Genomic DNA, 57671 nt, shown 5'->3' with positions numbered 1-57671 from the left:
GGCCGACAGCGTGATGGTGATGAGGAAGTCGGTGGCCGCGAAGCCCAGCAGGGTGAGCACGAACAGCTTGCCCTGCCAGAACGACAGCAGCCGCTCCAGCATCGCGATCGAGCCCTCGCCGTGCGGGCTCTCCTCGGCCACCCGGCGGTAGACCGGCAGGGCACCTGCCAGCGTGACGATGACCAGCACGATGGTCGCGATCGGTGACAGCAGACCGGCCGCCAGGGCCGCGATGCCCGGCTGATAGCCGAGGGTCGAGAAGTAGTCGACACCCGTCAGGCACATGACGCGCCACCAGCGCTGGCCCTTGTGCGGGGGCTCCGGCGCGGCATGCGGTCCGGTGTGGCCGCCGTGCTTGCCCATGTCGGACAGCCCCTCCAGCATCCACGTTCGCAGGCGGCTCGGCGGTGGGTGTTCGGTGGTGGCCATCGACGTGCACTCCTGATGTACGGCTCAGTGCGGGGGTTCCGGCCATCACACGGACGGAGGCACCAGCGTAAGCAGGGAGTGACGCTCAGGCCCGTGAGCGATTTCACCGAGCGCGTCAAGCTTCCGTTAAGACTGGTCGTGTGCATGCCGGCAGCACCTTGGGCGCCGCCACGGTCGTCGCACTCCTTGCCGAGGTGTTCCAGCCGGGCCGGCGCGAGATCGGCCATGACCTGCGTTCACTCGCTGTCGCCGCGCAGGGCAGCCGGAGCGACGAGAAGACCGTGGAATCGCTGACCGACGACTTCGCCGAGTACCAGGAGCTGATCGGCCTGGCCCTGGAGAACGACGGCCACCGCGGTGGCAAACCGGACGCCCTCGCCGACTACCGCCGCTCCACGGACCTGCTGCGCTCTCAGCTCCTCCCCGCGGCAGACACCTTGGTGTCCTCGAACAACTCGGCCTTCGACGCCGAGTACTCCTCGGCCGGCTCCACCCTCTCCACCCAACTCGCCACCGTTCTCGCCCTCAGTGTGCTGTCGCTGGCCGTGCTGGGTGTCCTGCAGTGGTACCTGGCCCTTACCTTCCGACGTATTCTCAGCCCGGTCCTGCCGGCCGCCACCGTCTGCACGCTGCTCGCGGCGATCCTCGGAACACAGCTGCTGTCCGCCTCCGCCGACCGCCTGCGCGTGGCCCGGCACGACGCCTTCGACTCCGTCGTCGCCCTCTCCCGCGCCCGCGCCATCGCCCACGACGCCAACGCCGACGAGGGCCGCCACCTGCTCGACCCGCTGCGCCGCGACCGGTACGCGAGCTCCTTTCTCGCCAAGTCCCAGCAGCTGTACGGCCTGAACGGAGCCGCGCTGCCGACGTACGACGCGGAACTGTCGACCACCTGGCAGGCGTACCAGACCGATCACCACGATCTGCGCTTCACCGGCGAGTTCCGCCGCGAGCTGGACACCTCACCTTTCCCGGCGAACGCGCCGCGGCGGAGAAGACAGTGGAGTCGCACGCCGTCCACGAGCGCGACGACCGGAAGATCCACGCATTGTTCGCGGCAGGCAAGGAGCGCGAGGCGGCCGAGTTCTGCATGGGCCGGGAGCCGGGCACGTCCAACGCCCACTTCGAGACGTGGATGGCAGCCCTGGACCAGGTGGAGGGCATCAACCGTGCCCACTTCACGTCCTCCGTCGCCGAGGGCCGCTCGGCGGTGAGCGGTCTGCTCCCCTGGGTCTGGTGACGGCGGGCAGCGATAGCCGCCGCGGTCTGACCGGGGCCGGAGGTCACGGCGTCTCCTCGCCCTCGTCGGCGGACTGGGCCGTGTCGACCGACTGTGATCGCGCCGCTGGCGGCGTACTTGATCGCCGCGGTGGTGTCCGCGCCGATGTAGAGCTCGCTCGACGACTCGGCGCGGAGGTGTCCCAGCTGACGGGCCGCCACGAGCTCGGCGCTTTCGGTGTACTTGGTCAGCGCGGTGGTGTCCGTGCGGATGTAAGCCTTGCTCGACGCGGTGCAGCTGTATCCCAGCTGCTGACTGGCGAGGGTCCGCAGGTGGCGGTCGGCAGCGGTCATGACAGGTCCTCGCTGTTGTCGTCGGTGTCGTACTCGTCGTCGAAGTCGGCGTCGCCGTGGTCCTCGAGCTGGGCGAGTTAGTTGGCGCGGAACGCGGTGGCCCAGACCCGGCCGAAGTAGTCCTGGGGGCGTCGCAGGTCCAGGGCGAGGGCTTCATCAAGGAGACCGACGCCGGCCAGGGCCTTCTCCAGGCCGTCGATCGCGCGGGCGGTCGGCTCGAAGAGCTGGTGAAGGTAGTCGGCGACATTGGGGTCGGATGCGCCTTCGGCGACCGCGCGCCACTGCTCGCGCTTCCGGTGCCAGTAGACGAGGTCGGCGCCGGACATCACAAACTTCTCGCAGTTGTGGCAGTCCAGCTTCCAGGGGCATGCGCCGCCGTCGACCACGGCCTGGAAGGTGCAGAAGCCGCCCTCGGCCGGGGTGGACTTGCGGGTGAGGTCGATCATCATGGCCTCGGCCTGCTCGCGGCTCATCGGTTCGCCGCCGGACAGCACCACACCCGGTTCAGGGGCGCCGGGGCCGGTGACCCAGTCGCCTGGAGGGCGTCCTCGAGCTGCTGGTCGGTGCTGCGACGAGATCCGTGCGGTGACCGTGTGCCACCCGGACCCCGAGGACAGGGCCCAGATGCATGCCTTCGAGCGGTCCTGGGCGCAGTGGGACCCGGGTGTGGAACTGGTGCGGCTGTCCTGCGAGCGGCGCAGCCTGGGCCGCCCCATCGCCGCGTACGTCCGTGAGGTGGCCGCCGTCGAGCCCGGCACGCGGGTGACGGTGTTGATCCCTGAGGCTGCGCCGGAGCGGCTGTGGCAGCGGCTGCTGCAGAACCAGCGGGGCGCCGTCGTCGCGCACGCCGTGCGCCGGGAGACGGACGCAGTGATCTGTCGGCTCCGCTTCCGACTGCTCTGAGCCGGGTCACCGCCGGTCAGTGCGGCCTACTGGCCGGTACGGGTCCGGGGTCGTAAGGGGCCCGTCAAAGGTGTCGGGGCGGCCGTAAGAGGGCCGTCAACGGGCGACCGGAACCGGCCAGAGAGGGGCTTTCCTCTTACACGTCCGATTCAACCGAACCTCACTCCAGGAGTTCGCGATGGCCGATCTGGCCTTCGTCGTCACCGTGCTCGCGGCTTTCGCGCTGGTGGCTCTAGTCGCCAAGGGGGTGACGAAGCTGTGACCGTCGAGAACATTGTCGGTCTGGTCGTGGCCGTCGCCCTGCTGGGCTATCTCGTCCTCGCCCTGATCCACCCGGAGAGGTTCTGAGACACGACATGGGTCCCGTACTCGCAGGCTTCCTCCAGTTGCTCGCCCTCATAGGCGCACTGGCGTTCGTCTACATCCCCGTCGGCAACTACATGGCCGGGGTCTACTCCTCCAAGAAGCACCTGCGGGTGGAGAAGTGGATCTACAAGGCCATCGGTGCCGACCCCGACGCCGAGATGACCTGGTCCGCGTATCTGCGCGGTGTGCTGGCCTTCTCCGCCGTCGGCGTCCTGTTCCTCTACCTGCTGCAGCGGCTGCAGGGGGTGCTGCCGGGTTCGCTGCACTTCTCGTCGGTGAATCCGGCGCAGTCGTTCAACACGGCCGTGTCCTTCGTGACGAACACGAACTGGCAGTCGTACTACGGCGAGCAGACCATGGGGCACGTCGTGCAGACCGCCGGTCTGGCCGTGCAGAACTTCGTCTCCGCCGCGGTGGGCATCGCCGTGGCGATCGCCCTGGTGCGCGGCTTCGCGCGTTCGCGCACGGGTGAGCTGGGCAACTTCTGGTGCGACCTGGTGCGCGGCACGCTGCGGATCCTGGTGCCTGGTGCCGCGATCGCCGCCGTCGTGCTCGTGGCCTGCGGCGCGATCCAGAACTTCTCCGGCATCCACGAGGTCGGTCAGTTCATGGGCGGCTCGCAGCAGTGGAACGGCGGTGCGGTCGCCTCGCAGGAGGCCATCAAGGAGCTGGGCACCAACGGCGGCGGATACTTCAACGCCAACAGCGCCCATCCCTTCGAGAACCCCACCCCGTTCACGAACCTGTTCGAGATCTTCCTGATCCTGGTGATCCCGTTCTCGCTGACCCGCACCTTCGGTGTGATGGTCGGCTCGGTGAAGCAGGGCTACGCGATCCTCGCCACGATGTTCACGATCTGGCTGGGCTTCACCGTCCTGATGATGTGGACCGAGTTCGCCCACCACGGCCCGGCCCTGCAGGCGGCCGGCGGTGCGATGGAGGGCAAGGAGGTCCGCTTCGGCGTCGGCGGGTCCTCGATCTTCGCGGTGGCGACCACGCTCACCTCGACCGGTGCGGTGAACTCCTTCCACTCCTCCTTCACCGGCCTGGGCGGCGGGATCACGATGCTGAGCATGATGCTGGGCGAGATCACGCCCGGCGGTACCGGCTCGGGCCTGTACGGCATCCTGATCATGGCGGTCATCGCGGTGTTCATCGCCGGTCTGATGGTCGGCCGTACCCCCGAGTACCTGGGCAAGAAGATCGGTGGGCGGGAGATGAAGCTGGCCGCCTGCTACATCCTGATCACCCCCGCCCTGGTCCTCGTGTTCACGGCGGCCTCGATGGCCCTGCCGACCCCGCCGCACTCGATGCTCAACTCCGGCGCGCACGGCTTCTCCGAGATCCTTTACGCCTTCACCTCGGCGGCCAACAACAACGGCTCGGCCTTCGCCGGCCTGAACGCGAACACCGACTGGTTCAACACCATGACCGGGCTCGCGATGCTGCTGGGCCGCTTCCTGCCGATGGTGTTCGTGCTGGCGCTGGCCGGCTCGCTGGCCGAGCAGAAGCCGGTCCCGGTCACGGCGGGCACCCTGCGCACCGAGAAGCCGCTGTTCACCGGCCTGCTGGTGGGCGCAATCCTGATCATCACCGGTCTCACGTACTTCCCGGCCCTGGCGCTGGGCCCGCTCGCCGAGGGGCTGGCGTGATGACCACCCGCACAGAGAACTCAGAGGACTCCATGTCCACAGCCACACCCACCCGGGCGCCGCACCGCGACGCACCGACCGGGCACAAGCCCGCCGAGGGCCGTGTCGGAGCGGGCCTCTTCGACCCCCAGCAGCTGATCAAGTCCCTGCCCGAAGCCTTCCGCAAGCTCGACCCGCGGGTGATGGTCAAGTCGCCCGTGATGTTCGTGGTGTGGATCGGCTCGGTGCTCACCACGGGGTTCTCCTTCCAGCACCCGGGCGACTGGTTCGGCTGGACGATCAGCGCCTGGCTGTGGCTGACCGTCATCTTCGCCAACCTGGCCGAAGCGGTCGCCGAGGGCCGTGGCAAGGCCCAGGCCGACACCCTGCGCAAGGCCAAGACCGACACCGTCGCCCGCCGGCTCCTGGGGGACGGCTCCGAGGAACGGGTTCCCGGCACCGCGCTGACCATCGGCGACCTGGTGGTCTGCGAGGCCGGTGACGTCATCCCCGGCGACGGCGACGTCATCGAGGGCGTCGCCTCGGTGGACGAGTCGGCGATCACCGGCGAGTCGGCGCCCGTCATCCGTGAGTCCGGCGGCGACCGCAGCGCGGTCACCGGCGGTACGAAGGTGCTGTCCGACCGGATCGTCATCAAGATCACGACGAGGCCGGGTGAGACCTTCATCGACCGGATGATCAACCTGGTCGAGGGCGCCGCCCGGCAGAAGACGCCCAACGAGATCGCGCTGAACATCCTGCTCGCCTCGCTGACCATCGTCTTCCTGCTGGCCTGCGCCACGCTGCCGCCGCTCGCGAACTACGCGGGCACGCACCTGACCATGGTCGTGCTGGTGGCCCTGCTGGTCTGCCTCATCCCGACCACCATTGGCGCGCTGCTCTCCGCGATCGGCATCGCGGGCATGGACCGGCTGGTGCAGCGCAATGTGCTGGCCATGTCCGGACGTGCCGTCGAAGCTGCGGGCGACGTGTCGACCCTGCTGCTGGACAAGACCGGCACGATCACCCTCGGCAACCGTCAGGCCGCCGAGTTCATCCCGGTGCGCGGGACGACGGAGGCGGAGGTCGCCGACGCGGCCCAGCTGTCGTCCCTCGCGGACGAGACCCCGGAGGGCCGCTCCATCGTCGTCCTGGCGAAGGAGAGGTACGGGCTGCGCGAGCGTCACCAGGGCGAACTGGCCGCCGCCGAGTGGATCGCCTTCACCGCCCAGACCCGCATGTCGGGCGTCGACGTCGACGGCCGCAGGATCCGCAAGGGCGCCGCGGCCTCGGTCATCGCCTGGGTCGAGGCGCAGGGCGGCGAAGTCGCCGCGGACGCCCCGGCGTTGACCGACACGATCTCCGAGGCGGGTGGCACCCCGCTGCTGGTCGCCGTCCAGGACGACCGGGGCGCCCGGGTGCTGGGTGTCATCCACCTCAAGGACGTCGTCAAGGACGGCATGCGGGAGCGGTTCGACGAACTGCGCCGGATGGGCATCAAGACCGTCATGATCACGGGTGACAACCCGCTGACCGCGAAGGCGATCGCCGAGGAGGCGGGCGTCGACGACTTCCTCGCCGAGGCCACCCCCGAGGACAAGATGGCCCTCATCAAGCGGGAGCAGGCCGGCGGCAAACTGGTCGCGATGACCGGTGACGGCACCAACGACGCCCCGGCGCTCGCGCAGGCGGACGTCGGCGTGGCGATGAACACGGGGACGTCGGCCGCCAAGGAGGCCGGCAACATGGTCGACCTCGACTCCAACCCGACCAAGCTCATCGAGATCGTCGAGATCGGCAAGCAGCTCCTCATCACCCGGGGCGCGTTGACCACGTTCTCCATCGCCAACGACGTCGCGAAGTACTTCGCGATCATCCCGGCGCTGTTCGCGGCGGTCTACCCGGGCCTGGACAAGCTGAACATCATGCACCTGTCCTCGCCCGACTCGGCGATCCTGTCGGCGGTCGTCTTCAACGCGCTGATCATCGTCGCGCTGGTGCCGCTGTCCCTGAAGGGCGTGCGCTACCGGCCGATGAGCGCCGACAAGATGCTGCGCCGCAACCTCGGGATCTACGGCATCGGCGGCCTGATCGCCCCCTTCATCGGCATCAAGATCATCGACCTGCTCATCTCCCTCATCCCCGGAATCGGCTGATCGCCATGAACAACTCCTTTGTGAACACGGCCCGGCTGCTCGGGGCGGGCCTGCGCGCCCTGCTCGTGCTGACCCTGGTGACCGGCGTCATCTACCCGCTGGTCGTCACCGGCATCGCCCAAGGGCTGTTCAGCAACAAGGCGAACGGCTCCGAGACCAAGGCGGACGGCAAGGTCGTCGGCTCCTCCCTGATCGGGCAGTCGTACACCCTGCCGCTGAAGAAGGGCCAGGACGCCCCGGACCCGGACCTGACATGGTTCCAGGGCCGCCCGGCCAACGGCCTCGGCAGCAACAGCGTCAACACCCGGTACAAGCTGATCCTGTCCGGCGCCACCAACCTCGCCGCCGACAACAAGGTGCTGGTCAAGCAGGTCGAGGACGCCAAGGCCGCGGTCATCAAGGACAACTCCGTCCCCGGCTACACCGTGAAGCCGTCGGACGTCCCCGCGGACGCGGTGACCTCCTCCGGCTCCGGCCTGGACCCGGCCATCTCCCCGGCCTACGCCGAACTCCAGGCACACCGGGTCGCCGTGAAGAACCACCTGCCGCTCGCGCAGGTCGAGAAGCTGGTCAAGGACCACACCCAGGGCCGCACCCTCGGCTTCATCGGCGAGCCGCAGGTCAACGTCCTGGAACTCAACATCGCGCTCAAGGACCTCACAGCGAAGCCGTGATGGCCTTGAGCGACCCACACGGGAGTCGGCGGGCCGGTGGCATGCCGGTTCCGCCGGCTCCCGCCGCCATGACGCCGGCCGCCCCGCTTCCGGCGCCCACGTTCCGGCGTCCACGGCCCGAAGTCCGACAGGAGAGGCACACCCCATGACCCGGGTGCTCGTGGTGGAGGACGACCCGCAACTCGTACGGGCCCTCGTCATCAACCTGCAGGCACGTCACTACGGCGTGGACGCCGCCCCCGACGGGGCCACCGCGCTGCGCCTGGCGGCCGCGCGCCGGCCCGACGTGGTCCTGCTCGACCTCGGCCTGCCCGACATGGACGGCGCCGATGTCATCAAGGCGCTGCGTGGCTGGACCCGCGTGCCGATCATGGTGCTGTCGGCCCGCCAGGCGTCCGACGAGAAGGTGGCGGCCCTCGACGCGGGCGCCGACGACTATGTCACCAAGCCGTTCAGTATGGACGAGCTGCTGGCCCGGCTGCGGGCCGCCGTCCGCCGTACCGAGGACACCCCGCTCGTCCCGGAACTGACCCTGGTTGAAACGGAGAACTTCAGCATCGACCTGCTCGCCAAGAAGGTCCTGCGGGACGGCAAGGACGTCCGGCTGACGCCGACCGAGTGGCAACTGCTGGAGATCCTGGTGACGAACCCGGGACGGCTGATCACACAGCGGCAACTGCTCCGGGAGGTGTGGGGGGTCTCCCAGAGCAACAAGACCAACTACCTGCGCGTCTACATGGCCCAACTCCGCCGCAAACTCGAAACCGACCCCTCCCACCCCCGCTATCTGATCACCGAGCCCGGCATGGGCTACCGCTTCGAGGGATGACATGGCACGCGGCAAGCTCCGGATCTACCTCGGCGCGGCACCGGGCGTCGGCAAGACGTACGCGATGCTCTCGGAGGCGCACCGCCGTATCGAGCGCGGCACCGACTGCGTCGTCGCCTTCGTGGAACACCACCACCGGCCGCGTACCGAGGTGATGCTGCACGGCCTGGAACAGATCCCCCGCAAAGAACTCGAGTACCGGAGAAGTGTCTTCTCCGAGATGGACGTGGACGCCGTACTGCGCCGGGCGCCCGCCGTCGCCCTGGTGGACGAACTCGCCCACACGAACGTCCCCGGCTCACGCAACGCCAAGCGCTGGCAGGACGTCGAGGAACTGCTCGCTGCGGGGATCGATGTGATCTCCACGGTCAACATCCAGCACCTGGAGTCCCTGGGGGACGTGGTCGAGTCGATCACCGGGGTGCGGCAGCGCGAGACCGTGCCGGACGAGGTCGCACGGCGGGCCGACCAGATCGAGCTGGTCGACATGTCCCCGCAGGCGCTGCGCCGGCGCATGGCCCACGGCAACATCTACAAGCCGGACAAGGTCGACGCGGCGCTGTCCAACTACTTCCGGCCCGGAAACCTCACCGCCTTGCGGGAGTTGGCGCTGCTGTGGGTGGCCGACCGGGTCGACGAGTGGCTGCCGTCGTCCTGGACCGCCAGCGGCTGCAACGCGAGGCCGACCGGGCCAAGGAACTGGCCGAGGGCAATCGCATACGGACCGCGCTGCTCGCCGCCGTCAGCCACGACCTGCGCACCCCGCTCGCCGGCATCAAGGCCGCGGTCACCTCGCTGCGCTCCGACGACGTCGAATGGTCCGAACAGGACCGGGCGGACCTGCTGCAGGCCATCGAGGAGGGCGCCGACCGCCTCGACCACCTCGTCGGCAACCTGCTCGACATGTCCCGCCTGCAGACCGGCACCGTCACGCCCGTCATCCGCGAGACCGACCTGGACGAGGTCGTGCCCATGGCACTCGGCGGTGTCCCCGAGGACAGCGTGGAACTCGACATCCCCGAGACCCTGCCGATGGTCCACATCGACCGGGGACTGCTGGAGCGGGCCGTCGCGAACGTCGTGGAGAACGCGGTCAAGTACAGCCCGCCGGGGGAGCGGGTGCTGGTGTCCGCGAGTGCCCTTGCCGACCGGGTCGAGCTGCGGGTCGTGGACCGCGGACCCGGGGTCCCGGACGAGGCCAAGGACCGCATCTTCGAACCGTTCCAGCGGTACGGCGACTCGCCCCGTGGCGTCGGCGTCGGCCTCGGCCTCGCGGTATCCCGCGGCTTCGCCGAGGCCCTCGGCGGCACGCTGCACGCCGAGGACACACCGGGCGGCGGCCTCACCATGGTGCTCGCGATGCCGACGGCACCGGAGCGTGGGCGGCCGGAACAGCCGGACCTGCCGGCGGCCGGGACTTCCTACTCCACGCCCTCGGCCTGCAGACAGCGCACCAGCAGGTGCGCGACGTCCTCGACTGCTGCCGTGTTCCGCGACTCGGCCGCGCCTTCGGTGCCCATGAGAGGAACGTAGGCACGCCTGCCTGTCCCGGCCACTCATCCGCCGCCGGCCGGGGGCGCGGACGGTCAGGGCCATTCGGAGGCGTTGCGGTGGCGGCTGCCGCGGTCGGCCCGCACGCTGGGCGAAGTGGACGAGTCGCCGTGCACTGGTGGTCGGCGGCAAAGCTCTGGGAGGACCGTGTGACCGCTTCGTCGCCCGCCACCGACGCACCGCCGGCCCGGTACGACGACCTGCGGGCCCTGGTGATCAACTGCACCCTGAAGCGCTCACCGCAGACGAGCAACACCCGGGGGCTGATCGACCGGAGCACCGCCATCATGGAGGCGCAGGGCGTGCACGTCGACGTCCTGCGGGCGGTGGACCACGACATCGCCACCGGTGTGTGGCCCGACATGCGGGAGCACGGCTGGGAGACGGACGCCTGGCCGGACCTCCACCAGCAGGTCCTGGCAGCCGACATCCTCGTGCTGGCCGGCCCGATCTGGCTGGGTGACAACAGCTCCGTGATGAAGCAGGTGACCGAGCGTTTGTACGCCTGCTCGAGCCTGCTCAACGAGGACGGCCAGTACGCCTATTACGGCCGAGTCGGCGGCTGCCTCATCACCGGCAACGAGGACGGCGTCAAGCACTGCGCCATGAACGTCCTCTACAGCCTCCGGCACCTGGGGTACACCATCCCTCCCCAGGCGGACGCCGGCTGGATCGGTGAGGCCGGCCCCGGCCCCTCCTGCCTGGATCCCGGTTCGGGCGGTCCGGAGAACGACTTCACCCACCGCAACACCGCCTTCATGACCTGGAACCTGCTGCACCTGGCCCGGGCCCTGAAGGACCTCGGCGGTATCCCTGCCTACGGCAACCAGCGCACCGCCCGGGACGCCGGGTGCCGCCGCGACTACGAGAACCCCGAGCACCGGTAGCGAGATGCCGGAGGCAAGTCGCGGACGGCCGTCGGGTTCGGAGCCACCCAGTGGATCGCGGCGCCGAAGACCGGCCGAGAAGTATGTGCGGGAACGGCTGAAGCGTGTACGGGCAGGTGGGGCGGCCGCGGTGTCGAAAGCCGCCGCTCTTACACGTACGTCGGCGCTGCGCATCGGCCGGCTGCCCCCGCCCCCGGGGCCGTTCCGCCCCGGCTTCTGGCGCAGTCCGATCCGCGGGCCTTGGCTCACCTCGGTGTTCGGCTTGGTACTGCTGGTCGGCATCCCGTTGTTGTTCGTCACAGGACTGCTGTCCTATGCCTCCTACAACCCCGGTCTGAGCGCTCTCAACGACGAGACCCCCGACAAGGGTGTGCTGGGCTTCTACCTCTTCAGCTGGCCCACGCATCCGTACTGGCTCTACCGGCTGCTCCAGGGAGTGCACGTGACGCTGGGCGTGGTGCTGGTGCCGGTGCTGCTGGCCAAGTTGTGGTCGGTGATCCCGAAACTGTTCGAATGGCTACCGGTGCGCTCCATCGCTCACGGACTCGAGCGGCTCTCCCTCCTCATGCTCGTCGGCGGCGTCATCTTCGAATTCGTCACCGGCATCCTCAACATCCAGCTCTACTACGTCTTCCCGGGCTCCTTCTACCGCCTGCACTTCTACGGCGCGTGGGTGTTCATCGCCGCCTTCGTGGTCCACGTGTGCCTCAGACTCGGCCGGATGACCCGGGCCCTGCGTTCCCGCAGTCTGCGCGCGGAACTGCACACCGACCTCGCCCACACCGTGCCCGAACCCCCCGACCCGGACGGCCTGGTGGCGGCGGTGCCCGCCCCACCGACCATGACCCGCCGCGGCGCGGTGGGCATGGTGGGAGCGGGATCGCTGCTCCTCCTCGTCGTGACCGCCGGGCAGAGCATCGGCCGGCTTCGTGCCACCGCGCTGCTCGCACCACACAACCGGGATCCGGGCGTCGGCCCCAACGGCTTCCAGATCAACAAGACGGCGGCGGCCGTCGGCGTCACGCCCGCGCTCGTCGGCCCCGACTGGCGACTGGAGGTCCACGGACGCGGAGCGCCACAGATCTTCACCCGCGAGCAGCTCCTGGCGCTGCCCCAGCACGCCGCCGCGCTGCCGATCGCCTGCGTGGAGGGATGGTCCACCGAAGACCAGCACTGGAGCGGCCTACGGTTGGCCGACCTCGCCGCCCTGGCCGGACTGCCCGACGCCGGAAGCGTCCTGGTCCAGTCGATCCAACCACCCGGCCCCTTCACCAAGGTGGTGCTGCGAGGCAACCAGATCCGCGATCCGCAGTCCCTGCTCGCCTTCCGCGTCAACGGCCAGGACCTCTCCCTCGACCACGGCTACCCGGCCCGCGTCATCGTCCCGGCCAACCCCGGCGTGAACAACACCAAGTGGGTCCACCGGCTCACCTTCAGGGCGTGACCATGGCACGACTCGCCCGCTGGTACGGCTCCGGCCCCCTGCATCTCCTGGTCCTGATCGCCTCGTTCGCCCTCACCGGCTATGCCATGGTGCGCCTGTTCGCCGTCCAGCCCTGGGAGGTGGCGATCTGGTTCGTCGGTGCGGCGGTCCTTCACGACCTCATCCTGCTGCCCCTGTACTCGCTCGCCGACCTGTCGGCCCTCTCCGTACTGCGGCACCGGACCCCCGACGGACCGACGGTGCAGTGGATCAACTACCTGCGCGTCCCCGCCCTCCTGTCAGGTCTCCTCCTGCTGGTCTGGTTCCCCCTCGTCTTCCGCCTGGCGGTCCCCTACCCGGGCGACACCGGGTTGTCCGACAGCGTCTACCTCGGCCGGTGGCTGGCGATCACCGGCGTACTCTTCGCTGCGTCCGCAGTGGCCTTCGCGCTCAGGCTTCGCCGCTTCCGGCGGGACCGCCGCACCGACGAGAGCCGGTCCGACCCAGGGCGTAGTGGCACACGGTGACGACCGACGAGGACGAGCCGTACGGCGCCGACGAGGATGTGCGGTGGCGTCTGATCCGGACTGCAGGAGGTGCGGTGGCACCGCCCGCCGTGGCCCCGGCCCCGTACCGCGAACGCCTCGCCGGCCAGCGGCTGTGCCGGGCGCTCGGGGTGTGTGGCGTGGCTGATGCGCGTGAATCACATCGGCGGCCTGCAGCCGGCCGTACAGCACCACGGTCATGAGCCGGGGCAGTGGCGGAGTCACCGCGATGCCGATGCCGATGCCGCTGTGAGCCCGTCCACGGCCGCCGCGACCGCCTCGGGACTGGAGATCATCGTCAGGTGCCGGGCGCCAGGGACGAGCGTCGCGGGCGGTGCGCCGATGCGCCGGGCGGTCTCCTGCGGGGTCTGCCGGGTGAACACGTCGTCCTGGGCACCGAACACCACCGACTTGGGCAGGCGCACGCCGGCGAGCCGAGCCACCCGGTCCGCCGGCAGCCCCGGCACTCCGGCGGCCAGCATGCCCCAGAGCGCGCTCTCCGCGCCCGGCACCCGGAGTGGGCGTCGCCACTGATCCAGACCGGCGGCGTCCAGGCGCGGACAGGCCGGCCCGCACTGTGCGTCGTACACGCTGCGGATCACCGCGTCGATGCCGAGCCCGATCCGCAGCAGGCTGGTGCGGTACGGGTCGATCAGCACGTACTTGAAGGCCGACGGCGGTCCGGCACCCGTGTCGAGGGCGTCGCCGTCGAGGAGCATCACACCCCCCAGCCGGCCAGGGGCCCGCAACGCCGCCTCGGTGACCACGGCGGCTCCGCTGGAGTGCCCCACCAGCAGCGGGCGCTCGCCCGGACCGCCGAGGTGCACGGCGTCCAGGAAGCCCAGGAGCTGCCGGGTGAAATGGTCGACGGTGTACGGGCCGTGGCGCTCGCTGTATCCGTCGCCCGTCAGGTCGAGCGCGTACACCCGGTGGTCGCGGGCGAGCAGCGGGGCAAGGCGCGACCAGGTGTCCACGGATTCGAAGGCACCGTGCACCAGAACGACCGGTGGGCCCGCCGTGCCCCAGCTCTGGTAGCGCGTGCGGATGTCGGCGGCCTGTACGTACCTGAGCCCCCGCGGCGGCGCGGCGCGCCCGGCCGTGACGCCGTTGTAGACGAACGAGGCCGCCGTGACGACCACCAGCACGAGCGCACAGCCCAGCGCGCCGCGCCGCAGCCACCGCCGCAGCCGGGGGCGGCTTGGCCGGTGCGCGTCCTCGGCAGGGAGCGACGGCGGAGCGGATGCCCGATGGGCGCCCCCGTCTCCGTCGCCATCCTCGGATTCGGATCCAGCTCGGCGAAGATCAGCTCTCACAGCCCACAGCATCGCCCACGGCATACCCGCGGTCATCCTGCGGGGGGAGCCGTCGTGACTACTCCGCCGGGTGCAGCGGAGCGCCGGTCATGAGCCGTGCGGCAGGGCGACGCGAGGGCGGGCGCGTCAGCATCAGTCCGCAGGGGAGCGGTCGGGCATGTCCACGGCCGGCCGGCCATTTCGCGCACGCGGTCCGGAGAGGCACGTGCGCAGGCCGACAACGGTACCTAGGGTGGGGAATGCAGGTCGGTGACACGGCCTGGAACGAGTGACGAAGCAGGAAGACGCGCGACGCAGGGCCCGGTCCGCTGCAGGCCCGGCCGCGACCAGCGGCGACAGGCGCGGACGGCGCGCACGCCGTCGGGCGTTGGGGATGGACCAAGGGTGGTTCTGAACCATGAGGGATGTACATCGGCTTGAGCCCGGCTCGGCGAACCTGGACGGCGGCACCGTGCTTGCGGCGTGGGAACGGTTCGTGCAGGGCGAGGACCAGGTCCCGGATGTCCGGCCCCTGGTGGCGATCTCCTGGCATCGCTGCCGAGAGCAATACCGGGTCGATCCTCACCTCACCCAGGCTCCGGTGGCTGTCGCCGAGCTCGACCATACGCCCGAGCATGATGTCGTCTTCGCCGAGCTGGGTTTTCGTGCTGCCTCCGTGGCACATGAAGTGGGCAACCTCGGTGGCGTCGTCACTGTCACCGATGCCACGGGCCGGATCCTGGCCGAGTGGGGTGACCAAGCCACGCTCGCCAGAGCCGGCGACCCCAATCTGGCGCCCTGGTTCTGCTGGTCCGAGTGCGCGGTCGGCACGAACGGCATGGGCACGGCGCTCGAGGCGCACGGACCGGTACCGATCAGGGGTGCGGAGCACTGGTGCCAGGCGCTCCACAACTGGGTCTGCGCGGGCATCGCGGTGCGCGACGTGGTGACCAGAGAACCGATCGCGGTCCTGAGTATCTGCCGCTGGCGCAGCCAGCTCCCCGCGTCCACGGAAAGCTGGCTGGCGAACGCGGCCGCCATGACCCAGTGCCCCCTGAAGCGACGTGCCCGGGACAGCGGTGCCGAGTTGGTCGCGGCCTACACCCAGGCCAGGGCACACTCCAGTGCGGCGCTCGCCGCGGTGGACGCCGCGGGCAAGGTGGTGATCGCCGACGACATGGCCAGCGTGCTCCTGGGCGTCCCGGCATGCACACCGGCGGTCGACCCGACGCTGCGATGGAACCCCGGGCTGCCCGAATTGATCACAGTCGCCCGGTATGCCACCAGGCGGGCAGCCCACAATCCTGACTGGGTCGGCTCGACGCAGATCTTCGCCCACCTCGCCGACGAGCCAACATCGATCAGCATCCGGCCCGTCTTCTCATCCGGACACCTGATCGGGAACTTGGTCTCTTTCGGTGCCTCCGGCGGGGCGCAGTTGCCCCAGGTGGAGGGGGCCACGCACCCTCGGGCGCAGCCGCGCCGACTGGTCGCGATGCGCGACAACCGGATGGTGCTGCTGCGGCTGCCGGAAGTCTCCTTCGCCGAATCGCAGGGAAACGACGTGTGGCTCTCCACCGATCAGGGGCGATTGCGAGCCGCCTCTCTGAGTCTGGACAAGCTCGAGGGTGAGCTGGCGGATGTCGGCTTCCTGCGGGTGCACCGCCGGTACGTGGTCAACCTCAGCCGCATTCGGGAGATAGAGCGCGGGCTCAAGGGCGAGCTGTCTTTGGTCATGGACGACCGGGTGACCGAGATGGTGCCGGTCTCCCGGCGGCACGCGCCGGCCGTGCGTCGCGCGCTGGACATCTGAGTACCCCGGCGCGACCTCTGCTCCCGGAAGGAGGAGTCCCGTGTCTGACAGTACGGACGCCGTTGTCGGCGAGACGAACGCCGGGAGCGCGGGCGGCCTCGGCCTCTCCGCCTCGGCCGGGCACCGAAGTCACCCGATCGGGGGCGCGAGCAACCGCGACTGGTGGCCGAACCAGCTGAACCTGGCGATTCTCCGGAAACACCCCGCCGTGACCGACCCCATGGGCGAGGACTTCGACTACGCCGCGGAGTTCCGGAGGCTCGACCTCGACGCCCTGGCGCGGGACGTCGACGAGGTGCTCACGACGTCGCAGGAGTGGTGGCCGGCCGACTTCGGCCACTACGGGCCGCTCGTGATCCGGATGGTGTGGCACAGCGCGGGTACGTACCGCATCGACGACGGCCGCGGTGGTGCGGGCGCCGGCATGCAGCGTTTCGCGCCGCTGAACAGCTGGCCGGACAATCGCAACCTCGACAAGGCGCGCCGGCTGCTCTGGCCGGTGAAGAAGAAATACGGCCGCAAGATTTCCTGGGCCGACCTGATGATCTTCGCGGGCAACCGCGCCCTGGAGACGATGGGCTTCAAGACCTTCGGTTTCGCCGGCGGCCGGGCGGACGTCTGGGAGTCCGACGAGGACGTCTACTGGGGTCCCGAGCGTGCCTGGCTCGGCGACGAACGCCACGGCCGCGTCCGGGAGCTGGAGAGCCCTCTGGCCGCGGTCCAGATGGGCCTCATCTACGTCAACCCGGAGGGGCCGAACACCGTCCCGGACCCGCTCACCGCGGCCCGGGACATTCGCGAGACGTTCCGGCGCATGGGGATGAACGACGAGGAGACCGTCGCGCTGATCGCGGGCGGCCACACGTTCGGCAAGACCCATGGCGCGGCCGACCCGGACGCCCACCTCGGCCCCGAACCCGAGGGTGCCCCCCTCGAGGAGCAGGGCTTGGGCTGGAAGAGCAGCTACGGCACCGGAAAGGGCACGGACGCCATCTCCAGCGGGCTCGAGGGTACGTGGACACCCACCCCGACGAGATGGGACAACAGCTACTTCGAGACCCTGTTCGGCTACGAGTGGGACCTGGAGCTGAGCCCCGCCGGTCTGTGGCAGTGGATCCCGAGAGACGGCGGCGGGGCCGGCACCGTGCCGGACGCCCACGACCCGTCGACGACACACGCCCCGACGATTCTGACGACGGACCTCGCGCTGCGGTCGGACCCCGCCTACGAGTCGATCTCGCGACGCTACCTGGAGAACCCGGACCAGCTCGCGGATGCGTTCGCCCGGGTCTGGTTCAAGCTGACGCACCTCGACATGGGCCCGATCCAGCGCTACCTCGGACCGCTGGTTCCACGGGAGACGCTGCTGTGGCAGGACCCTGTCCCTGCCGTGGACCACGTGCTCGTCGGGGCGGCGGACGTCGCCGCGCTCAAGAGGCAGGTCCTAGCCTCCGGGCTGTCCGTCTCCCAGCTCGTCTCGACCGCGTGGGCGTCGGCCTCGACGTTCCGCGTCGGCGACAAGCGTGGCGGGGCGAACGGCGCGCGCATCCGCCTCGAGCCGCAGCGGAGCTGGGAGGTCAATGACCCCGACACGCTGGCACAGGTGCTGCGCACCCTGGAGGGGATCCGGGAGTCCTTCAACAGCTCCGAGACCGGGGACAAGGAGATCTCGCTGGCCGACCTCATCGTGCTCGGCGGAGCCGCCGCCGTCGAGCAGGCCGCGAGGACCGCCGGTCACGACGTCCAGGTGCCCTTCAGTCCGGGACGCACGGACGCCACGCAGGAGTGGACCGATGTGGAGTCCTTCGCCCCGCTCGAGCCGACCGCGGACGGGTTCCGCAACTACCGCGGCAAGGGCAGCCGGCTGCCGTCGGAGCACCTGCTGGTCGACCGCGCGAACCTGCTGAACCTGACCGTGCCCGAGATGACCGTCCTCGTGGGTGGCCTGCGGGTGCTGGGCGCCAACTACCAGCAGTCGCCGCTGGGCGTCTTCACCTCGGCGCCCGGGTCGCTGACCAACGAGTTCTTCGTAAATCTGCTCGACACGGGCACGGAATGGAAGCCGACATCCGCGTCCGCGGAAATCTTCGAGGGACGCGACCGCGCCACCGGCGAGGTCAAGTGGACCGGTAGCCGCGTCGACCTCGTCTTCGGCTCGAACTCCGAGCTGCGTGCCGTCGCGGAGGTCTACGCGAGCGACGACGCACGGGAGAAGTTCGTGCGGGACTTCGTCGCCGCATGGGCCAAGGTCATGAACCTCGATCGGTACGACCTCGCTTGATCCACGCGTCGCAGTGCGGCCCGGCTGCTCTCAACGGTGGCACATCGGGTACGAACGGTAGCCCGTCGCGGACGAACGGCATGAGCCGGCCCGCATCAGGGCGCACCTTGTCGGTGTGATCCATCCGGCGTAGCGTGTTTATTGACTGCGAATTCAGCACCGTATTCGGTGCGATTTATCCGGCGTAGTGCGCTCCTTGACGGCCGATTGCAGCCGGGCATCGGACGACGCCAAAAAAGAGATTTCGAGGAGTGGAACCTCCTATGACGACCGCGCAGGAGCGAGCCGACCTGCTGGACCAGCTCGGGTTGGCCGCACAGAACAAAGCAGCGCTGGGTCAAGTGCTGGGAACCGGAAGTATTGGGCAGGCCAGCGAGGGACCGGACGGCCGCATGAAGGCCACAATTCGCATCAACCCGGATGAGCTGACCTGGGATCCTTCTATTCTGGTCATGCCCCATGGGGGCGATATCGAGCTCGAGCTCGTCAATGACGACATGAATACGCACTGCGCACTTCTGCCGAGCAATGGCGACAGGAAGTTCATCTGGTTGGTGAACCGTTCGCACGGACACGCGCACCTCAACCTCGACGGTCCGGGCTACTACTGGTTCGGCTCGCCCACGGGCAATGACGAGGGGCGGGGGCTGACCGGGTCCATCGTGGTCCTGGGGGACGCTCCGCCGGAGGCCCGCCTCGACCGTCCCGAACAGCCGCGGCCGTAGAAAGAAGTAGGAGGTGGAGGAAATGACCGTCGACTACGCCGACTACGTCGACGCCGGTGAGGCTGTCGATCAGGGAGTCCTGAGCGGCAAGGTCGCGGGCGGGGATGTCGCGCCGCCGGTAGTAGCCGGCGTCGACTACGAGCGCATACTCAATGCTCGCGAGGAACCCCAGAACTGGCTCACCTATTACGGCGCCTACAACGGGCAACGGTACAGCCCGCTGGACCAGATCAACACGGACACCGTCAAGCGCCTCGTCCCCGCATGGGTCTTCCAGGCCGGCACGACCGGCCTGATCGCGGGCGCCTCGACCTACTCGTTCGAGGCCGCCCCGATCGTCGTCGACGGGGTCATGTTCCTCTCCGGCTGGGACGGCTGGGTGTGGGCCCTTGACGCGAAGACGGGTGTGGAGATCTGGCGGTACAAGCATGCGGTCCCCTTCGACGTCTCCTTGTGCTGCGGGAACGTGAACCGTGGGGTCGCCGTGGCTCAGGGGAAGGTCTTCTTCGTCACGGCGAATGCTCGTGTGCTCGCGCTCGACGCCACCACCGGCAAGCCGGTCTGGGACAAGACCTACGGGGACGTCAGGGCCGGGGAGAGCGCCACGCTCGCCCCGCTGGTCGTGAAGAACATGGTCATCGTCGGAAGTTCCGGCGGCGAGTTCGGCGTACGCGGCCACCTCGACGCGTTCGATCTCGAAACCGGCGAGCATCAGTGGCGCTGCTACACGGTGCCCAAGCCGGGGGAGCCCGGCTCGGAGACCTGGCCCGCCGACGGCGAGGCCTGGGCACGGGGCGGGGCGAACTGCTGGATCACCGGCAGCTTCGACCCGGAGACGAACCTGTTGTACGTCGGCACCGGCAACCCGGCGCCCGACTTCGACGGAGGGGTCCGCGAGGGCGACAACCTCTTCACCGACAGCATCATCGCCGTGGACGTGGACAGCGGTCAGATCCGCTGGCACTACCAGTGCACCCCGCACGACGTGTGGGACTACGACAGCATCGGCGAGTGCATCCTGTTCGAGCAGGACGGGCGCAAACTGCTCGGGCACTTCGACAAGAACGGCTACTTCTTCGTCCTCGACCGCACGAGCGGCGAGAGGGTCCAGATCACCCCCTTCGTGGACCGGATCACATGGGGAGCGATCACGAGGGACGGCAGGGTGACGGCCAAGGTGTACCCGGACAAGGAAGGAGAACCGGTCCACTTCTACCCGGGTCCGGCCGGCGCCAAGGAATGGACCCATGCGGCCTACAGCCCGAAGACCGAGCTCTTCTACGTCCCCGTCCAGGACACCGGTGCCACGGCCACCCGGCGGCGCCGGGAGTTCAAGGAGAGCATTCCCTACTGGGGCGCGGGCGTTCAGGTGGACATCGAGGACATGGCGGGGTCCATCAGCGCCTTCGACGCAGGCGGCGAGGAGAAGTGGCGCTGGCGCAACGAACTCCCGATGTGCGCCTCGACGCTGGCCACCGGCGGTGACCTGGTGTTCGCCGGCGAGGCCTCCGGGGAGTTCAACGCGCTCGACGCCCGCACCGGGGAGCTGCTGTGGCAGTTCCAGTGCGGAAGCGGCCACCACAGCAGCCCGACCACCTACATGGTCGACGGCAGGCAGTACGTGGCCGTGCCGGTCGGCTGGGGAGCATGGGCCGAGGGATTCCTCCCCGGCATGCTCGGCGCGGGGCACGGAAGCGCCCTGATCGTCTTCGCCCTTCCGGAACCGTCGTAGCGCGTGACCGGAGCCTGCCGTGATCCCGGCAGAGAGGAGGTGAATCCATGGAGTCTCTGCTCGCTGTGTGGGAGACGCCCGATTTCGACGAGATCGCAGTCGCGGCCGAGGTGACCATGTACCTCGCTCGGTTGGAGGACTAGCGGATGTGGGGCGGCGCCGGACCTGGTCCGGCGCCGCCCGACGGCTCGGGACGGCCACACACGGCCGGGCCGGTGACGGACCCGTGTCCTCGGTGAACGATGAACGGAGTGCCGACGTGTTGCTGCGAGTGCTGGGCTCGGCGGCGGGGGGCGGCTCCCCGCAGTGGAACTGCGGCTGCCCGGTGTGCGCCGCGGTCCGCTCCCGCCCCGGCCTCGCGCGCACCCAGTCGTCGGTCGCGGTCAGCGCCGACCGCCGCCGGTGGTTCCTCTTCAACGCCTCGCCCGACGTCCGCACCCAGATCGAGGCCTTCCCCGGCCTGCACCCGCACGACGACCGGACGACGCCGCTGGAGGCGGTGCTGCTCACCGACGCCGAGCTGGACCACACGCTGGGCCTGCTCCTGTTGCGCGAGGCCCGCGCCCTGCGGCTGTACGCCACACCGGCGGTGCGCAAGACCCTGTCCGACGGCTCGGGGATTCTGCGGACGCTCGAGCGCTACTGCCCGGTCGAGTGGCGGGCAGTGATCCCGGGCACCGGCCTTGCCCTGGCGGACGGGCTGTCCTGCCGGGCGTTCGACGTACCCACCACCAAGCGCGACCGGTTCGGAGCCGGGGTGGACCACGGCCGCGTCGTGGGCTACCGGCTGACCGACGAGCGCAGCGGGGGAAGTCTGGTGTACCTGCCAGGGGTGCAATCGCTGACGGCGGCACTGCGCGTGGAGATCGAGGGCAGCGCATGCCTGCTGATCGACGGGACCTGCTGGCACGACGACGAGCTCGTACGGCTCGGCCTGGCCGGCAAGACGGCACGGGAGATGGGCCACCTGCCCATCGACGGCCCGGACGGCAGCCTGGCGCAGCTCCCGTCGCTGGATGTGGGGCGGACGATCTTCGTGCACATGAACAACACCAACCCGATCCTCCTGGAGGACACGCCCGAGCGGCGTACCTTGGAGGAGAGCGGCATGGAAGTGGCCATGGACGGCCTCGAGGTCCAGGTGTAGAGCCGTGACGACGACAACCACCACGACCGGCGCCGACGGCTTCGTCGAGACGTTGCGGGCCCACTCGCGGCGATACCACGACCAGCACCCGTTCCACGTCCGGATGAACGCCGGCCGGCTGAGCCGCCGGCAGATCCGGGGCTGGGTGGCCAACCGCTTCTACTACCAGGAGAACATCCCCCGCAAGGACGCCGCGATCCTTTCCAACTGCCCCGACCTCGAGGTCCGTCGCCGCTGGATCCGACGGATCGTCGAGCACGACGGCACTGCCGCCGGTGAGGGCGGCATCGAGGCGTGGCTGCGCCTCGGCGAGGCCTCCGGACTGACCCGCGAGGAGGTCCGGGACCACCGGCACCTGGTACCCGGGGTGCGGTTCGCCGTCGACGCCTACGTGGACTTCGCCCGGACCCGCCCGTGGGTGGAGGCGGTTGCGTCCTCGCTCACCGAGCTGTTCGCGCCCGACCTGATGGCGGCGCGGCTCGCCGCGTTCGAGCGGTGGTACCCGTGGATCGACCCCGAGGGCCTTGCCTACTTCCGCGCCCGCCTGGAACAGGCCCCCCGCGACTGCGAGCACGCCCTCGAGGTGGTCACCGCGCACTGCCTCTCCGCCGAGTCCCGGGCGCGCGCCGTCGACGCGCTGTCGTTCAAGTGCGACGTCCTGTGGAGCCTGATGGACGCCATCGACCAGGCCTACCCGGAGTGACCACCATGGACCCGACCCATACCGGAACGACCCAGACCAGCAGCACGACCCGGCCCGGCGTCGGGGTGTCCGGCTCGGACCGGCCCCGGTTGGCGGCCCACGTCCGGCTGACCTTCTGCCGGACCAGGCAGCGCAAGGTCCTGCTGCACCCCGAGACGGTGGTGGTTCTGAACGGCAGCGGCGCGGCCATCCTCGAGCTGTGCGACGGGCGGCACACCGTGGCCGAGATCGTGGCCGAACTGGGCGCGCGCTATGAGACCGTCCCCGACGACGAGGTCCGGCAGTTCCTGGCCCGGCTCGTCGCCCGGCGCTGGGTGGAGCTCACCGATGGATAGCCCCTTCGGGCTGCTCGCCGAGCTCACCTACCGCTGCCCGCTGGCCTGCCCGTACTGCTCCAACCCGCTGAACCTGGGCGACTACCAGGACGAGCTGACCACCGACGAGTGGCTGCGGGTGCTGACCGAGGCCGAGGACCTGGGAGTTCTGCAGTGCCACCTGTCCGGCGGGGAACCGCTGCTGCGGCGCGACCTGGTGGAGCTCGTGGCGCACGCCCATGCCCTGGGCCTCTACACCAACCTCATCACCAGCGCCCTCGGGTTCTCGCGTCCGAGGGCCGAACAGCTGCGGGCCGCCGGCCTGGATCACGTGCAGATCAGCATCCAGTCCGACGAACCGACCGTGTCCGACCGGATCGCCGGGATCCCGTCCTTCCGACGCAAGATCGAGGCGATGGGCGTGGTCAAGGAGCTGGGCTGGCCGCTCACCATGAACGTGGTGCTGCACCGGCACAACATCGACCGCGTCGCCGACGTGCTCGCTCTGGCCGAGGAGGTGGGCGCGGACCGGGTGGAGCTGGCCAACACCCAGTACTACGGCTGGGCCTGGCGAAACCGTGCCGCGCTGCTGCCGAGCCGGGCCCAGCTCGAGGCGGCCGAGGCCGTCGTACGGGCCGCCGACGAGCGGTTGCGGGACCGCGTGGACATCATCTACGTCATCCCCGACTACTACAGCCGCTACCCGAAGCCCTGCATGGGCGGCTGGGCCTCCCGGCAGCTGACCGTGACGCCGAACGGCGACGTCCTGCCCTGCCCGGCCGCCCAGTCCCTGCCGTTGCCGCGGGCCAGCGTGCGGGAGGACCCGCTGGAGCGGATCTGGGCCGAGGCCCCCGTGATGACCGCGTTCCGCGGGACCGACTGGATGCCGGAACCCTGCCGGAGCTGCCCCCGGCGGGAGGTGGACTTCGGCGGGTGCCGCTGCCAGGCGTTCCTGCTCACCGGCGACGCCGCCCGCACCGATCCGGTCTGCTACCTGTCGCCCGACCACGACCTGGTCGCCCGGGCGGTCGAGGCCGCCAACGCCGACTCGCGGGACGACGATCCTCCGCTGGTCCCGCGCCCGCACCGACCCGGTGTGCCACCTGTCGCCCGGTCACGACCCGGTCGCCCGGGTGGTCGAGGCCGCCAATGCTGACTCTCGGGCCGGCGATCTTCCGCTGCACCCCTGCCTGCCTCGCGGTGGAGCGGGTCAGTCGCCGAACCACAACGGCAGCGCCGCAGCCGCGATGATCAAGGTGACCCCGCTCAGCAGGTCCGAGCGGATCCGGATGAGGCGCGCCGCGGCCCGCCCGAGCTGCAGCCCGACCAGCGACAACACTGCCGTCATGACGCCGAAGACGGCGGCCGAGAACCACGGCGAGAGCCCGAGAACCCCCAGGCTCGCCCCGGCGAACAAGTTGTCCAGGCTCAGCGTCAACGGGATGCCGAACAACGCCCACGGGTGGTCCAACTCGTCCGGCTCGGGGTTCCGGAGGGACGAGATGACGAGGTAGAGACCGTACCCGCCGAGCGCGGCCGCGCCCACCACGTCGGCGACGTTCCCGACGGACTCCCCGATCTGGTGACCGATCAACAGCCCGACCAGGGGCATGAGCGCGTCCCACAGCCCGAAGGTCAGCGCGACCTGCACCGCGCGCTTCAAACCGAATGGGACCGTGCCGAGCGCGATCGATACTCGGAAATTGTCGAGACTGAGTACGAAACCCAGGACCAGTATTTCCCAGATCATGGCGACGCCGCTGCCCGATGACGACCGGTCTCGGCGGAAACGACTCTGCCTCGGCTAGCATCCACCATAATTCTACAGAGTATCTCAGACGGTTCGCGCAATAAACCCGGCAAGCCGATTTACGGAAGATTCTCGAGACCACTCGCCCGACGGCAGGCCGGCCCTTGCAAAAGGCTCGCTGATTGAACCTGCGCACCTCATTTGAACACCTTGTGGGTGGTGTTATCGCACTTCGCCACGTCCCGGACGGCCGATGAGAGCCGGCCGGGACGTCGGGCTCAGGCGAGGTCGAACCGGTCGAGATTCATCACCTTGTTCCACGCTGCCACGAAGTCACGTGCGAATTTGTCTCTCGCATCCTGGGACGCGTAGACCTCCGAGACGGCTCGGAGCTGGGAGTGCGCACCGAAGATCAGGTCGACGGCGGTGGCGGTCCACCTGACCTCGCCGGTGGCGCGATCCCGGCCTTCGAACACGTTCTCGTCCGTAGCCGACGCCTTCCACTCCGTGCCCATGTCGAGCAGGTTGACGAAGAAGTCGTTGGTCAGGCTTTCCGGCCGGTGGGTGAAGACACCGTGGGGGGATCCCTTGAAGCCGGTGTTCAGGGCCCGCATGCCGCCGATCAGCACCGTCATCTCGGGAGCGGTCAGCGTCAGCAGGTTGGCGCGGTCCAGCATGAGGGTCTCCGGCGACAGCTTCTCGCCCGCCGGGAGGTAGTTGCGGAAGGCATCCGCCTTGGGCTCCAGCACGGCGAACGACGCCGCGTCGGTCTGCTCCTGCGAGGCGTCCGTACGGCCCGGTGCGAACGGAACCGTGACGTCGTACCCGGCGTTCCTCGCGGCCTGCTCGACGGCCGCGCACCCGCCGAGGACGATCAGGTCGGCGAGGGAGACCCGCGTTCCGCCGGTCTGCGAGGCGTTGAAGTCCTGCTGGATCTCTTCGAGCGTGCGCAGTACCTCCGTCACCTCGGGGAGGTCGTTGAGTTCCCAGTCCTTCTGCGGCGCGAGCCGGATTCGTGCTCCGTTCGCCCCGCCGCGCTTGTCGGTGCCGCGGAAGCTGGCCGCCGACGCCCAGGCGGTGGTGACTAGCTGGGAGATGGACAGGCCCGAGGCGAGGATCCTGCCCTTGAGGCCGGCGATGTCCTCGTCCCCGACCAGCTCGTGCTCGACGTCGGGAACGGGGTCCTGCCACAGCTGCGGCTCGGGAATCCACGGGCCGAGGTAACGCGAGAGGGGTCCCATGTCGCGGTGCAGCAGTTTGTACCACGCCTTGGCGAACGCCACCGCGAGCTCGTCCGGGTTCTCGTGGAACTTCTTCGTGATCGGCCCGTAGACCGGGTCCACCTTCAGCGCGAGGTCCGTCGTCAGCATCATGGGGGCGTGCCGCTTCGACGGATCATGGGCGTCGCGTACGGCGTTCCGGGCCGCGGGATCCGAGGGAGTCCACTGGTGGGCGCCGGCGGGGCTGCTCGTCAGCTCCCACTCGTACCCGTAGAGATTGTCCAGGTACCCGTTGTCCCACGTGGTCGGCTCGGTGGTCCATGCGCCCTCCAGACCGCTGGTGAGCGCGTGGGGGCCCGTACCGCTGCCGTATGTGTTCCGCCAGCCGAGGCCCTGCTGCTCGATGGAGGCGGCCTCGGGTTCCGGGCCGACATAACTGGGGTCGACCGCGCCATGACACTTGCCGAAGGTGTGGCCGCCGACGATGAGTGCGACCGTCTCCTCGTCATTCATCGCCATGCGCCCGAACGTCTCCCGAACGTCCTGGGCGGCAGCCAACGGGTCCGGGTTTCCGTTGGGGCCCTCCGGATTGACGTAGATCAGTCCCATCTGCACGGCGGCGAAAGGACCGGTGAGTTCCCTGTCGCCGCTGTAGCGCTCATCTCCGAGCCATGTGTCCTCGAGCCCCCAGAAGATCTCCTCGGGTTCCCAGATGTCCTCCCGCCCGAAACCGAACCCGAACGTCTTGAACCCCATGGATTCCATGGCGCAGTTTCCGGCGAAGACCAGAAGATCGGCCCAGGAGATTTTCCGGCCGTACTTCTGTTTGACCGGCCAAAGCAGACGGCGCGCCTTGTCCAGGCTCGCGTTGTCCGGCCAGCTGTTGAGTGGGGCGAAGCGCTGTGCGCCGCTGCCGCCACCGCCGCGGCCGTCCGCGATGCGGTACGTGCCCGCGGCATGCCAGCTCATCCGGATGAAGAGCGGCCCGTAGTGACCGTAGTCCGCAGGCCACCAGTCCTGGGATGTCGTCATCACCTCGAAGACGTCGCGCTTCAGCGCGTCGACGTCGAGGGTCGCGAACTCTTCCGCGTAGTCGAAGTCCTCGTCCATCGGGTTGGACCGGGGCGAGTGCTGGTGGAGGACCTGAAGGTCCAGCTGATTCGGCCACCAGTCCCGGTTCGTCCTGGGCCGCCGAGTCGGCGTGGGCGTCGGTGAAGGGATTGCCGGATTCTCGCTTTCACTGCCGGACATGCCCGTCCTTCTTCCTGCATCGGTGTTCCTTCTGCCGGCTGCCGCTCTGACGTCGTTGACTTTGCTGGTGTCGAGCACGTCGACACACACAATCAGCGCGCCATGGCGCCCACCAGCTGGAAAATGTGCTGTGCCGCGCCCGTATGGTCGCGCACCGCAGACCACACCTCTATGAAACACGCAGAGAACCCCGTATGACAGACGTGAGAGAAGGGGAGGCCTTTCTGCTCCCGTGCCGATTTCCGACGCAAGCCGAATCGCATACGACAGCCCCCGGACCCGACCGGGATCCGTGCGTTCTCGGGACTCATCACGGCGCGGTTCACCAGGCGTTACGCCGGGACATCGGCCGGAGACCGCTCTCATCCTGAGGACTTCGGCTCAACTCCCTGCGCCCGTCGTACGGACCACGCGGCGACATGGGCACGGGAACGCAGGCCGAGTGTGTTGCGGATGTTGCGGACGTGGGTCTCCACTGTGCGCACCGACAGATACAAGCGGGCTGCTATCTGTCGGTTGGTGAGTCCGGCAGCCACCAGGGCGATCACTTCTCGTTCGCGCGCGCTGAGCGGGTCGTGCCCACCCGACGCGGCTTCCCGCCGTCCGTCTCGCGCGTAGTCCACGATGTGTCGCGGATTCGGCCGGCGCCCAGCCGCAAGCGCACCCTCGGCCCGCGCCTTGGGCAGCGCCCCCACGGCTGTGGCCGCCGCCTCCTCCACCTGCGCCCGGACCAGGGAGGCAGCACGAGGGTGCGGCGGCAGTTCTGGGACGTCGGGCGGCGCTGACCAGTCTCAGCGGAACGCGGCGACATTGCGGGCGGCCCAGTCGGCGAACGGGCGCGGGGCGCGGCCGAGGACCCGCTGCACGTCCGGGCTGACGCGCAGCTCGGCCGGGCTCGGGGAACCGAGGATGTCCAGGGTGTCCTCGGCGAGCTCCATCGGCATGCTCCGGGCCATGGCGGCCTTGGCCTCGTCGCGGGTGAGGGCGTGGAACCGCACCGGCGAGCCCAGCGCGGCGGCGATGGCCTCCGCCTGCCGGCGCGGCGTGATCACCTCCGGGCCGGTCAGCTCGTACACGCCGCCGGTGTGCCGGTCGTCCAGCAGGCAGGCCGCCGCGACCTCGGCGATGTCCGCCGGGTCGATGATCGGCACCCCGACGTCGCCGAAGGGTGCGGCCACGACCCGCCGCGCGCGGACGGACTCGGCCCACCACAGGGCGTTGGAGGCGAAGCCGCCCGGCCGCAGGACGGCCCACTCCAGGCCGGATTCCCGCAGCACGTCCTCCACCGCTCGCATCGCGATCCGAGTTGGGCCGAAGGGCCTGGTGGCCACGCCCTGCGAGGAGAGCAGGACGACCCGGCGGACCCCGCCGGCCGCGGCTTGGCCGATGAGGTCGGCCGGGCCGGCCCCGGTGGCGTGCATGTCGCCGGACAGCAGCAGGAACAGCGCCTTCGCCCCGGCCAGCACGGGCTCAAGGCTGGTCGGTTCGGCCAGGTCGGCCGTCACATGGCGGCCGCCGTCCGGCGCCGCCGCCGCGTGCCGCGACACGGCCGTCACCTGCTCGCCCGCCTCGGCCAGCGCCCGCGTCAACGGCCGGCCCACGTTCCCGGTAGCCCCGGTCACCACGATCATGATCAGCCCCTCGTCCGATGTCCTGTGTGGCCCTGACGCTAGGAGCATGGCTTACTTTTGGTAAGGGCATACCTTGAAGTAAGCTCATCACATGGCGGGAGGCGCGCAGTTCATACGGGCCGAGGCGGGCGAGCGGTATGAGGTGTTTCACACCGACTGCCCCGCGCGCGATATGGTCGACCACGTGACCAGCAGGTGGGGCATCTGGGTGTTGATCTCCTTGCGGAGCAACGACCTCCGGTTCTACGAGCTGCGCGAGAGCATCCAGGGCATCAGCGAGAAGATGCTTGCCCAGACCCTGCGGACGCTGGTCCAGGACGGCCTGGTCTGGCGGGAGGTCGCGCCGACGACGCCGCCCCAGGTCACCTACGGGCTGACCGAGTTCGGCCGGGACGTCGGCGAGCCGCTGACGGAGCTGTTCGACCGGATCACACGGCGGCTGTCGGCGCGCAGCGCGGGATAGCGTGGTAGTGGCCGACCGCGAAGGCGCATCCAGCGTGACCGAGGATCCCACGACCCCGAGGACCTGTCCGGCTGGTCCGCGTCGCCGCCGGGAGGGGAGCCTGAGCCACGCTCAGCTCGCGCCGAGGCGGCCGGGTGGCCGAGTTCGACATCGCGCGGTTCGACGCCCAGCAGATCGTGCCGGCCCGAACCGCCGGCCATGCGTCTGATCGCCGCGATGGGCCGTTGAGGGCCGCCGCCGGCGGAAGCGCCGGCGTTCTCCTTGGTCCACCGGAGGAACGAGCGCGCCGACCCGTCGATCCGATGTGGTGTGAGGAGCCGGCAGGCTCGATCCGGATTACGGTGAGCGCTGCTCGTGGCGGCTTGACCTGTTGCCATACCACGGCGTTCGTCGAGAACTGCATTCTGCCGGACCGGTGCCGCAGCCCTCTTCAGAGGTCGTGGCCACCGCAGCCCGCTGTCGGCCCGTGGTGGGATCACGCCCGGCCACGCCGGCGGCACGCCTACGGCAGGGGCGCCATGGCGGACGACCCTGTAAAGGCCGTTCAAAAACCGGAGTACGTGCGCGAGAAGGGGGGCGCAGCCGACGGAACCCCGCCGTGTGCCGCCCACAGACCGGCACGGCGCGTACCACCAGGAGCCATGACAACTGGGCGTACCGCGGCTCGCAGGCGAGAGCGTCCGCCGGGTTGCGGCAGCCCGGCGTGTCCGCGGCAGCCGAACGGACGGACCGGAAGGATTCCGGCCGCGGGCAGGACCGCCGTGGAGTGCCTCTGCAGTGGTTCAGCGCGCGATGGGTCGGTACCGGTGCTCGGGGCGGCCGTTGGTGCCGTAGCGGAGTTCCAGGCGGACCGTACCCTCCTTGACGAGGTAGGACAGGTACCGCTGGGCCGTGGCGCGGGAGACGCCGGTCGCCTCGGCGGCCTCGGCGGCCGACAGGGCGGTGCGGGCGTTGCGCAGGGCGTGGTGGATGGCGGTGAGCGTGGGGGCGGAGTGGCCCTTGGCCGGGACCCGGGGAACGGCGGGTGGGCGGGCGGCGCTGAACAGGGCGTCGACGTCGGCCTGATCGGCCGTGCTCGTCCGGCTGAGCGCGTCCACGCGGTCGCGAAGCTGGCGGTAGGCGATGAGCCGTTCGGCGAGGTCGGCTGAGCCGAACGGCTTCACCAGATAGCCGATGGCACCGAGTTTCATCGCGGCACGGACGGACGATATGTCGTGGTCGGCGGTGACCATGAGGGCGTCGGGGCGGGCGTCGCCCTGGTCCTGGCTGAGCTGCCGCAGGATGTCGAGTCCGCTGCCGTCGGGCAGGAAGACGTCGAGCAGTATCAGGTCCGGGTGCAGGGCGCGGACCGCCGTCAGTGCCTCCGCTACGGTTGCTGCCTCGCCGACCACCTCGAAGCCCTCGACCCGGTGCACGTACTCGCTGTGGATCTGGCCGACCCGGAAGTCGTCGTCCACCACCAGGATCCGGATCACCAGCCCTCACCTCCCATCGGCAGCGCCGTCGTGAAGAGGGCTCCCTGCGGCACCGGTGCCGTGTCCGGCAGCGGCAGTTCGACCGTGAAGACGGCGCCCGGGCCCTCGCTGACCGTGATGGTGCCGCCGTGTCGCTGCACCAGCCGGTGCACCAGGGCCAGCCCCAGGCCGCGGCGTGCAGTGCCTCGCTCCGGGCGGGTGGACCAGCCGTCCTCGAAGATCGTCTGGGAGGTCTCCGCGGCGATGCCTGGACCGTTGTCCGCCACACGTACGACGATCAGCTCGTCACCCTCGGCCAGCGTCAGCCCGATGCGGCGTCCGCCGTCGGCGGGTGGTGCGTCGGCCGTCGCGTCGATGGCGTTGTCGAGCAGGTTGCCGACGATGGTCAGCAGACGCCGCAGGTGCGGGGGATCCGCTCCGAGTGCGGAGTCGTCGGTCAGGACGATCCGCACCCCGCGTTCGGCGGCGACCGTTGTCTTCGCCACGATGAGCCCGACCATCAGCGGGTTGCCGATGTGCCGGCGCACGTCCTCGGTCAGTGCCTGCCCGGAGCGAGCCGTCTCGATGGCGTATTCGTACGCGGATTGTTGTTCGCCGATGTCCAGCAGCCCGGCCAGGGTGTGCATCCGATTGGTGAACTCGTGCTGCTGGGCCCGCAGAGCGTCGGTCAGCCCGCGCACGGAGTCCAGTTCGCGCAGCAGGCCGATCAGCTCAGTGCGGTCGCGCACGGTGACGACGGCTCCCAGTTCGTGGCCGTGCAGGGTGACCGGCATGCGGTTGACGGCGAGACAGTGGTCGTCGGTCAGTACGCTGACGTCGGTGCCCGGCAGGGTGCCGTCCAGCGCGCGGCGCAGCCGGCCGTCGGGCAGCACCTCCTCCAGGCGGCTGCCGAGCGCGGTGCCGAGGCCGAGCAACCGCCGGGCCTCGTCGTTCACGACGGTTATCCTCCCGTCGGGGTCGAAGGCGACCACGCCCTCCCGAATGCCGTGGAGCATCGCCTCGCGGTCCTGCAGCAGGCCGGCGATCTCCTCCAGCTCCAGGCCGAACGTGGTCCGCTTCAGACGTCGGGCCAGCAGATAGGCCGCGGTCGCGCCGAGAGCGGTGGCGATCGTGGCGTACAGCCCGAAGGTCGGCAGCTCGCGCCACAGCTCGCCGAGTACGTCGTGTTCCGGTATGCCCACCGACACCTCGCCGACCAGTGCGCCGGAGGGCCCGTGCAGGGGCGCCTTGCCGTTGGCGGACCGCCCGGTTGCGCCCTGGTCGGCGCCGACGTGTGGGCGGCCGTCCCGCACCACGATCGGCTCGTCCACGGGCTCGCCGATCAGAGCGGGGATGGGGTGTGAGTGCCGTAGGCCGTGCAGGTCGATCACGACGACGTACGACGCCCCGGAGGCCCGGCGGATCCGTTCTGCGACCGTCTGTACCACGTCGCCGCCGCCCCCGCGTTCCATGGCTTGCTGGATCTGAGGGTCCGCAGCCGTGGTCTGTGCGATGGCCAGGGCCCGCTGTTCGTAGGAGCGGTCGAGTTCGGCCCGTTGCGCGAAGGCGAACAGGACGAAGCCGATCACGCCGGTGAGCGCGAGGATGACGAGCTGGTTGGCGAGGATCCGCGTGGACAGTCTCCGCTTCCCGCCGCGGCCTGTTCGGATACGGATGGGTATCACGGGTGCCTCTTCGTTCCGGTCGTGCGTCGTGCCGGGCCGGCCGATGCACGTGCCCGGGTGGCGCGATTGTGCCTGATGGCCAGAGCGCTGCCCACCCCTCGTCCGACGAGCAGAACGAGCAGAAGCTCGGTTTACGCAACTATTGCGGGATAGCTCGGAAACAGCGACGTCATACGCGGCTGCCTCTAGCGTCTGCCTTCCTCGGCCTGCGAGGGACCTCGATGAATCTCCCGACGAACCCCCGACGAACCCCCGAGGAACCCCCGAGGAACTCCGTACGAAGGAAGGAAGCGGCCCCACATGGCTTCGCGAAACGATGTCGCGACGAGCCCAGGGACCGATGCGGCGGGCCACGTGAACGCGCGCATCGAGATATCCGGGCTCACCAAGCGATTCCTGACCCCTGCCGGTGAGGTGTTCACGGCGCTGCAAGGCGTTTCGTTCACCGTGGAGCCGGGCCAGTTCTGCGCCGTGGTGGGTCCCACCGGCTGCGGCAAGTCCACGACACTGAGCATGGTGTCCGGGCTCGACCGGCCCAGCGAGGGATCGGTCAAGGTGGGCGGATACGAGGTGGACGGCATCACCGACGGCGTCAGCTTCATGTTCCAGACCGACGCGCTGCTGCCCTGGAAGACCGTCCTCGGCAACGTGCTGATGGGTCCCGTCTTCCGCGGGGTGCCCAAGCAGCAGGCGCAGGCTTCGGCGCGCGACTGGCTGCGCCGGGTCGGGCTCGCCGGGTTCGAGGACCGCTACCCCCACCAGCTGTCCGGCGGTATGCGCAAGCGCGTGGCGATGGCCGCGGCGCTGATCAACGAGCCGAAGATCCTGATCATGGACGAGCCGTTCGGTGCCCTGGACGTGCAGACCAAGGCGATCATGTCGACCGAGTTGCTGAGCCTGTGGGAGCAGATCCGACCGTCCGTCATCTTCATCACCCACGACCTGGACGAGGCCGTCGCACTCGCCGACCGGGTGGTCGTGATGACCTCCAGCCCCGGCTCGGTCAAGGCGGTCTTCGACATCGACCTCCCCCGCCCGCGCGGCTCCGTCCAGGAGATCCGCTTCCAGCCCCGCTTCATAGAACTCCAGCACAAGATCTGGGACACGCTGCGCGAAGAGGTGGAGCGCGCCTACGCACTCACCGCCGGAGGCAAGGAATGAGTACGACCTCCACCGTTTCCGCCGCCTCCGTCACCGACGGCGGGAAAGGCGCAGCCGCGACCGTCGCGCAGCGTGCCCGCCAGCGGCGCGGGGCCCTGGTGTGGGCCGGCCGTATCGGTCTTGCGGTCCTTGTGATCGGCGGTTGGCAGGCGTTCACCACCTGGGGCGTCGTCGACCCGTTCTTCTTCGGGCAACCGTCGGGCATCTGGACGCGGCTGATCGACCTCTTCCAACACGGCACCCAGTTCGGCTCCTTCTACCAGAACATCTGGACCACCATCGAGGAAGCGCTCATCGGCTTCGCCGTGGGCTCCCTCACCGGGGTCGTCTTCGGCGTTGTGCTCGGGCAGAGCCGTTACCTCTCCGACGTGCTCGGCCCCTACATCAAGATGGTCAACGCCATCCCGCGTATCGTCCTCGGCTCGATCTTCATCGTCGCCTTCGGAATCGGCGTGACTCCGAAGATCCTGCTCGCCGCGGTGCTGGTGTTCTTCATCGTCTTCTTCAACGCCTTCCAAGGCGTCCGCGAGGTCGACCGCAACGTCCTCGCCAACGTCAGGGTGCTGGGCGCCTCCCGGATGCAGATCACCCGGCACGTCATCGTGCCCTCCGCACTGACCTGGATCATCGCCAGCCTGCACAGCGCCTTCGGCTTCGCCATCGTCGGCGCGCTCGTCGGCGAGGTGCTCGGCGCGCAGAGCGGCCTGGGCCTGGTCATCAAGACCGCTCAGAACAACTTCGACCCCAACGGCGTGTTCGCCACGATGCTGGTCATCGCGGTGATCGTGCTCGGCGCGGAGTGGCTGATCGGCAAGCTCGAACGCCGGCTGCTCTCCTGGCGCCCGCCGTCTCCCTCCGAGACGAACGTCCTCTGACGCCGGCGTCCCTCCGGCCCGTATCCCCACCTCTTCTTCCCCGCGCCCCCGTACAGCGGTTCCCGCAGTCCCGAAAGGTGTATGCCTCGCCATGCTCAAGAGAACCCTCACCGCGTCCATCGTCACCGTCCTCGCCCTCGGTGCTGCCACCGCGTGTTCCAGCAACTCCGGCAGTTCCGGATCGTCCGGCTCCGGCGGCACCCCGACCGTCCGCCTCATGGTCGGCGGCATCGACAAGCAGATCTATCTGCCCTATCAGCTCGCCCAGAACCTCGGCTTCTACAAGAAGTACGGCGTCGAGGTCGAGCTGAGCACCGAGCAGAACGGCGGTGTCGGCGCCGAGGAGGCCATGGCATCGGGACAGGTCGACATGGCCGGCGCCTGGTACAACCACACCATCGAATTCCAGGCAAAGGGCAAGGCGGTCGAGGACGTCGTTCAGCTGTCCGGTGCGCCGGGCGAGCGGGAGATGTGCACCGAGAAGAGCGGCGTGAAGTCGGCCGCCGATTTCAAGGGCAAGACGCTCGGAGTCACCGACCTGGGCTCGGGCACCGACACCCTCACCCAGTTCATGGCGGCGAAGAAGGGCGTCAAGACCAACCAGTTCCACCGGCTCGCGGTCGGTGCCGGCTCCACCGCCGTCGCCGCGCTGCAGAACGGCAAGGCCGACTGCGTCATGACGACCCAACCGACGGTCGCCGCGATCCAGAAGAAGGGCGTCGGCACCTCCGCGATCGATCTGGCCACCACCGACGGCGCCAAGGCGGCGCTGGGGGGTGAGTTCCCTGCCGCGAGCGTCCTCGCCCGTACCGACTGGGTGAACTCGCACAAGGACGCGGTGCAGAAGGTCGTCGACGCGCTCGTGGCCACCATGCACTGGATCCACGACCACAGCGCCGCCGATATCGCGAACAAGCTGCCGGCGTCATTCGTGCAGAACCAGCTGGTCACCAAGGCCGACTACATCACGGCCCTGAACGAGGACAAGGGCCAGTTCCTGCCCGACGGAATCATGCCGGCCGACGGCCCGAAGACCGCCCTGGCCACCGAGAAGATGGTCGGGACCGTGACCTCGTCGGTGGACCTCAGCAAGACATTCACCAACGAGTTCGCCATCAACGCCAACAAGAAGGAGGGCCTCACCACCACCACGACCCCTGCCGGGGCCGACGGCTGAGCCCCTCTCGCCCACACGAGGCCGTCCAGGCAACCACAGCCCGGGCGGCCTCGGCCGTGCACACGGCGGACCACATTCCCGCACACGCCTCACTCACCGTCGCCCTGTCGGCTCGCCCTGGGTCAGCAAGAGGTCAGCGTGCGCCGTGGCCGCGTCCCCGCTTGCCGGCCTTCCGGCGGCTGCGCAGACCAGTGCGTGGGTCCGTCACCCTGCCCTGCTCGATCCGGGTGGCGATGACGGGCCCGCTTCGTGTCGGTGCCCCTTCGCCGCACAACTGCTGGGTGGGCGCCGGGAGCGTCCCTGCTTAGCCGGAGGCGGCCTTCGCCCAGCCCTGGGTGACCGTCTCCTTCACCTTCTCCAGTTGCGCGTCCGTCGGGAACTGCGGCGTTCCCTCGACCGTCGGCAGTCGTGCAGCGGCGGCCTTGTCGAGGGTGCCGTCCTGCCTCATGGCGTCCATGAGTACCGGGCGGGCATAGGCGCGCAGCCGGAGGTTCTGGCCCTCTGGGCTGAAGAGGTACTCCTGCCACAGGCGCGCAGCCGCCGGGTGCGGGGCGTTCTTGTTGATCGCCAGCGCGAAGTACTGGGCGAAGCTGCCGTCGAAGGGGATCGAGACCTGCCAGTCCACGCCCTTGTCGCGGAGTTGGTCGGTGTAATGGAGGTTGATGTAGTCCCAGTTGATGCTGATGGGGGTCCGGCCGCTCGCGACCGTCGCCGAGTTGGAATTGAGAGGGTTGAAGTTGCCGCGATTCTTGAGCTCGGCGAAGAAGTCGAGACCCGGTTGGACGTTGTCGAACGACCCGTTGTTCGCCAGGGCGGCCGCGTAGACACTGGCGAAGGCGGTGGCCGACCGGGGCGGGTCGCCTTCGAGCGCGACCATGCCCTTGTGATCGGGCTTCAGAAGATCGGCGAAGGTTGCCGGGCAGACCTTGACCCGGTTGGCGTCGCAGCCGATGGAGATGTAGCCCCCGTAGTTGTTGTACCAGCGGGCATTCGAGTCCTTCTGACTACCGGGGATCGAATCGTAAGCGGCGACCTTGTACGGCGCGAGAAGATTCTGCGCCGCTGCTTTGCGCGCGAACGTATCGCCCACGTCGATCACGTCCGGCGCGGTCGGCCGGCTCCCCCTCTTCCTCAGGGCGTCGATCTCGTCCTCGCTGTGGCCCAGCGGATCCTCGACCGTGACCTTGATCCCGTACTTCTTCTCGAAGCCGTTGATCAGGCCGCCGTAGTTGGCCCAGTCGTTCGGCAGCGCAATCGCTCTGAGCGTGCCCTCCCGTTTCGCTGCGGCGATCAGTGCGCGCATGCCGCCCATGCTCTCGGCGGACGTGGCCGCCGACGGCTGTGCGAGGCCGGCGGTCGGTGTGTTCTCGCAAGCGCTCAGGCCCAGTGCCACAAGAGCGAAGCAGCCGAAGACCGCCGCTGCTCGGGCACACGGTGTAGTCACGGCTGCCCCCGGACGTGAGGAGTGGCGGGCCTCCCGCTGTGCCTCCCCCTTCCTCGGCTTCACGGCGCCGACGAAGTGGTCATCATGGCCAGAGTACCCGGCAGCCTGGATGGCGGACTGTCGTCCCGGAAGCCCGCGATCACCGTCTCTGCCCCGGCACTCGGCTTCTCCGTACGTCCCGGGCCCGGCCGCGCCGACGCCGGCACGCGGCGCGCGCCGGCCGAAGGAAGGGACGTACCGGCGCACCTCACAGCGCGGTGTCGTCCCATTGGCCGAGCAGGATCTCGCCGAGATCTTCGCCCTCCGGCGTGGCGCCGTGGTGCAGGGACTGTTCGGCCCAGATGACCTTGCCGGTGGGCGTGTAGCGGGTCCCCCAGCGTTCGGCGAAGCGGGCGACCAGAAACAGTCCGCGGCCTCCTTCGTCGGTGGCCTTCGCCCGGCGCAGCCGCGGCGAGGTGCTGCTGCCGTCCGCGACCTCGAAGATCAGGGTGCCCGCATCGGGGCGGCCGATCGGCTCCGTGCGCAGCACCCGCACGGTGATGGGTTCGGCTCCGTGGCGGACGGCGTTGGTGATCAGCTCGCTGAGGATGAGTTCGGCGGTGAATCCGACCTGCTCCAGCCCCCACTCCGCCAGCCGGCGGGCGCAGGCGCTGCGCACCGGGGCCACCGCCGCCGGGTCACGGGGCACGTCCCACTCGGCGACCTGCTCCGGCCCGAGCCGGCACGTGCGGGCCACCAGCAGCGCGATGTCATCCCTGGGCCGGTCGGACAGCATGGCCTCCATCACCGCCGCACAGGTGGCCTCCGGCGTGCGACCCGGCCCTGTCAGAGCATCGCGCAGGGCCTCCAGACCGGCGTCCAGGTCTCGGGTGCGGTCCTCGATCAGTCCGTCGGTGTAGAGCACCAGTCGGGAACCCTCGGGCACGGTGAGCTCGGCGGTCTCGACAGGCAGGCCGGCTCCGAGTCCCAGTGGCGGGGAGACGGGCAGTTGCGGGAAGTCGACGGTCCCGTCGGGCCGGACCAGTGCCGGTCCCGGGTGGCCGGCGGTGGCGACGGTCAGCCGCGCGGAGGTGGGGTCGTAGACGGCGTACTGGCAGGTCGCTCCGGTGATCACCCCCTGCCCGTGCTCCGCTGCGGTGACCTCCTCGGCATCGATCTGCGCCACCAGCTCGTCCAGCCGGCCCAGCAGCTCCTCCACGGGCATGTCCAGGCTGGCGAAGTTGTGCACGGCGGTGCGCAGCCGGCCCATGGTCGCGGCGGCGTGCAGACCGTGGCCGACGACATCGCCCACGACCAGCGCCACCCGGGTGCCGGACAGCGGGATGACGTCGAACCAGTCCCCGCCCACTCCGGCCTGGGCCGGCAGGTAGCGGTAGGCCACGTCGAGGGCGGACTGCTCGGGCAGCGCGCGTGGGAGCAGGCTGTGCTGCAGGGTGACGGCCATGGCGTGTTCGCGGGTGTAGCGGCGGGCGTTGTCGATGCACACCGCTGCCCGGGCGGCCAGCTCCTCGGCGAACGACACGTCCTCGTCCTCGAACGGCGGGGAGCCCTGTGCGCGCCAGAAGTCCACCACGCCCAGCACCACGCCGCGGGCGCGCAAGGGAACCACGAGCATGGAATGGATGCCGTGATCGAGGATCTGCCGGGCACGTTCGGGTTGCTGGGCCAGCCAGCCGTCGGAGGCGCTCAGATCCCCGACCAGGACCGGTCGGCCCTCGGCCATCGCCGTGGAGACGGGGTGGTCCGGGACGAACCGGATGAGCTCCCGGACGGGATGGAGGCGATGGTCCGCGTCGAGACCGGCGACGGCGCTGCGGCGCAACTCGGTGATCCCGGCGGTCGCACCGGAGGTCTCCTCGCCGAGCAGGACCGGGTCCGGCAGGTCGACGGTGACGATGTCGGCGAACCGGGGCACCGCCACCTCTGCCAGTTCCTCGGCTGTGCGCTTCACATCGAGCGTGGTGCCGATCCGCAGCCCGGCGTCGTAGAGCAGGTTCAACCGTCCGCGCGCCACCTCCGCCCGGCCGGAGAGGGTCCGCAGCTCGGTGGTGTCCCGGAGCGTGACCACGCTGCCGACCGGTCCGTGCGGTGCGGTGAGCCGCTTGCTGACCGCGAGCAGCCGGTCGGCCGCCAGGTACACCTCGTCGGTGGTGGGGCGGTCGGAGGCCAGCAGCCCGGCGAGGTCCTCGTCCAACCCCAGATCGGTGATGTGCCGCTGCTCCGCGTCCGCCGGCAGGTCCAGAAGCCGTCGTGCCTCGTCGTTGGCCAGCAGCAGCCGGCCGTCACCGCCGACGATCAGCACTCCTTCCCGCACCGCATGCAGCACCGCGTCGTGGTGCTCGTACATCCGGGTCATCTCGGTCGGCCCCAGGTTGTGGGTCTGCCGCCGCAGCCGCCGGCTCACCAGGCCCGACCCGCACGCGGCGACCACCAGGGCCGTGGCGGCGCTGCCGAGGAGGACCGGGAGCTGCCGGTTCACCCTGTGCTGCACCCTCTCGACCGTGACGGGCACGGAGACGATGGCGATGACCGAGCCGTCGGGACCCCTGACGGGAACCGCCGAGATCACGGAGAGCCCCAGGGACCCCTGGAAGGTACTCGTGAAGGGCTTGCCCGTCGCCGCCTTCGCGTAAGGCCCGATGACGTGTTTCCCGACCTGATGCGGGTCGCTGTGGGTGAGGGTGATCCCGTTCAGCCCGTACACGATGATGGCGTCGACGCCTGCGGCCTTCCGGGCCGCCTCGGCGTGCGGCTGCAGCACGGCGGTCGGGTTCGCGCTGTTCAGTGCCGCCACGATCCCCGGGGAGTGCGCGAACGTCTGCGCCGCGACGAGCGTTCGGTGGCGGGCGTCCGCCATCACGTCGTGTTGAGCCTGCACCACGAGCGCCACCAGGGCGGCGGCGACGAGCAGCACCACAACGGCCAGCTGGAGCAGGAACACCTGGCCCGCGAGGCCGTGCACGCTCAGCAGCGAGCCCGACCGCCTCCCCTTCTCCGCCTGACGGGGCCGGCCGGGCCGATGGGTCCTCCCGGACACATCAGGCGTATCCCGCCCGGATTCACCCGAAACTCCACTCATATCCCCTTTCTATCGTTTCTGGGTGGCCGATCACGAAGCGACCGGGACGGACTGGTCCACTCAGGGATGGCCACGAGCGCATGGGCCCTGCCGGAGGGCGCGGTCACGCACAGCCTCTGAGGTCTGGTTCGAGCCCACAGGGCGACGTCATTCGGCACCAGGACCGGCGGTCGGCCGACCGTTGAAGGCGGTTTCCCTACGGCGCGGGCTGCACCGACGTGCTGTACAGCACGGGCCGGCACCGCGGCTGCCGCGCCGACCCGGTGTGCCGCCCGGGCGAAGAAAGCGACTGTCGGCGCAGCCCCCGTGCGGGCGCGGGTACGGCCGCCGGCATCGCCGGCCTGTGTGTCAGCAGTCGGTCCAGGCGTGTACTGCCTGGGTCCGGGCCGACCATGGATGAAGAGAACACCCACCGGTACGGCAAGAGCCGGGGCGCCGAGCGGGAAGGAAAATGAGGCATGGGTACGACGGACTCCTCCCGAGCAGGCCGCGGCCGGTCGGTGGCAGGTCCTGCCGCGCCGCCCAGTGGCCTGCTCGATCTGCTCAGTGTCGCTGCGGTGGTGCTGAATGCGCAGGGCCATGTGGTCTTCTGGAGCCCGAAGGCCGAGGAACTGTTCGGCTACACCGCGGCGGAGGCGCTGGGTCGGCACGCGGCTCGGCTGACGGTCCACGAGGAGCACCGGGACGCGGTGATCAAGCTGTTCGCCGAGGTCATGGAATCCGGCACCGACTGGGCAGGGGCGTTCCCGATCCGGCACAAGGACGGCAGCACCCGCTTGGTGGAGTTCCGCAACATGCGGCTGGTGGACGACCTCGGTGACGTCTACGCCCTGGGCCTCGTTGCGGACCAGGCCGCTGTGGAGCGGATCGAGCGAGATGCCGCCCTGGCGATGCGTCTGGTGTCCCAGTCCCCGGTTGGGCCGGCCATTCTGGACCCGGAGCTGCGGTACGTGGCCGTCCAGGGGGCGCGGTGCTCTCTGGCGCCGGCGCCGTCACCCACCTCGGTGCGCGGGCCCTGATCCGTTACCTTCCGCAGCCAGGGTCGCCCGCACCCGCTGCTCCTCGCGAGCAGAGCCGACGTCCCGTTCCAGGGGTGTGCGGCTCACGGCTGTCGCGAGGTCTTCCAAGGCCCGTTTTTGCAGTTCCGCCTCGCGCCGCACGACCGGGCTCCCATTGCCGGCGGCCTCCTCCCACGCGTGGAGCGCCTCCTCCACGCGTCCCCAGTCCGGATTCCTGTGCTCGCGCACGGCGACTGCTGCCTTCGCGGTGTCCGTCTCCAGGGCCTCGGCGAATCGCTCCGCCTCGGGGACGACACGGCTGTCGGCCCGCGGGACGTGGCTCTCCATGAGCATCGCTGCCCGGCCGAACCCCTTGAGCGCCTCCTGCGCCTCCCGCGCCTCGCGCGACGTCAGACCCCTGGGGCGGACAGGTTCCTGCCTTGCCCGGTCGTATGCCTCCTGCCAGGCGGCACGTGCCTCCCTGCTCTCCAGCAGTGCCCTGCGCATGTCGGCGTGATGCTCGCGGCTCGGTTCGGCGTAGTTGCGGAGCACCGCGGCCGCGTAGCGGCCGTTGGCGGCGAGCCAGTCCGCAAGCCGGCTCGGCAGCCGGGGTGTCTCCCACGCGGGGAACACCACGTACGCCAGCATCGCCAGGACCCCGCCGAGCAGGGTGAGCACCACCCGCTCCGGGACTGTCTGCTCCCATGCCTGGCCGCCCATGCCGAGCAGGAAGACGACGTACGCGGCGGTGAAGCACTGGGAGTAGGCGTAGCCGGTACGGTTCAGCGTGTACGACAGGCCCGCCGAGACCACCGCCAGCGCGCCGGACACATGGGCGTCCGGGCCCAGGGCCCGCACCATGCCGGTGGCGAGCGCGACCCCCGCCAGGGTCCCGGCGAGACGGGCCACCGCACGCGCGTACGTCCGGTGGAAGTCCGGCCGCATCACCATCACCGAGGCGATGGGCGCCCAGTAGCCGTGGCCCAGGGGTAGGCGGGCGGCGATCAGATAGCCGAGCGTGGCCACCGCCGCCAGGCGGACGGCGTGCCGGAACACGGGCGAGTCCAGGCGGAGCTCCCGGCGGACCGCCCCGACGACAACCGGGAGCAGCCGGAACATTGTCGGGCGCACCAGGAACTGGGCGCCCGCGGGGCCGGGCGGCGTGGGCGTCCTCCCGCGCGCGCCGCAGCAGGCGATCTCCAATGCCTCGCCGAGCAGTTCCACGAGCCGCTCGGCGGCCTGCCGCGCGGGGCCCTCCAGCACCTCGTGCTCCTCGTCGATGCGCACGACGTCCATGGTCCCGGGCCGCACCTCGACGGGAGTGCCGCGGCGGATCGAACGGGCGGCCGCGTCCAGGACGTCGGCGGCCGCGTCGAGCAACTCCCGCGCGCGGTCCCGCCCGGGCCCCTCCGCCGGGGCGCCCACGTCCGGGTCGGCGAGTGCCGCGACCACCGGTCGAATGCGCTCGGCGAGTCCCCGGGGGCCGTGCAGGACGGGGGGACGGGTGCGGGCCTGTGACGGCGTCACGGCAGCCGCGTCCCGGGCCGTCATCAACGGCTCCGGGTCGAACGGGGCGGTCGGGTCGTGCCGCAACCGGCGGGCGTAGTCCGCCACGGCGGCCAGGGCGTCGGCGAGCGCGTCACGATGCGCCCCCCAGCGCCGGATCGGGAACAGCAAGATCAGCACGGCCTGTGTCACGCCCCCGAGCGCGATGACCCCGGCGTGCTCCAGGGCGCGCCCGACGCTCGTGGGCAGGGTGATGGTCACCAGCATGCTGCCCACGGTCGTCGCCGCGACGATCCCAGCGGTCGATCCGACGGCCCACGCCATTCCCGCGGCAAAGGCCCATACGGCCAGCAGCGGCAGGAACGTCACGAGTCGCCCCGCCGCCAGGTAGCCCACGAAGGTGCTGAGCGCCAGACCCGCGCCCGCGCCGAGCGCGATCACCTTGCGCGGACGCCAGCTGCGCTGGAAGGTGGCCCCACCCGCGGAGTAGGCGCCGAGGGCGGCGGACGCCGCATACGCAGGGGAGACCAGCCACAGCGTCGGCCCGACGACGATCGCCACCCCAGCGGCCGCACGCAGCGCGAGCAGGGGCTCCAGCCGCGTCTCCTCGATCTTGAGCCCAGATCGCACGACCTCCCCGAAGGCCCGCAGCCACGTCACGGGTGTCCGCCTGGCCGGAATGCCCTGCCGGGTCGCGTCGGCCTGGTCGAGGTGCGGCAGCCCTCGGGCAAGGAAGCCTCCCACACGGCCCGCCACTGGCGGCCGCAACCGCTGGACGGGGTGCTGCGCCTCGGGACACTGCTGCGCGTCCGCCGTCCGTCCTCCGGGCCGGAGCGCGGGCAATCGTTGTTGGTTCAGGTCCGGCCGGAGCGCGGCGATTGCCCCCAGCCCCGTCCGGCGGACGGGCAGATCGCCACCCGTCCCCCGGAGCGGTCCAGGGGAAACAGGGGGCACGGCGGCCCCGAGTCTCTTACCGCTTGTGGCCGTTCCCGTGTCCGTCGGGATGCAGGACCACCTTGGTCCAGCCCTCGTCACGGGCGTCGAAGTGCTCGTAGGCGGTGGGGGCCTCGTCCAGGCTGAGCTCGTGGGAGACGACGAAGCTCGGCTTCGCCTTCCCGCCTGCGATCAGGTCCCGCAGCGCCCGGTTGTACCTCTTCACCGGCGCCTGCCCGGTCCCCATGTGCTGGCCCTTGAACCACATCATGCCGAAGTCGATCGGGACCTTGCCCTGGGCCTCCAGCTCGCCCTGGGCTTCCGCGCCGCCGGGGTCCTGGGGCAGGAACACGCCCACCACGCCGATGTCGCCCGTGAACCTGACCGAGTCGATCAGGCCGTTGAGCGTGAGGCTGGCGTCCTCGTGTCCCTGGGGGTCGTGTGCCTGGTAGCCGACGCATTCGCAGCCGTTGTCGGCGCCCAGACCGAGGGTGGCCTCCTTGACGACCTCCGCCGGGTTCTGCTCGGCGGTGTTGATCGGGATGGCCCCGATCTCCTCCGCTTTGCGCAGCCGGTCGGGGTGGTGGTCGGCCGTCCAGACGCGGCCGGCGCCCTTGAGGAGGGCGGAATAGGTCGCCATCAGCCCGACCGGACCGGCCCCGAAGACGATGGTCTGGTCGCCCGGTTTGACGTGGGCCATCTCGGTGGCGTGATAGCCGGTGGGGAAGATGTCGGCGAGCATCACGTAGTCGGTCTGCCGCTCGGTGGCGTCCTCGCCCAGACGCAGCGCGTTGAAGTCGCCGTAGGGCACGCGCAGCAGCTCCGCCTGGCCGCCCTGGTAGGGGCCCATGTCGGCGAATCCGTAGGCGGCTCCCGCGAGGGCCGGTTCCGGCTGCATGGTCAGGCAGTAGTTGGTCAGGCCCCGCTCGCACTGCTTGCAGAAGCCGCAGGCGATGTTGAAGGGCAGGACCACGTACTCGCCGACCTGGACCTTGCGGACGGCCGAGCCGACCTCCACGACCTGGCCCATGTTCTCGTGTCCCAGGGTGCGGCCGGACTCGAACGAGGTGCGGCCCTCGTACATGTGCAGGTCCGAACCGCAGATGTTGGTGGTGGTGATCTTGACGATGATGTCGCAGGGGTGTTCTATCTTCGCGTCCGGTACGTCCTTCACTGTGACCGTTCGCGGTCCTTCGTATACCGCTGCTTTCATGGTGACTTTCCTCGCTGTCGCGGCATGGCGGTGATGGAGAGGGCGCAACGGCCCTGACTCTCGATAGGGCTGCGACGGGGTCCGCGGCTCCGGCGCGCCTCTGCGGGCCGTTCACCTGGATCAGGTGGAACGGTGGTTTTGCCGCCGGCCCGCCAGGCGGAGCTTCGGCGCTCCGGCGGCGTTGCGTCCGGGTCCCCGTCGGCCCCCGAGGCGAAACAACCACGCACCGACCGATCAGCGGAATCTCCGGACCCGGACGACCACCAACCGACGGCACATCCCCGACTGAGGTCACCCGCTAGTCACCGTGGTCCTCCTGCAGCACGCTGCGACGCTCCTGTTCGCGCTTGGAGTAGGCGGCTGCCCGGATCGCCTCGTCGCTCTCCAGACCCGATCCCAGCGCGCCGCCCACCGTGGCGACCGAAGCGACGAACCAGGCCAACGTCCAGTACTCCGAGACGTGCAGCGGCGTTCGTGTCGTGGAAGCGAACACGTGGTCGTTGAGGATGAACAGCGCGCACACCAGGTTGATGACCATCAAACCCACGTAGCAGACGATCACCCCGATACCCACGGTCACGACCGTCGAGGTGTTGTAGAGAGCCGCCCTCTGCCTCGCCTCCGGCGAAACCTCATCCGTTCGATGCCACAGGTTCGCGTCCACGATCAGCCAGCCGAGCATGAGAGCGACAGACCCGACCGTGGCGATCACCAGGCGTGGCGTGCTCAGGGAGGTGGCCAGGTTCCAGATGGTGGAGTTCACAGTGGCGACGGCTCCCGTGGCGAGTGCGGCCGCCAGGGCTTTCGACAAGCCCGGCACCAAGCGCCACGGCCGGTTGGCGCGGACCATACCGAGGAGCACCCTCAGGTAACCGCGCGGCCCACTGATGACGTACCGCAGATCGACGATCTCCTCCTCACCGATCTGGCCCGGATGGATGGGCGCGAGACGACCGATGAAGGGCCCCCGCAGCGGCTGACTTCCCGGAGGACCCTCAGCCCCAGTGGCCCGCGGGCCCGCCAAGCTGAGCACGGCTTCTTCCACGGCCTGCCGGGCCCTGGTCTGCAGCCGGAAGCCCCCCAGCGTGGGAAGAGACAGCAGCGCCAAGCCGTGTTCGTGACTCAGATCCACCACGAGCTTGCGCCCATGTGAGTGCAGCGGAAGGTCGGTGAGGGCCACGACGATGTCCCAGTTCCCCTCACTTCCGCGGTCCATGATCCGGTGCATCAAGGTGGGCGGGTCCTCGGCCCCTGCGGTGAAGGGCTCACTGACCACCTCGACGTCGAACCGTCGTCCCTGGCCTGACCTGTCGGCGAGCCGATCAGGAAGCATCTGGGCCATGCGCTGCGCGATCTCCGTCGGCGCATCCGGATCCGCCAGGAGAGCCACGACCGTAACGTCCTGAGACGACACCCGCATGACTCCTTCTCGTCGGCTGCCCCCGCGATCGCACGTGGCCACAGGATGCCCCCGAGGTAACGCCGACGCCGCGTGACACGCTGGCCCCCACCAGCAGGTGCAGGCGGTACGGTCGGATCTCCTCGTCCTGCCCGTGCGGGGCCTGCTCCACCACGGAGCCACGGTTGCGTGCGCCACCGCGAACACCCGCTCCGCGCCACCCCGGTCGGCACCGCACGCCGCGCCACCGGCCACCCCGCTTCGATGTCCGGCCCGGGAGTAGCGGCTCGATCCGCGCCCACGGCGCGTCGGTCAACGGCGCGCCCTGCGTTTTCCCGGTGCTCGTGCACGAGGCGGATCGCCATGCACCCTCACCGACCGCCGAGGCCATCCGTTTGACCGAGCCGCTCCTGACGTCGCCGGCGGCGAGGACCCCGCGACCTGGGGCTGAGCCGCCGGGCGAGTGTGCCACCGGGAGGCGAACCACCGCGTTCGCCGAAGCGCGCCGGCAGGGGGCAGGCGAAGGCCCCGACTGGTTCGGGGGATCCTCAGCCGGGGCGGATCGAGAGTGGGCGCGAAGGGCGGTCGCCCCGCGGTGGGGCTCCATAAGGCTTCAGCCGGACGATCCTCCTCATGGGCAAAGGGTGAGGCCCGGGGACACAGTTCCCTTCACGCCCACATACGGCTCAACGGTGAAGCACTCTCGAATAGCGCTCGTGTGAGCGGGGCCCGGTGACGGCGCCCGTCGCGCGGTTCCCGGCGCGATCAGGTAATCAGGAACGGTGAACGAGGACGCGACCGACCCCTTCGTGCATGTCCGGGGCGCCGGTGAGAACAACCTGCGGAACATCGATGTCGACGTTCCGCGGGACGCGATGGTCGCCTTCACCGGCGTCTCCGGTTCGGGCAAGTCCTCGCTCGCGTTCGGCACGCTCTACGCGGAGGCCCAGCGGCGCTACTTCGAGTCCGTAGCACCGTACGCCCGAAGGCTGTTGCAACAGGTCGGCGCACCGCACGTGCAGGAAATCACCGGACTGCCACCGGCCGTCGCCCTGCAGCAGCGACGCGGGTCGCCCAGCTCGCGCTCGACGGTCGGCACCATCACCACGCTGTCCAATCTGCTGCGCATTCTGTACTCCCGCGCCGGCACCTATCCGCCCGGGGCCGCACGGCTGGAAGCCGAGTCGTTCTCACCCAACACCGCGGCCGGCGCCTGCCCGAAGTGCCACGGGCTGGGCGTCGTGCACGACGTCGCCGAGGACCTGCTCGTCCCGGACCCCTCGCTGAGCATCCGCGAGGGGGCGATCGCCGCCTGGCCGGGCGCCTGGCAGGGCGCCAACCTGCGCAGTGTCGTGAGCGGCCTGGGGATCGACATCGACCGACCGTGGCGCAGGCTCAGGAAGAAGGACCGGGACTGGCTGCTCTACACGGACGAGCAGCCCTCCGTGTACGTCGAGCCGGAGGAGGACCGCATCGACTACGGCTACCAGGGCAAGTTCTGGAGCGCCCGCAAGCACGTCATGCACGTCCTCGCCGACTCCAAGAGCGAGAAGATGCGCGAACGGGCGCTCCGGTTCGTCAGGAGTGTGCCCTGCCCCGAGTGTCACGGCAGCGGACTGCGGCCCGAGGCGCTCGCCGTGACCTTCGCCGGACGTTCCATCGCCGAGATCAACGCGATGCCGCTCACCGAGGTCGTGGCGCTGCTGCGGCCCGTCGCGGGGCGGTCCGAGGCCGACGCCACCACGTCGACCGCCCGATCCGGGGAGACGACCGAGGTCGCGGTCCGGATCTGCGGCGATCTGGTCGCGCGGATCGACGTACTGCTCGACCTGGGCCTGGGATATCTCAGCCTCGGGCGCCGCTCGACGACCCTGTCGCCCGGCGAGGCGCAGCGCCTGCGGATCGCCACCCAGCTGCGCTCGGGGCTGTTCGGCGTCGTCTACGTCCTCGACGAACCCTCCGCGGGCCTGCACCCGGCTGACGCGGAACCGCTGCTGGACGTGCTGGACCGGCTCAAGGCAGCGGGCAACTCGCTGTTCGTCGTGGAGCACGACATGGACGTCGTACGGCGGGCGGACTGGGTGGTCGACATCGGCCCCGGTGCGGGCGAGGGCGGCGGACGCGTGCTGTACAGCGGCCCGGTCGCCGGTCTTGAGCGGGTCGAGGAGTCGGCCACGAGCCAGTACCTGTTCGGGCGCGCCCAGCCGCTCGATCACCGCCCGCGCACACCGCACGGGTGGCTGCACCTGCGCGGCGTCTCCCGCCACAATCTGCGCGACGTGTCCGTCGACGTACCGCTCTGCGTACTCACGGCGGTGACGGGCGTGTCCGGTTCCGGAAAGTCGACGCTGGTGACGCAGGTGCTCGGCGAGGTCGTCCGCGGCCACCTCGGACTCGTACCCGAGGAACCCGACGAGGCGCAGCTGGAGGTCGACGTCCAGGACGCGTCGGGGGTCGAGTCCTTCGACCGGCTGGTCCGGGTCGACCAACGGCCCATCGGCCGAACTCCCCGGTCCAACCTGGCCACGTACACCGGGATGTTCGACGCGGTGCGCAAGCTGTACGCGGCGACGGACGAAGCCAGGGCGCGCGGCTACTCGGCCGGGCGGTTCTCCTTCAACGTGCCCGAAGGGCGGTGCGAGACCTGCCAGGGCGAGGGATTCGTCGCGGTGGAACTGCTGTTCCTGCCCGGCACCTACGCGCCGTGCCCGACCTGCGAAGGCGCCCGGTACAACGCCGAAACGCTGGAAGTGACCTACCGCGGCAAGAACATCGCGGAAGTGCTGGCGCTGTCCGTCGACGCCGCCGCCAAGTTCCTGTCCGCCGTCCCGGCCGCCTCCCGCAGTCTGGAGACGTTGCGCGAGGTGGGCCTGGGGTACCTGCGGCTGGGCCAGCCCGCGACGGAACTCAGCGGCGGTGAGGCGCAACGCATCAAACTGGCCACCGAACTGCAGCGAGCCCGCCGCGGGCACGCGCTCTACCTGCTCGACGAGCCGACGGCCGGGCTGCACCCTTCGGACATCGCGCTGCTGCTGCGACAGCTGCACCGGCTCGTCGACGCCGGCAACACGGTCGTCCTCGTCGAGCACGACCTGGACACGATCGCCACCGCCGACTGGGTCATCGACCTCGGTCCGGGCGGCGGCGACGCGGGCGGGCGGGTGGTCGCGGCAGGTCCGCCGGCCAAGGTGGCGAGGGCCCGCCGCAGCGCCACCGCGCCCTATCTCGCGGCCCGGCTCGCGCGCTCCTGACGACAGAATCGCGATCGCGAATCCCCGAGCACCTGCGGCGCGACCCGGTGGCCGGGTGGTCTCGCGCACCAGCGCGGTGCGCGAGTACGCCGACTTGGCGGCATCCGGGGGACCCGACCTGCCGCGGCAGTCCCGCAGCCCGGCGTGAGCGGTCGCGTGTGGCAAGAATGACCCCATGCACTTGGTGATCGCGGGTGGACACGGAAAGATCGCGCGCCGGCTGACCCGGCTGCTCTCGGCGCGCGGCGACAACGTCACAGGGCTGATCCGCAACCCAGACCACGCCGACGACCTGCGCGCGGACGGCGCGGAACCGGTGGTGTGCGATCTGGAGCACGCCTCGGTGGACGAGGTGGCCGGCCACCTTCGCGGCGCCGACGCGGCACTGTTCGCCGCGGGCGCCGGACCGGGCAGCGGCGCGGCCCGCAAGCAGACGGTGGACCGGAACGCGGCCATCCTCCTCGCCGACGCGGCCGAGCGCGCCGGGATGCGCCGCTTCCTGGTGATCTCCGCGATGGGCGTGGACAGCCCGCCTCCGCCCGGCACCGACCCGGTGTTTGCCGCCTACCTGAAGGCCAAGGGCGAGGCGGACGCCGACATCGCCTCCCGTCCGGGACTGGACTGGACGATTCTGCGCCCGGGGATGCTGACCGACGACCCCGGTAGCGGCCGCGTCACGCTCGCCGAGCACACCGACCGCGGCCAAGTGCCGCGCGATGACGTGGCTGCGGTGCTCGCCGCCCTGCTCCACGAGCCCAGGACCGCCGGGCGCATCCTCGAGCTGATCAGCGGGTCCACCCCGGTCGAGGAGGCGGTGCGCGCCGTGGCCGGCGGCTGACGCCGCACTCCGCCCTCGCCCGGGTGCGGGTAATGACCCACACCCGGGCGCTGAGGTGCCGGGGCCGTCGTAGTCGCGTTGCGCGGCTCTCTGGCAGTCACGGCCGATCCGGCACCGGCCGCAGCAGTCGTGATTCATGATGGTTTTGTTGCATTCGCATTCTCCCTGTGTGAGGGGCCGGCGCCGGACAGCGTCGGCACCGACGACCTGGCGACGGCCGATGGTGGGGCGCCGTCCGCGGACCGCCTCTCTGGACGACGCCGGATTGCCGTTCGCACGGTGAGGCCGCAGGCGTTCCACCACGGCCTGAGAGGGGAGGATGGACCTGAGCGACGAAGGAGGCCCGTCATGGAATCCGGAGCCCCTGATTACGACGCCTGGTACTCGCGCACACCCTCGCAGGCCGAGGGCGAGCGGGACGAGACGGGCGAGCGTACCGCAACGGAACAGCACCCGGACGTCCCCGGAGCGAGCCATCCCAGGCGGAGGGCGAGCGGGGCGACGACGCCCAGCGCCACTGGACGCCCCGTCGCCGGGGGCCGGGTGAGGGTGCACTTTTTCCGGCGCTGTCACCGGTTCCCGCTCCGCCTGCCGTCCAGCAGTCCGTGCAGGTGCGCGGCGGCGTTCTCGATGTCCGCGTATTTCTGCTGTCCGGCGCGTACCTCGGCAGAGAGCACACCGCAGCGGTGGACGCGCTCGAAATCGCCGTAGGGGAACTTGTACCGGCCCTTGGTCTCCTCTCCCATCGCGTCATCGATGCCCAGGTACCACCTGGCGTACTCGTCGAATCCGTGCTCCTCGAGGTAGGCATTCTCGTCCGCTGCCGAAGGCCGGTGCTCGCTCCACTCGTCCCGGTCGTCCAGGACGATCCGGCCCTCTTCGGTCAGTTTCTTTGCGTGGTTGAACGCCATCGCGTTCAGTTTCACCGGCATGCCGTTTACCGCCCCATCGACAGTCGTGTTCAGATGTCGGCTGCTGCCGCCCGGATATCCTGTCGAGCCTGCCCCATCAGCTCGTTCAAGTCGCCGACCTCAGGAGTGAGTTCCCGCGCGCGGCGCGTACCGTCCGGGCGTCGGCGCGGGCAGTTCCTTCTACTCGCCGGGGATGGCCGGAACCACAGGCGCCGCGAGCCGCACCTCCGCCATGGCCGAGCAACGCCTCGACGAGGAGATCGAAGAACTGGTCCGGGCCCTCGAAGAGAGCGGGCCCGCCACGCGCGAAGGGCTCGAGCAGGCCGTCCATGGCAGGTCGTGTGGACCCGGGCGCTTCGCAGGGGCCTTGCGGGAGGCCGTCGGGGAGTCCCGCGCCCGCACAGGGGCCGCGCCAGGTGGCCCACGCCGCGTTCCTACCGGTGCGCACGGGGAGTCTCGAGCACTCCCCAGGGTGACGAACCGGGTGGCTCCACGCCTGCGTCTGGCGAGTCAGGAATGCACAGGTCCGGTCGCCCCACGAGTACGAGAGAAAGGATCCACACATCTCGGGTAGGCCGGCCCGGGAGCGGGTACGCGACATGTCGCTCGGCTCCCTGAAGGCTTCGAGGGACGGAGTGATCCCATGGCCGGCAGTGGGGCGCACAGCCCGTACCACCGCTACTCCCACCGGAAGGGCAGCCTTCCGCGGGGCAGCGCCCGGCGGCACCCCACGGCGGCGCGCGGAGGGCCCCGCCCGCCCGCTCGCACCCCAGCCGACCATGCCCTCCACGAACTGGTCGAGCTCTCCCGCGCCCTGTTCGACACTTCGGACGAAGTCGACATTCTGCGCCTGGCCATGGACCACATAGCCGCCGCGGGGCCATACAGCGCCGAGGCCGGATACCTCAAGGTGGGCGGCGGCCTGGTCCCCAACCCATGGAACGGGCGGATGCCTGCCTTGGCCGTCAGCCGGAGGGTGCGGGAGCTGGCCGGGCAGGACGGCGACGTGACCGTACCCGGCAGGCCCTGGGGCCGGGCCCTGGCGCTACGCGGACTTGAGGGACTCCACGGCTACCTCGTGGTGACGTCCCGCTCCCGGCCCACCGAGGCCGAGCGAACTCTGCTCGCCACGCTCGTCCGGCACACCGCTGCTGCACTGTCAGTCGCCTTCGCACATCGCCGCCGACGCGAGGACGCGCTGGAGCTGCACCGACTGAGGGACGAACGCACAGCCCTCCAGCGGCAGCTGATCTCCGTCGTGGCTGAGCTGGGCTACCAGCGAGCCGTTCACGCTCTCATGGCCGACGTCGCTGCCTCGAGCGGCGGCGAGGAAGCCGTCACCCGCGCACTGCACAGGCTCACTGGACTTCCCGCGCTGGTCGAGGACCGCTTCGGTCGGCTGAGGTCCTGGACCGGCCCCGGCCGCCCCGACCCCTATCCCGAACCGGACCCCGTGCGCCAGGACGAAATGCTGCAAGCCGTCGCCAAGGAGGTCGGGCCGGTGCGGATAAAGGACCGGTTGATCGCCCTGGTCCACCCGCACGGCGAGATCCTGGGCGTGCTGGCCCTGGTCGATGCCCGGGAGGAGGCCGACGAGCACACCGTACTCGCGCTTGGACACGCCGCCACGTCGCTCGCCCTGGAGCTGGCGCACCTGCGCAATCTGGCCGAAGTGGAGCTGAGGCTGCACCGAGAGTTGGCCGACGACCTCCTGGCAGGGACGGACGAGGCGAGCGCCTACGCCCGGTCCGAGGCAGTCGGACACGACCTGCACCGCAGCCACTACATCGTCGTGGTGCAGTGGTCGAACCGGACTGCGGACGTTGCCTTCGCCCAGACCGTGGGCAGGGCGGCCTCTGCCGTGGGCATGCGCTCGCTGCTGACCCGCCGCTCCGACCACGTCGTCCTTATCGCCGACGACAGGCCGCACACCCGCGCGTTGTACGAGGCGCTCGCCCGGGAGACCGGGACACGGTCCGGGACGATCGGGGTGAGCGCCCCTTGCGACTCCGTAAAGGACATCCCCCGCCACTACCAGGAGGCGCAGCGCGCCCTGGAAGTGCGCCGCCACTGCCGCGAGCGCTACGGCACGTCGTTCTTCGACGAGCTTGGCCTCTACCGCATCCTGGGACCTGGCAGCGATTACCGGGAACTGGAGACGTTCGTACAGGAGTGGCTCGGGCAGCTCATCGACTACGACTCCCGGCACCACGCGACCATGGTGGAGACCCTGTCCCGGTACTTCGACTGCGGCGGCAACTACGACGAGACCGCAGAATCCCTCGCGATCCACCGCAGCACGCTGCGCTATCGGCTCCAGCGCATCCGCGACATCAGCGGCAACGACCTCGCGAACGTCGAGGACCGGCTGAACCTCCAGGTGGCGACCCGAGTGTGGAGGATCGTGCTGGGCGGGCCCGGCTGACGCCTCGCTGGAACTCATGTGGGAGTGGTGTCAGCAGCGCTGCAGTGGGTGGGCCGGGCGGCGGAGGAGCATCCGGGCCGCCCTGCGGATGCCGGGACGGCCGGCGGTGACCTGGTCGAGCAGCCGGGTGCCGGCTGCGGAGTCCTGGATACCGGCCGCGGTGACCAGCACCGCCAGGAGGAGGCCGGTGCGCCGCTCCCAGCGGACAGCGGGACGACCAGGGCGCGAGCCAACCGCACCAGCCCGGCCTTGGCCAGAGTCCCGTTGAGCGCCCGTGAGGGCGTTCGGCCAGCACCGACGATTCGCCGTATCTGCACCGGGGATACCGCGTATCCACCATCGATGCGCACCGCATCGGTGCGCACGGCACGGCGGTGGTGGGGACCGACTGCCGCGCGGCACGCACCAGGTGCCCACGGTGGCGCGGTACTGGTCCGCGCCGGCCCGGTGATGCACCGCGAGAGCCCGCTCCGGATACTCGGGAGGACGTTTTCGGCGAACCGGATGATGGTGTTGACGATGCCCCGGATTGTGCAGGGGACCGTGTCCACTCCTCAGCCGCTTGAAGCACAGCCCCTCCACCCCGGCCGCCGTCCACGCCGGCCAATCCCGCGTCAACGTGAACAGGAGAGTGCGGTCGACCGGCTCGTAGGTCAGCCCAGCACTTCTTCGATCGGGGCGTCGGCGTCCACGTAGCGCACGAGCTTGCGGTTCGCGAATTCCACGATGCCCACGTCGCCGAGTTCGCGCCCGTAGCCGGAGCGCTTGATGCCGCCGAAGGGCAGCTCCGGTCGGGACGCGGTCGGGTGGTTGATCCACACCATGCCCGCCTCCAGCCGGTCCGCGACTCCGCGAGCACGTTCCGGGTCGGCGGCGAAGACCGCGCCTCCCAGGCCGTAGGGGGAGGTGTTGGCCAGTGCCACGGCCTCGTCCTCGTCGGCGACCCGGTAGACCGTGGCGACGGGACCGAAGAGCTCTTCCCGGTAGGCCCGCATGTCCGGTGTGACGTCGGTGAGAAGGGTCGGCTCGACGAAGGCGCCCGGCAGGTCGGGCCGCCCGCCGCCCAGCACCACCGTGGCTCCCTTGTCCACCGCGTCACGAACCTGCTCCATCAGGAGCTCGGCCGCGGCCTCGGAGGACAGCGGGCCGAGCGTGGTGGCGGGGTCGGCCGGATCTCCCGGTCGCACCTCGCTCATCCGGTCGCGCAGCCCGGTGACGAAGGCGTCGTAGACGTCGGCAAGGGCGATGAAGCGCTTGGCCGCCACGCAGCACTGCCCGGTGTTGCCCATCCGGCCGAGGAACGCGGCGTACACGGTGCGCTCGAGGTTGTGACCGTCCAGCACGACGAAAGGATCACTGCCACCCAGCTCGAGGACGGACTTTTTGACATTGCGGCCGGCGATCTCGCCCAAGCTCACGCCCGCCCGCTCGCTTCCGGTCAGTGACGCCCCCTGCACTCGAGAGTCATCGATGATCTTCCCGACGTCTCTGCCCCGCACGAAAAGATTGGTGTAGACCCCGGTCGGCACACCCGCATCCGTGAACAGCTGCTCGAGTGCCAGTGCGGACTGGGGGCAGCTACTCGCGTGCTTGAGCAGGATCGTGTTGCCGAGGACGAGGTTCGGACCCGCGAATCGGACCACCTGGTACAGCGGGAAGTTCCACGGCATCACGCCGAGAAGGACCCCGAGCGGCTCGTTCACCAGCACGGCCGTGCCCTCGGGCACCGGCAGGGGTCGCTCTTCCAGCAGCTCGGGGCCGTGCTCGCCGTAGTAGGTGAGGATGTCGGACGCGAGGTCGACCTCTGCACGGCTCGAGTTGATCAGCTTGCCGACCTCAAGGGTCAGGAGGTGCGCCAGTTCCTCCTTGCGCTCCCTCATGAGCCGACCGGCGCGTTGCACGAGGGCCCCCCGGTCAGCCGTCGACCGGGCACGCCAGTTTGGAAAGCTACAGTGCGCCGCGTCGATCGCGCGCCCCACGTCCTCCGCGCTCAGCGCCGGGAACTCACGAACCCTTTCACCGGTGTACGGGTTGACCGTGGCGATGGGGCTTCCCTGGGCAGTGACATGGGCGTTCATGACGCCTCCCTGGAGTCGGGGCCCCTCGGGTTTCCACGCCCGAACCCGCTCACACGTGCTGATTCGTCCCATGCCACAGCAAGCTGTGGCACCCGGGTCCTCTGTGGTTCAACGTCGAATGCGCAGAGCCGCCCGAGTTCGGCTACGTCTGTGGGTGGTCGTGGTCACCGCCGTCCGTGCGCGGGCACGGGCCGGGTCGGTGTGGCAGGCTTGCAGGGGGGTCCGCGCCGTTCGTCGCAACACAGCAGCGAAGGAGGACGACGCATGGATGAGCAGGAATTCGTCCGTACCGTCGCCGAGCGCACCGGACTGAGCCGGCAGGAGGCGGCGGACCTGACCTGGGCCACGCTCGAGACGCTGGCCCACAGGCTGAGCCCCGGGGAGGCCAGGGACCTGATCACCGAGCTCCCCGAGGGCCTCGCGGAGGCGGTGCGCCGGGGAACCACGGACCGCATCGAGCGCTTCGGCCACTACGACAGCGTGCGGCGCGTGGCCGAACGCACCATGCTCAAGGAGGAGGAAGCGGACCGGGGTGTGCGGACCGTACTGGCCGTGCTCCGTGAGGCGATCAGCGAGAAGGAGTTCAACGACCTGATGTCGCAGCTCGGAACGGACTTCTCCCAGGCCCTCGAATCCGCCGGGTGACCCCGGGGCCTTCGGCACGGCGCCCGTGTCACGGCGCCGACGGCCCGGACGCTGCGTGTGCGCCGGGGCACGGTGGGTGACACCCGCGGATCGCCGGTCCCTCGCGGCCGCCATTGCCGCCTGTGGACGACGGCAGCGTGAGCGTCAGCGGATGCTGCGGCAGATGTCGCGGCCGGAGCGAGGCGGACGCAGGGGGCCGGACACCACCGACGGGTGACGGCCGGGCCGCGGCCCGGACGTCACAGGGCGATGACGTGGAGGTCGACCAGGTCGAGCAGCGCCCGCAGAGCCGAGCTGGGCCGCCGGGTCGACGACGTGCCGAGATGCATGCTCCAGCGGAGCATGGTGCCGTGGACGTCCAGGACGTGCAGGCCGGGGGTGCGGGCAACGGCGAACGCGGGCAGGAAGGCGATGCCCAGACCGTGCCGGACCAGTGCCGCCCCCATGTCGATGTCGGGCACTTCCAGTGCCACCCGGCGTGCGACGCCCGCCGCCGCGAACGCCCGGTCGACCACCTCGCGGTTGCCGTAGCCCGGCGGGAAGTCCACGAAGGGCTCCCTCGCGAGGTCCGCAAGTGCCACCTTGCCCCGCTGCGCGAGCGGATGGGCGGCGCTCACCACCAGGACGAGCGGCACGGTGGCCAGCTCCCGAGCGTCGATCCCGGCGGGCTTGCGTTCGGGCAGCGACAGGAAGGCCACGTCCAGGTCCCCGCTGAGCAGCGCGTGCGCCAGTCCCGCCGAGCCGGCCGTCGCCAGCCGCAGCCGGACGTCGATCGCCGGGTGCCGCGCGTGCAGCTGCCCGAGGAGCGCAGGCAGGTCCACCACCTCGACCGAGGCCATGGCGCCCACGTTCACCGTGCCGCGCAGCGTGTCCTGTGCGGCGCGCACGGCGTCCTGTGCGGCCTGGGCGGCGTTCAGGGTGGCCCGAGCCTCCGGCAGCAGCGCGGCGCCCGCCCCGGTGAGCCGGACCTGCTGCGACGTGCGCTCGAACAGCGCGCAGCCGAGCTCGTGCTCCAGGGAGCGGATGGCGGCGGACACCCCCGACTGCACCACGTGCAGCCGACGGGCGGCACGCGTGAAACTCAGCTCCTCGGCGACCGCGATGAAGTGCTCCAGCTGACGTAGCTCCACACGAGAAGTATCACTCACATTGCTCAAGCCCAGCAAAAACATTCGTTGGCATTGATCCCCGCTGGTGAGGAGGATGGAAGGCGCCATCCACTTCCGCCCGAGGAGGGATACCCCTGCCTGCCGTTCCCACGCCGCTGAGCCGTCGCACAGCCGACGCTCCCGGCGACCCGACCCACCGGAT

43 protein-coding genes and 5 pseudogenes (1 of these 48 only partly in view) are annotated in these 57671 nt (G+C 70.0%); 30 read left to right on the top strand and 18 right to left on the bottom strand.

The genetic code is table 11. The annotated features are described in order from the left end of the window. Positions 1–429: the 5' end (the start) of an amino acid transporter gene (locus AB0A61_RS15500; RefSeq protein ID WP_361291822.1), read on the bottom strand. Its footprint begins 1527 nt before the window's first position; 429 of the gene's 1956 nt are visible here — the first part of the coding sequence; the start codon lies at positions 427–429; the stop codon falls past the left edge of the window. A 140-nt stretch (positions 430–569) separates the two neighbouring features. Here AB0A61_RS15500 and AB0A61_RS15495 point away from each other — a divergent pair, with 140 nt between their 5' ends. Beyond that, on the top strand, positions 570–1643 hold the full coding sequence (locus AB0A61_RS15495; protein ID WP_361291820.1) for a hypothetical protein: 1074 nt from the start codon (positions 570–572) through the stop codon (positions 1641–1643). 435 nt (positions 1644–2078) lie between these two features. Here the strand turns inward: AB0A61_RS15495 and AB0A61_RS15490 are convergent, their stop codons facing one another. Next, positions 2079–2474: a hypothetical protein gene (locus AB0A61_RS15490; RefSeq protein ID WP_361291818.1), complete on the bottom strand. Its 396-nt coding sequence runs from the start codon at positions 2472–2474 to the stop codon at positions 2079–2081. Between the two features lie 97 nt (positions 2475–2571). On the opposite strand from AB0A61_RS15490, the pseudogene AB0A61_RS15485 reads away from it, so the two are divergent. The 10 genes and pseudogenes from AB0A61_RS15485 to AB0A61_RS15440 form a co-directional block, all read left to right on the top strand. Beyond that, a pseudogene (locus tag AB0A61_RS15485) lies at positions 2572–2904 on the top strand (amino acid permease); the annotation flags it as partial. A gap of 258 nt (positions 2905–3162) precedes the next feature. Continuing rightward, positions 3163–3252 carry a K(+)-transporting ATPase subunit F gene (gene kdpF, locus AB0A61_RS15480; protein ID WP_361291816.1) on the top strand — a complete coding sequence of 30 codons (90 nt, stop codon included), beginning with the start codon at positions 3163–3165 and terminating at the stop codon, positions 3250–3252. Positions 3253–3260: 8 nt separating this feature from the next. Continuing rightward, positions 3261–4922, top strand: coding sequence for a potassium-transporting ATPase subunit KdpA (gene kdpA, locus AB0A61_RS15475; RefSeq protein WP_361291814.1), 1662 nt, complete (start codon positions 3261–3263; stop codon positions 4920–4922). After that, positions 4922–7057 (top strand): potassium-transporting ATPase subunit KdpB, encoded by a 2136-nt coding sequence (gene kdpB / locus AB0A61_RS15470; RefSeq protein ID WP_361291812.1) that lies wholly within the window; start codon positions 4922–4924, stop codon positions 7055–7057. Before kdpA ends, kdpB begins: the two co-directional genes overlap by 1 nt. 5 nt (positions 7058–7062) lie before the next feature. Further along, positions 7063–7731, top strand: a complete 669-nt coding sequence (locus AB0A61_RS15465; protein ID WP_361291810.1) for a potassium-transporting ATPase subunit C — start codon at positions 7063–7065, stop codon at positions 7729–7731. A gap of 145 nt (positions 7732–7876) precedes the next feature. Next, complete coding sequence (locus AB0A61_RS15460; protein WP_361291808.1) at positions 7877–8560, top strand: response regulator; 684 nt, start codon at positions 7877–7879, stop codon at positions 8558–8560. A gap of 1 nt (position 8561) precedes the next feature. Further along, positions 8562–10093 (top strand): annotated as a pseudogene (locus AB0A61_RS15455) (ATP-binding protein). 167 nt (positions 10094–10260) lie between these two features. Beyond that, positions 10261–10998 (top strand): flavodoxin family protein, encoded by a 738-nt coding sequence (locus AB0A61_RS15450; protein WP_361291806.1) that lies wholly within the window; start codon positions 10261–10263, stop codon positions 10996–10998. 166 nt (positions 10999–11164) lie between these two features. Then, on the top strand, positions 11165–12442 hold the full coding sequence (locus tag AB0A61_RS15445) for a molybdopterin-dependent oxidoreductase (protein ID WP_361291971.1): 1278 nt from the start codon (positions 11165–11167) through the stop codon (positions 12440–12442). A gap of 2 nt (positions 12443–12444) precedes the next feature. Then, a complete protein-coding gene (locus tag AB0A61_RS15440; protein ID WP_361291969.1) occupies positions 12445–12948 on the top strand; it encodes a hypothetical protein in 504 nt (167 codons plus the stop codon). 239 nt (positions 12949–13187) lie between these two features. Here the strand turns inward: AB0A61_RS15440 and AB0A61_RS15435 are convergent, their stop codons facing one another. Then, positions 13188–14111: an alpha/beta hydrolase gene (locus AB0A61_RS15435; protein WP_361291804.1), complete on the bottom strand. Its 924-nt coding sequence runs from the start codon at positions 14109–14111 to the stop codon at positions 13188–13190. A 565-nt stretch (positions 14112–14676) separates the two neighbouring features. Between AB0A61_RS15435 and AB0A61_RS15430 the strand changes: the two genes are divergently transcribed. The 9 genes from AB0A61_RS15430 (at position 14677) to pqqE (ending at position 24129) form a co-directional block, all read left to right on the top strand. Beyond that, positions 14677–16071, top strand: coding sequence for a LytTR family transcriptional regulator DNA-binding domain-containing protein (locus AB0A61_RS15430; RefSeq protein ID WP_361291802.1), 1395 nt, complete (start codon positions 14677–14679; stop codon positions 16069–16071). Between the two features lie 40 nt (positions 16072–16111). Then, positions 16112–18352: a catalase/peroxidase HPI gene (gene katG / locus AB0A61_RS15425; protein ID WP_361291800.1), complete on the top strand. Its 2241-nt coding sequence runs from the start codon at positions 16112–16114 to the stop codon at positions 18350–18352. A 263-nt stretch (positions 18353–18615) separates the two neighbouring features. Beyond that, the gene (locus AB0A61_RS15420) at positions 18616–19077 is read left to right on the top strand and encodes an MSMEG_3727 family PQQ-associated protein (RefSeq protein ID WP_361291798.1); all 462 of its coding nucleotides are present in this window, start codon (positions 18616–18618) and stop codon (positions 19075–19077) included. Between the two features lie 22 nt (positions 19078–19099). Continuing rightward, the gene (locus AB0A61_RS15415; protein ID WP_361291796.1) at positions 19100–20809 is read left to right on the top strand and encodes a PQQ-dependent dehydrogenase, methanol/ethanol family; all 1710 of its coding nucleotides are present in this window, start codon (positions 19100–19102) and stop codon (positions 20807–20809) included. A 47-nt stretch (positions 20810–20856) separates the two neighbouring features. Further along, positions 20857–20952 (top strand): pyrroloquinoline quinone precursor peptide PqqA, encoded by a 96-nt coding sequence (gene pqqA / locus AB0A61_RS15410; RefSeq protein WP_361291794.1) that lies wholly within the window; start codon positions 20857–20859, stop codon positions 20950–20952. 116 nt (positions 20953–21068) lie between these two features. Further along, a complete protein-coding gene (gene pqqB / locus AB0A61_RS15405; RefSeq protein WP_361291792.1) occupies positions 21069–21956 on the top strand; it encodes a pyrroloquinoline quinone biosynthesis protein PqqB in 888 nt (295 codons plus the stop codon). A gap of 4 nt (positions 21957–21960) precedes the next feature. Next, positions 21961–22659, top strand: coding sequence for a pyrroloquinoline-quinone synthase PqqC (gene pqqC, locus AB0A61_RS15400; RefSeq protein ID WP_361291790.1), 699 nt, complete (start codon positions 21961–21963; stop codon positions 22657–22659). 5 nt (positions 22660–22664) lie between these two features. After that, positions 22665–22994, top strand: coding sequence for a pyrroloquinoline quinone biosynthesis peptide chaperone PqqD (gene pqqD / locus AB0A61_RS15395; protein WP_361291788.1), 330 nt, complete (start codon positions 22665–22667; stop codon positions 22992–22994). Continuing rightward, positions 22987–24129 (top strand): pyrroloquinoline quinone biosynthesis protein PqqE, encoded by a 1143-nt coding sequence (gene pqqE / locus AB0A61_RS15390; protein WP_361291786.1) that lies wholly within the window; start codon positions 22987–22989, stop codon positions 24127–24129. Before pqqD ends, pqqE begins: the two co-directional genes overlap by 8 nt. A gap of 54 nt (positions 24130–24183) precedes the next feature. On the opposite strand, the gene AB0A61_RS15385 is transcribed toward pqqE, so the two are convergent. From AB0A61_RS15385 to AB0A61_RS15370, 4 genes are all read right to left on the bottom strand, one after another. Next, positions 24184–24723 (bottom strand): manganese efflux pump, encoded by a 540-nt coding sequence (locus tag AB0A61_RS15385; RefSeq protein WP_361291784.1) that lies wholly within the window; start codon positions 24721–24723, stop codon positions 24184–24186. A gap of 278 nt (positions 24724–25001) precedes the next feature. Next, positions 25002–27194 carry a catalase/peroxidase HPI gene (gene katG, locus AB0A61_RS15380; protein WP_361291782.1) on the bottom strand — a complete coding sequence of 731 codons (2193 nt, stop codon included), beginning with the start codon at positions 27192–27194 and terminating at the stop codon, positions 25002–25004. A 362-nt stretch (positions 27195–27556) separates the two neighbouring features. Continuing rightward, complete coding sequence (locus AB0A61_RS15375) at positions 27557–27817, bottom strand: helix-turn-helix transcriptional regulator (protein WP_361291780.1); 261 nt, start codon at positions 27815–27817, stop codon at positions 27557–27559. Positions 27818–27985: 168 nt separating this feature from the next. After that, complete coding sequence (locus tag AB0A61_RS15370) at positions 27986–28825, bottom strand: NAD(P)H-binding protein (protein ID WP_361291778.1); 840 nt, start codon at positions 28823–28825, stop codon at positions 27986–27988. 91 nt (positions 28826–28916) lie between these two features. Between AB0A61_RS15370 and AB0A61_RS15365 the strand changes: the two genes are divergently transcribed. Then, positions 28917–29288, top strand: a complete 372-nt coding sequence (locus AB0A61_RS15365) for a helix-turn-helix domain-containing protein (RefSeq protein ID WP_361291776.1) — start codon at positions 28917–28919, stop codon at positions 29286–29288. 782 nt (positions 29289–30070) lie between these two features. Here AB0A61_RS15365 and AB0A61_RS15360 read toward each other — a convergent pair. Beyond that, entirely contained in the window at positions 30071–30763 is a 693-nt protein-coding gene (locus tag AB0A61_RS15360) for a response regulator (protein ID WP_361291774.1), read from the bottom strand. Next, positions 30760–32427 carry a sensor histidine kinase gene (locus AB0A61_RS15355; protein WP_361291772.1) on the bottom strand — a complete coding sequence of 556 codons (1668 nt, stop codon included), beginning with the start codon at positions 32425–32427 and terminating at the stop codon, positions 30760–30762. The genes AB0A61_RS15360 and AB0A61_RS15355 overlap by 4 nt, the downstream gene beginning before the upstream one ends. A gap of 300 nt (positions 32428–32727) precedes the next feature. On the opposite strand from AB0A61_RS15355, the gene AB0A61_RS15350 reads away from it, so the two are divergent. From AB0A61_RS15350 to AB0A61_RS15340, 3 genes are all read left to right on the top strand, one after another. Continuing rightward, the gene (locus tag AB0A61_RS15350) at positions 32728–33588 is read left to right on the top strand and encodes an ABC transporter ATP-binding protein (protein WP_361291770.1); all 861 of its coding nucleotides are present in this window, start codon (positions 32728–32730) and stop codon (positions 33586–33588) included. Beyond that, the gene (locus AB0A61_RS15345; RefSeq protein WP_361291768.1) at positions 33585–34463 is read left to right on the top strand and encodes an ABC transporter permease; all 879 of its coding nucleotides are present in this window, start codon (positions 33585–33587) and stop codon (positions 34461–34463) included. Before AB0A61_RS15350 ends, AB0A61_RS15345 begins: the two co-directional genes overlap by 4 nt. Before the next feature lie 91 nt (positions 34464–34554). Further along, entirely contained in the window at positions 34555–35640 is a 1086-nt protein-coding gene (locus tag AB0A61_RS15340; protein ID WP_361291766.1) for an ABC transporter substrate-binding protein, read from the top strand. Positions 35641–35944: 304 nt separating this feature from the next. Here the strand turns inward: AB0A61_RS15340 and AB0A61_RS15335 are convergent, their stop codons facing one another. After that, positions 35945–36952, bottom strand: coding sequence for an extracellular solute-binding protein (locus tag AB0A61_RS15335; RefSeq protein ID WP_361291764.1), 1008 nt, complete (start codon positions 36950–36952; stop codon positions 35945–35947). Positions 36953–37331: 379 nt separating this feature from the next. Continuing rightward, entirely contained in the window at positions 37332–40046 is a 2715-nt protein-coding gene (locus tag AB0A61_RS15330) for a SpoIIE family protein phosphatase (RefSeq protein ID WP_361291762.1), read from the bottom strand. Positions 40047–40621: 575 nt separating this feature from the next. Here AB0A61_RS15330 and AB0A61_RS15325 point away from each other — a divergent pair. Next, positions 40622–41122 (top strand): annotated as a pseudogene (locus AB0A61_RS15325) (PAS domain-containing protein); the annotation flags it as partial. Positions 41123–41155: 33 nt separating this feature from the next. Here the strand turns inward: AB0A61_RS15325 and AB0A61_RS15320 are convergent. The 3 genes from AB0A61_RS15320 to AB0A61_RS15310 form a co-directional block, all read right to left on the bottom strand. Beyond that, a complete protein-coding gene (locus AB0A61_RS15320) occupies positions 41156–43327 on the bottom strand; it encodes an FUSC family protein (RefSeq protein WP_361291967.1) in 2172 nt (723 codons plus the stop codon). Positions 43328–43637: 310 nt separating this feature from the next. Then, the gene (locus AB0A61_RS15315) at positions 43638–44813 is read right to left on the bottom strand and encodes a glutathione-independent formaldehyde dehydrogenase (protein WP_361291760.1); all 1176 of its coding nucleotides are present in this window, start codon (positions 44811–44813) and stop codon (positions 43638–43640) included. Positions 44814–45111: 298 nt separating this feature from the next. After that, the gene (locus tag AB0A61_RS15310) at positions 45112–46233 is read right to left on the bottom strand and encodes a hypothetical protein (RefSeq protein WP_361291759.1); all 1122 of its coding nucleotides are present in this window, start codon (positions 46231–46233) and stop codon (positions 45112–45114) included. A gap of 761 nt (positions 46234–46994) precedes the next feature. On the opposite strand from AB0A61_RS15310, the gene uvrA reads away from it, so the two are divergent. The 3 genes and pseudogenes from uvrA to AB0A61_RS15295 all read left to right on the top strand — a co-directional run bounded on the left by uvrA (position 46995) and on the right by AB0A61_RS15295 (position 50301). Further along, positions 46995–49463: an excinuclease ABC subunit UvrA gene (gene uvrA, locus AB0A61_RS15305; RefSeq protein ID WP_361291757.1), complete on the top strand. Its 2469-nt coding sequence runs from the start codon at positions 46995–46997 to the stop codon at positions 49461–49463. A gap of 49 nt (positions 49464–49512) precedes the next feature. Further along, positions 49513–49611, top strand: a pseudogene (locus AB0A61_RS15300) (hydrolase); the annotation flags it as partial. Between the two features lie 27 nt (positions 49612–49638). Further along, positions 49639–50301: an SDR family oxidoreductase gene (locus AB0A61_RS15295; RefSeq protein ID WP_361291755.1), complete on the top strand. Its 663-nt coding sequence runs from the start codon at positions 49639–49641 to the stop codon at positions 50299–50301. 569 nt (positions 50302–50870) lie between these two features. Here AB0A61_RS15295 and AB0A61_RS15290 read toward each other — a convergent pair. Continuing rightward, complete coding sequence (locus tag AB0A61_RS15290) at positions 50871–51233, bottom strand: hypothetical protein (protein ID WP_361291753.1); 363 nt, start codon at positions 51231–51233, stop codon at positions 50871–50873. A 622-nt stretch (positions 51234–51855) separates the two neighbouring features. On the opposite strand from AB0A61_RS15290, the gene AB0A61_RS15285 reads away from it, so the two are divergent. After that, entirely contained in the window at positions 51856–53637 is a 1782-nt protein-coding gene (locus AB0A61_RS15285; protein ID WP_361291751.1) for a helix-turn-helix domain-containing protein, read from the top strand. Positions 53638–53718: 81 nt separating this feature from the next. On the opposite strand, the pseudogene AB0A61_RS15280 reads toward AB0A61_RS15285, so the two are convergent. Further along, positions 53719–53823 (bottom strand): annotated as a pseudogene (locus tag AB0A61_RS15280) (IS5/IS1182 family transposase); the annotation flags it as partial. A gap of 467 nt (positions 53824–54290) precedes the next feature. After that, entirely contained in the window at positions 54291–55715 is a 1425-nt protein-coding gene (locus AB0A61_RS15275; protein ID WP_361291749.1) for an NAD-dependent succinate-semialdehyde dehydrogenase, read from the bottom strand. A gap of 264 nt (positions 55716–55979) precedes the next feature. Here AB0A61_RS15275 and AB0A61_RS15270 point away from each other — a divergent pair, with 264 nt between their 5' ends. Next, complete coding sequence (locus AB0A61_RS15270; protein ID WP_159664843.1) at positions 55980–56360, top strand: DUF2267 domain-containing protein; 381 nt, start codon at positions 55980–55982, stop codon at positions 56358–56360. 239 nt (positions 56361–56599) lie between these two features. On the opposite strand, the gene AB0A61_RS15265 is transcribed toward AB0A61_RS15270, so the two are convergent. Beyond that, the gene (locus tag AB0A61_RS15265) at positions 56600–57490 is read right to left on the bottom strand and encodes a LysR family transcriptional regulator (protein ID WP_361291747.1); all 891 of its coding nucleotides are present in this window, start codon (positions 57488–57490) and stop codon (positions 56600–56602) included. Between the last annotated feature and the right edge of the window lie 181 nt (positions 57491–57671).

The sequence above is a fragment of the Streptomyces sp. NPDC046197 genome (assembly GCF_040646295.1).
Classification (GTDB): domain Bacteria; phylum Actinomycetota; class Actinomycetes; order Streptomycetales; family Streptomycetaceae; genus Streptomyces.
The sequence above is the reverse complement of the archived record's forward strand: the minus strand, read 5'-3'. Positions and strand labels throughout refer to the sequence as shown.

Bases quoted from the DNA above. Each gene is read 5' to 3' on its own strand.
- AB0A61_RS15490 (WP_361291818.1), bottom strand. From the start codon at position 2,474: ATGAGCCGCGAGCAGGCCGAGGCCATGATGATCGACCTCACCCGCAAG.
- kdpA (WP_361291814.1), top strand. From the start codon at position 3,261: ATGGGTCCCGTACTCGCAGGCTTCCTCCAGTTGCTCGCCCTCATAGGC.
- kdpB (WP_361291812.1), top strand. From the start codon at position 4,922: ATGACCACCCGCACAGAGAACTCAGAGGACTCCATGTCCACAGCCACA.
- AB0A61_RS15465 (WP_361291810.1), top strand. From the start codon at position 7,063: ATGAACAACTCCTTTGTGAACACGGCCCGGCTGCTCGGGGCGGGCCTG.
- AB0A61_RS15460 (WP_361291808.1), top strand. From the start codon at position 7,877: ATGACCCGGGTGCTCGTGGTGGAGGACGACCCGCAACTCGTACGGGCC.
- AB0A61_RS15440 (WP_361291969.1), top strand. From the start codon at position 12,445: ATGGCACGACTCGCCCGCTGGTACGGCTCCGGCCCCCTGCATCTCCTG.
- AB0A61_RS15430 (WP_361291802.1), top strand. From the start codon at position 14,677: ATGAGGGATGTACATCGGCTTGAGCCCGGCTCGGCGAACCTGGACGGC.
- AB0A61_RS15420 (WP_361291798.1), top strand. From the start codon at position 18,616: ATGACGACCGCGCAGGAGCGAGCCGACCTGCTGGACCAGCTCGGGTTG.
- AB0A61_RS15415 (WP_361291796.1), top strand. From the start codon at position 19,100: ATGACCGTCGACTACGCCGACTACGTCGACGCCGGTGAGGCTGTCGAT.
- pqqA (WP_361291794.1), top strand. From the start codon at position 20,857: ATGGAGTCTCTGCTCGCTGTGTGGGAGACGCCCGATTTCGACGAGATC.
- pqqD (WP_361291788.1), top strand. From the start codon at position 22,665: ATGGACCCGACCCATACCGGAACGACCCAGACCAGCAGCACGACCCGG.
- pqqE (WP_361291786.1), top strand. From the start codon at position 22,987: ATGGATAGCCCCTTCGGGCTGCTCGCCGAGCTCACCTACCGCTGCCCG.
- AB0A61_RS15385 (WP_361291784.1), bottom strand. From the start codon at position 24,723: ATGATCTGGGAAATACTGGTCCTGGGTTTCGTACTCAGTCTCGACAAT.
- katG (WP_361291782.1), bottom strand. From the start codon at position 27,194: ATGTCCGGCAGTGAAAGCGAGAATCCGGCAATCCCTTCACCGACGCCC.
- AB0A61_RS15370 (WP_361291778.1), bottom strand. From the start codon at position 28,825: ATGATCGTGGTGACCGGGGCTACCGGGAACGTGGGCCGGCCGTTGACG.
- AB0A61_RS15365 (WP_361291776.1), top strand. From the start codon at position 28,917: ATGGCGGGAGGCGCGCAGTTCATACGGGCCGAGGCGGGCGAGCGGTAT.
- AB0A61_RS15350 (WP_361291770.1), top strand. From the start codon at position 32,728: ATGGCTTCGCGAAACGATGTCGCGACGAGCCCAGGGACCGATGCGGCG.
- AB0A61_RS15345 (WP_361291768.1), top strand. From the start codon at position 33,585: ATGAGTACGACCTCCACCGTTTCCGCCGCCTCCGTCACCGACGGCGGG.
- AB0A61_RS15340 (WP_361291766.1), top strand. From the start codon at position 34,555: ATGCTCAAGAGAACCCTCACCGCGTCCATCGTCACCGTCCTCGCCCTC.
- AB0A61_RS15335 (WP_361291764.1), bottom strand. From the start codon at position 36,952: ATGGGCGGCATGCGCGCACTGATCGCCGCAGCGAAACGGGAGGGCACG.
- AB0A61_RS15315 (WP_361291760.1), bottom strand. From the start codon at position 44,813: ATGAAAGCAGCGGTATACGAAGGACCGCGAACGGTCACAGTGAAGGAC.
- AB0A61_RS15310 (WP_361291759.1), bottom strand. From the start codon at position 46,233: ATGCGGGTGTCGTCTCAGGACGTTACGGTCGTGGCTCTCCTGGCGGAT.
- AB0A61_RS15295 (WP_361291755.1), top strand. From the start codon at position 49,639: ATGCACTTGGTGATCGCGGGTGGACACGGAAAGATCGCGCGCCGGCTG.
- AB0A61_RS15290 (WP_361291753.1), bottom strand. From the start codon at position 51,233: ATGCCGGTGAAACTGAACGCGATGGCGTTCAACCACGCAAAGAAACTG.
- AB0A61_RS15285 (WP_361291751.1), top strand. From the start codon at position 51,856: ATGGCCGGCAGTGGGGCGCACAGCCCGTACCACCGCTACTCCCACCGG.
- AB0A61_RS15275 (WP_361291749.1), bottom strand. From the start codon at position 55,715: ATGAACGCCCATGTCACTGCCCAGGGAAGCCCCATCGCCACGGTCAAC.
- AB0A61_RS15270 (WP_159664843.1), top strand. From the start codon at position 55,980: ATGGATGAGCAGGAATTCGTCCGTACCGTCGCCGAGCGCACCGGACTG.